The following is a 56,603-nucleotide window of genomic DNA, read 5'->3' as shown; positions in this document are numbered from 1 at the left end:
CGAACGACGACATCCGCATCACGCTGCCGTACATCGCCTGCTCTCGGTAGGACCCGTCCAGCGGCTCGTGCGGCTGGGCGGGTCGGGCTCGTCGGAACGCGTCGGGCCCGCGGGAGACGTCGAGTTCTGCGAGCCGGAGACGGTGTCGCGAGCCGGAGGTCGACGGGTCGGCGAGTGGGAGGTCATCAGGGGACGGCGCGGACCGACTGGCGCTCGATGAGAGGCATCGGCACCAGCCGGTGCTGCGGCACGCCGCCGCCGAGCAGTATCTCGACCGCGTCGCGGCCCATCTGCTCGTAGGGGATGCGGGCCGTCGTGAGGCCGGGGCGCAGGTAGTCGGCGATCTCGTCGTCGTCGAAGGAGACGACCGAGACGTCGTCGGGGATGCGCAGGCCGCGCTCCTGCAGTGCCTGGTAGAGGGCGAAGGCGATGCGGTCGTTGAGGCAGATGGCGGCCGTGAACTCCACTCCGCTGTCGAGCAGGGCGACCGCCGCCTCGTACGCGGGCGCCGGCTCCCACGGCACGATCGTGCCCCGGTAGACGGGGGCCGCGCCAAACTCGGCGAAGGCGCGGTCGAGGCCGGCGAAGCGCAGCGCCACCGTCGCCGAGACGCGCGGATCGACCATGGCACTCGGCCAGTCGCCGAGCAGCGCGACGCGGCGGTGCCCGTGGTCGAGCAGGACGCGGCCGATGGCGTGACCGGCGGTCTCCTCGTCGGGCAGGACCGTCGACTCGCCGGTGTCGCTGCTCGCGTTGAGCAGCACGACCGGGACCTCCGGCGAGACGGGCGGGACGTCGATCTGCTTCGCGCCCATCAGGCCGAAGATGATGCCGTCGGCGCGACGGTCGAGCATCGCGTCGAGGGCGGACGCCGTGCGCTTGGACTCGCGGCCCGTCTCGGAGATCAGCACCGTGTGCTCGTGCTGGTCGGCGGTGTCGAGCACGCCGCGGATCATCGCCGAGGCGAAGCGGGTGATCGTCACCTCGTCGGAGACGAAGCCGATCGTGCGGGTCTTCCCCATCCGCAGGCTCTGGGCGGCGGGGTTCGGCCGGTAGCCGAGGTCGGCCGCTGCGGTGCGCACCTTCTCGACCGCCTCCGCCGACAGTCGCGAGCCCGGGCGCTCGTTGAGGATGAGGCTCACCGCGGTCTTGGAGAGTCCCGACCGGGCGGCGACATCGGCGAGCGTGGGCCGCTTGGCCATCGGCAGCTCCTCTCGCTGGTGGGTCCAGTGTAGGGACTCCGACAGCTGTCGACTTCCGCTCGATCACGGGTGCTGAATCAATTTAGCGGATTCGCTTGCCCGGGCCGCGGCGCAGGTGTTAGCTTCATCCCGCTAAATGCTTTTAGCGGAGGATCGCAGCTGATCCCCGCGACCCCCACAGCGCACCGCCCGTTCGAAGGAGAACCCGTGAAGCTCTCGCACACCCGCCGCCCGCTCTGGCGCACCGCCGCCGCGACGGTCGCCGTCGGCGCCCTGACCCTCGGCCTCGCCGCCTGCTCCTCCGGCAGCGGAGGGGGAGGGGACGGCCGCGGCGGCCAGCTCACCCTCTGGACCCACAACGCCGGCAACCCGACCGAGCTGGCCGCGATCGAGAAGATCGTCGACGACTACAACGCCAGCCAGGACGCGACCACCGTGAAGGTCCAGGCCTTCCCGCAGGACTCGTACAACGACTCCGTGGTCGCCGCCGCCGCGGCCGGCAAGCTGCCCTGCCTCGTCGACATCGACGGACCGAACGTGCCCAACTGGGCCTGGGCGCAGTACCTCACGCCGCTGGAGCTCGACGGGGTCGACCTCGACGCCTTCCTGCCCTCCGTCAAGGGCGTCTGGAACGACGAGACCTACTCCATCGGCTACTACGACGTCGCGCTCACGATGCTCGCCCGTCAGTCGGTGCTCGAGGCCAACGGCATCCGCATCCCGACCGTGGACGAGCCCTGGACGAAGGACGAGTTCTCGGCCGCCCTCGCCACGCTGAAGGCGACCGGGGAGTGGGAGCATCCGCTCGACCTCGGCACCGCGGGCACCGGCGAGTGGCTGCCCTACGCCTACTCGCCGTTCCTGCAGTCGGCGGGCGGCGACCTGGTCGACCGCGACGGCTACCAGAGCGCCGACGGCGTGCTCAACGGCCCGGCCGCGCTCGAGTGGGCCGAGTGGTTCCAGGGCCTGTTCACCGAGGGCTACGCCGCCAAGAAGGGCGGGGAGGACGCCGCGCTCGACTTCCAGAACGGCGAGTCCGCGATCGTCTACTCGGGCAGCTGGACCTACCAGACCACCAAGGACGTGGTCGGCGACGACCTGCTCGCCCTGCCGAGCGTCGACCTCGGCGAGGGCCCGAAGATCGGCGGCGGATCGTGGCAGTGGGGCGTGACCACGGGTTGCGCCGACACGGCGGCCGCGATGGACTACCTCGCCTTCTCGCTGCAGCCGGAGAACGTCGCGGCCGTGGCCGAGGCGACCGGCACCATCCCCGCCTCCACCGAGGCGGCGGCACTCGTCGACGGCTTCGAGGAGGGCGGCGACCTCGCGACCTTCCGCGAGTACTCCGAGAAGTACGCGGTGCTCCGGCCCGAGACCCCGGCCTACCCGTTCATCGCGACCGAGTTCGGCAGCGTGGTCTCGGACATCATCGACGGCGGCGACCCGCAGCAGGTGCTCGACGCCGCGGTGAAGAGCATCGACGCCAACATCGCGACGAACGACGGCTACTCGCAGAAGTAGTCCTCGGGGGAGGGCTCGCGCAGGGCCCTCCCCCCGGATCTGGAGACGATGATGACCTCGACCCAATCGCCGACGATCGCGCCCCCCGAGGGCGTCGCCGTCGAGACCCTCGCCGCTCTGCCGCACCGGCCCCGCCGACGGCACGACCGCAGCCACCGCCAGGAGCGCCTCGCCGGCCTCGCGATGGTCGCGCCCGCTCTCGTCCTCCTCGCGCTGTTCGTCCTCGTCCCCGCCGTCCTGGCGTTCGGGCTGGCCTTCACGAACGCGCGCTTGATCTCGCCCTACCCGGCCGAGTTCTCGGGGCTGGACAACTTCCTCCGCCTCTTCCAGGACGCGTCCTTCGGCCGCGCGCTGCTGAACGTCGGCTACTTCGCGATCGTCGTCGTGCCGCTCCAGGCCGGTCTGGCCCTGGTGATGGCGATCCTCATCAACACGCGGATCCGCGGCACGACGTTCTTCCGCACCGTCTACTTCCTCCCGGTCGTCACCTCGATGGTGGTCGTGTCGTTGCTCTGGGCGTTCATGTACCAGCAGGACGGCCTGCTGAACGTGATCCTCCGCAACGTCACCTTCGGGCTCGTGCAGGGCCCGGACTGGCTCGGCGACCCGGCGACCTCGATGCCGGCGATCATCCTGATGTCGGTCTGGCAGGGGGTCGGCTTCCACATGATCATCTGGCTGTCCGGTCTGCAGACCATCCCCGCCGAGCTGTACGAGGCGGCGGACATCGACGGCACGTCGACCTGGCAGAAGTTCCGCTACATCACCTGGCCGGGACTGCGCGCGACGCGCAGCCTCATCCTCGTCACCATCACCATCGCGGCCCTCGGCCTGTTCACCCAGGTCAGCGTGATGACCCAGGGCGGCCCGCTCGACTCGACCACCACGGTCGTCTACGAGGCCGTCGAATCCGGATTCCGGCAGCAGGAGACGGGCTACGCCTCCGCGATCTCGCTCGTGTTCTTCGCGATCGTGCTCGTCATCTCGGGCGTCCAGCGGTACCTGACCCGAGAGAAGGCGTGAACCATGGCCATCCCCAAGCCTCTGATCCGCCCCCGCGCCGCGCGCGCACCGCGGCCGCAGCGCTCCCCGATCGGCTGGTACGGCTGGGCGGCCCGCATCGCGCTCGCGGTCGTCTTCACCTTCCCGCTGCTGTTCATGCTGGTCTCCTCGCTCAAGCCCGACCGCCAGATCTTCGGCGACCTGAGCTCGATCGCGGCGTTCCTGCCGGTCGGCAACCTCTCCTTCGACAACTACGGCGCGGTCTTCGACCGCGTGCCGGCCGCGCGCTTCCTGATCAACTCGATCGGCGTCTCCACGGTCACGGTCGTCCTCGGGGTCGTGATCAACAGCCTCGCCGCGTTCGCCCTCTCCCGGATGCGAGTGCCCGGCAAGGGGATCATCCTCACCGTCGTCATCGCGACGCTGATCATCCCGTTCGAGACCCTCGCCCTGCCGCTGGTGTGGTGGGTGAACCAGCTTCCGAACTTCGGTGTCGACCAGTTCGGCGTCTTCTTCTCGAAGGGCTGGCTGGACACCTACCAGGTGCAGATCATCCCGTTCATCGTGAACGCCTTCTCGATCTACCTGTTCCACCAGTACTTCGAGTCGATCCCGAAGGAGCTCGACGAGGCGGCCCGGATGGACGGTGCGGGCTGGTTCACCATCTACCGCAAGGTGGTCATGCCGCTGGCCGGCCCGGCCGTCGCGACCGTCGCGATCCTGACCTTCCTGCCGGCGTGGAACTCCTACCTCTGGCCGCTGATGGTGGTGCAGACCGAGGAGCTGCGGCCGGTGATGCTCGGGGTGCAGTACTTCTTCCAGCTCAACGTGTCCTGGGGCCAGATCATGGCGTACTGCTCGATGATCACGCTGCCGGTGGTCGCGCTGTTCATCGCCTTCCAGCGCTCCTTCGTCAACTCGATCGCGTCGACGGGAGTCAAGGGATGACCGCCGCGGTCGTCCAGCGGCCCCGCCTGCACTTCACTCCGGAGCGCAACTGGCTGAACGACCCCAACGGGCTCGTGTTCTTCGGCGGGCGCTGGCACCTCTACTTCCAGCACAACCCGAACGGCAGCGACTGGGGCGACATGAGCTGGGGCCATGCCTCCAGCGCCGACCTCGTGACCTGGGAGGAGCACTCCGTCGCGCTGCTGCACGGCGAGGACGAGGCCATCTTCTCGGGCTCGGTGGTCGTCGACGTGACCGGGAGCGCGGGCTTCGGCGCCGGGGTCCTCGTCGCGCTCTACACGCTGGACTCGTCGCGAGGGCAGGCGCAGGCGCTGGCCTGGAGCCCGGACGGCTACTCATGGACGAAGCAGGGCGTCGTGCTCGACCGCGGGACGTCCGACTTCCGCGACCCGAAGGTGTTCCGGCACGCCGACCGCTGGGTGATGATCGCGGTGGAGGCGCAGCACCGCGAGGTGCACCTCTTCGCCTCCGACGATCTGCACGACTGGCGGCCGCTCTCGGTCTTCGGGCCCGCGGGCGCGGTGGAGGGGATCTGGGAGTGCCCGGACCTCTTCGAGCTCGACGGGCGCTGGGTGCTCACCGTGTCGCTCAACCCGGGTGGGCCGGCGGGCGGGTCGGGGCAGCAGTACTTCGTCGGCGACTTCGACGGCATCGCGTTCACCGCCGAGCGCTGGGGCTGGCTCGACCGCGGCCGCGACTTCTACGCGGGCGTGACCTTCGACTCCGCGCCCGGTGGCGAGCGGGTGATGCTCGGCTGGATGAGCAACTGGGACTACGCGGCCCAGGTGCCGACCGGGCCGTGGCGGGGCAGCATGACGCTGCCGCGCCGGCTGTCGCTGAACGCCGACAGGGTGCTGCGGCAGAGCGTCGCCGGGGGGCCGTGGGGCGGTCGCGCCGTGCTCGAGCGGCGGGACGAGCCTGTCGACGGGCGTCTCGCTCTGCCGGTCGCGACCGACTGCTGCCGGATCGACGCGGTGCTGCGGCTCGGCTCGGCGCGCGCCGTCGGTCTGCGGTTGCGCGAGGGAGTCAGCGCGGCGACAGTGGTCGCGTGGGACGGCGCGGAGCTGACGGTCGACCGGGGGGCGTCGGGCAGCACCGGCTTCTCGCCCTCGTTCGCGTCGTGCTCGCGGGCGCCGCTCGCAGGAGGCGAGACGGTCGCCCTGTCGATCTGGGTCGACGCCTCGTCGATCGAGGTGTTCGCGGCCGACGGCGCGCTCGTGCTGACCGAGCAGATCTTCCCTGGTGAGGAGGACCTCGGCGTCTCGGTCTTCGCGGCGGGCGGGCGCGCGGCGATCGAGTCGCTGACGGTCACGGTCTTCGACTGAGGCGGGGGTCCCGGCGCCGCGGGTATCGTGAGCGGCATCATGCCCGCTCCCTCCGCCCGCGGCGCCCCAAGCCTCGGCGCCGGAACGCGCCTCCAGCGCCGCGTCGCCGAGGGGCTCGGCCGCGAGATCGCCTCGGGGGTCCGACCGGCGGACTCACAGATCGTGCCCGAGGAGATCGGCCGCCGCCACGACGTGTCGCGGACCGTGGTGCGCGAGGCCTTCCGGGCTCTCGAGGCGCGGGGGATGATCCGGGCCAGGCCGCGCGCGGGGACGCAGGTCCAGCCGGAGAGCTCGTGGAACCTCCTCGATCCCGACGTGATCCAGTGGCGGGCGGCCGGGCCGGCGAGCGAGACGCAGCTGCAGGAGCTCCTCCTGCTGCGCGAGGCGGTCGAGCCGGCCGCGGCCCGGCTCTTCGCGGCGAGCGGCCGGACCGCCCGGCAGCAGGAGCTGTCGGCCGCGGCGGCGGAGCTGGCCCTCGCGGCCGAGGCGCGATCGCTGCCCCGATTCACGAGCGCCGATCAGAGCTTCCACCGGATCCTGGTCGAGGGGTCGGGCAACGCGGTGCTCGCCCAGCTGCTCGGCACCATCGCCGCGGCGCTGGACAGCAGGTACGGCAGCGGCGTTCCGACCTTCACCGCCGCGACCGATCGTGCGGTCGACCAGCATCGGCGGCTCGCGGCGGCGATCGCCGACGGGGACGCCGATCTCGCGGAGAGCGCGGCGCGCACGCTCGTCCGCGACACCGCCGAGGAGATCCGGGCGACGTCGACCGGCCGAGGGACGGCCTGAGCCGAGGCTGGCAGGGGTGCCCTCAGGCGCCAGACTCGATCACTCCGCGGGTGCGAGGCCCTCGTACGCGCGACTGGGGATCTGCGTGGCGAGCTTGCCGCCGCTGACGTCGACGAGCGTGCCGGTGATGTAGCTCGCGGCGTCGCTGGAGAGGAAGCAGAGCAGGTCGGCGATGTCGTCGGGCGTGCCCCAGCGGCGCAGGCTCAGCGTGTCGAGGAGCCGCGCCTTCGCCGCCTCCGGCATGTCCGCGAAGCCGTTCATCGCGGTGGGGATCATCCCCGGCGCGTAGGCGTTGACGGTGATGCCCCACGGCCCGAGCTCGCCGGCGAGGACCCGGGTGAACTGCACGACGGCCGCCTTCGAGGCTCCGTAGGCGGCGGCGCCGATGCTCGGGACGATCGCGGCGAACGAGGCGGCGTTGATGATGCGACCGCCGCCGCGCGCCTTCATCACCGGGACGACGGACTGCGAGACGAGGAAGGTGCCGCGGACGTTCACGTCGAACGCGGCGTCCCAGCGCGACGGATCGAGGGTCTCGATGGTGCCCTCGACGTTGATGCCGGCGTTGTTGACCAGGACGTCGACGTGGCCGAACCGCTCGACCACCGCGTCGATCGCCGACCGCACGGACGCCGGATCCGTGACGTCGCAGACCAGCTGCTGCGCGTCGCCCGAGGGGGAGGGGAAGGCCAGGTCGAGGGCGGCGACCCTCGCGCCCTCCGCGAGGAAGCGGTCGACGATCGCGCGGCCGATGCCGCGCCCGCCGCCGGTGACCACGACGACCAGACCGGTGAGATCGATGAGCACGGCAGCCTCCTATTAGTATGATTAATCGATCGTCACCGTAGCATCGAAGGGACGCCCCATGGACACCGAAGTCGCTCGCAGAGTCGCCTGGATCACGGGAGCCGGCTCCGGGATCGGGGCCGCGTCGGCCGAGCGCCTGGCGGCGTCGGGCTGGACGGTGGCACTCAGCGGGAGGTCCCGCGAGCGCCTCGACGCCGTCGCCGAGCGGATCGGCAGTGCCGGCGGGGACGCCCTCGTCGTCCCCCTCGACGTGAGCGACCGGGAGGCGGTGCCCGCTGCCCGGGACGCGGTGCTGGCGGCGACCGGCCGGATCGACGCGCTGGTCCTCGCGGCCGGGCTCAACTCCCCGCGGCGGACCTGGGGGGACCAGCGGCTGAGCGAGCTCGAGGAGATCGTGCGCACCAACCTGCTGGGGCCCGTGGGCGTCATCGACGCGGCGCTGCCCGAGCTGAGGGCGCACGCCGGCGCGGTGATGCTCGTCTCCTCCTACTCGGCCTGGGCGTTCGCCCCGATCGCGGGGGTCGGCTACAGCGCGAGCAAGAAGGCGCTGGCCGAGATCGCCCGCACTCTGAACGCACAGGAGGCCGCCTCCGGGATCCGCGCCTGCCACCTCTGCCCCGGCGACGTCGCGACGGACTTCCTCCGCCACCGGCCGCAGGTGCCGGACGACCTCGCGCGCGCGGCGATGCTCTCGCCGGACGACGTGGCCCGCGCGGTCGAGTTCGTCCTCGACTCGCCCGCCCACGTCCGCATCGACGAGCTGGTGATCTCGCCGGTGTCGCAGCGCTGACGGCGTCCGGGCCTTCGTCGGCGGTCGCGCTCGTGCCGGGCTGTGTCCGCACGTCCGCGGACGGCCGACCCTGCTACTTCGGAGTCGGCTGCGTCTTCGGCTGGGAGGGAGACGCAGCCGACTTCCCGACGGAAGTACTGCTGCGGGTGACGTATCGGCCGGTGGTCGGGCTGATCCGCGCGCCGCTGACCCGGAAGCCGCCGTTGCCGAGGCTCTGGAACGAGTTGCTGCTGCTGTTCGTCATCGCTGTCTCCCTGTCCTCTGTCGATCGTAGTTGCGTGAGGAAGCTCGCACGAGGGAGTCGCTCAGCCGTTCGCTCCACGCGTTCGCGATGTCCAGCACCTGCTCGAACCACATCGCCTTCGACATGGAGAACGCCTCTGCGGTGCCGGGGAGGCCGACGCTCAGCACCGCGGTTGCGATATCCGGCAGACCCGCGAACGACACCCTGATCGGAAGGGCGAGCACCGTGCCCCAGCGATTCGTTCCGGCCGGGTCGAGGTTCTGGAACACGATGCTCTCCGCACCGAGGGTCCGGCCGGCGACCCAGGCGCTGTCGTGTCCGCTCGGCACGAGGCGGATGTCGCACGCTGCACGGTAGGTCCGGTCCTGGGACGCGTACCGCCCGACGCTGCCTGCTCCGTCCGCGAGCCACAGGCTGACGCCGAGCTGCTCGACGTCGAAGGCGTCGCGCAGCGACCGCGCGTCGTCGTCGAGCGCATCGGAGTACTCCGGCTGGCGGACGTCGAAGCCGTCGACGTGGAGATCCCAGAGCGCGGTCGCCCGCTGCTGGGGCGAGCGGTATCGAGGACGATGCAGATGACGGAGCTCGCGGATGATCTGCGCGGCATCGGTGAAGTCCTCGAGGAGGATCGGCTGCAGTCCGGCAGCCCTCCACTGCCCGGCGAGGGCGCTCTTGATCTCGTCGAATCGCTCTCTCGAGACGCCGAAGGCCTGGCGCGCGAGAAGTACCAGCGCCGCGTTGCCGTTCGGCGAGTCGGCGAGAGCGACGTGGAGCCAGCGCCGGACGTCCGGATCGCGGTAGGACGTTCCGGCGATGACGATGGCGCCGTCCTGCGCCGCCTTCGTGAGCAAGCGCTGCTGCCAGCAGTCCTGGTCGCCGAGCAGCTCGTTGTAGTCGGACAGGGTGAGGACGACGCCCTCGCTCCGCGAAGGGGAGGCGATTCCGTGCAGGTGGTGCACGACGTACGCGGTCGAGGACACCTCGTCGTCGACGCGGCCCTCCGCGGTCCCTTCGATGTCGACGGCGTCCTCGAGGAGGACGTCGAAGTTCAACGTCGCCACCGTGGTCTCGTCGGTTCCCCCAGCGAGGGCGTGGCCGGCGGCCGCGAGATGCAGCGATGAGGGCGACAGATCCTGCAGCCCTTGGTAGAGCGCGGCCCTGACGCGCTGGTCCCACCGGTTCAGAGTGCTCTTCGCGGCTTCAGCGACGAGGAGTGGATCCTGCCGCTGCACGAGCTCCTGCGCGGCGGTCTCCGAGCGGACGGCTCCACTCTTCAGGAGGAGCCGAACGGCGAGTTCGTCCCACCCGGGCAGCCCCGATGACGTCGATGCACCGGCGCCGAGCAGCAGGGTGACATGTCGATCGATGCCGGAGTCTCGGAACGGAGCCAGGACATCCGCGTTCAGGTCGGGGGCGCTCACCAGCGCATGATGCCATGCGGGTCAGCTGCGCTCGGCGGCCAGGCGCGACATGTTCTGATCGGTCGGGGTGGGTGGGTCTCGATACGCCCCTGCGGGGCTGCTCGACGTGCAGGAAGAGGCCTGCCCGACCGGAAGCATGCTGGTCGAGTAGCCGCGGGACGCGGCGTATCGAGACCCGGCGTCAGCCGGAGGACTCGCGGGGGACGAGGCGCACGGGCATCGAGCGGACGCCTGCGGTCGCGCGGCCGTGGATGGCGTGGGAGAGCTCCTCGGCGGCGGCGCGGCCGAGGGCCTCGAGCTGCATGTCGATGCTGGTGAGCGGGGGGCGGGCGGCCTCGACGAGGAGGTCCCAGTTGTCGAAGCCGACGACGGCGACGTCGCGCGGCACCGGGTGGCCGCTCTCGCGCAGGTGGTCGAGGGCGCCGCGGGCGATCTGGTCGCTCGCGCAGATGATCGCGTCGAGGTCCGGGTGCGCGGCGAGCAGCGACTCGGCGCACTGGCGGCCCCAGCTCTCCGACCACTGGCCGTAGAGCACGTCGCCGCCGACCAGCGGGAGCCCCGCCTCCGTCAGCGCGCGCTCGACGCCGCGGGCGCGGTCGTGCGCGGCGGTGTAGCTGGGCTCGCCGTTGATCAGCGCGATGCGGGTGCGCCCGCGCTCGATCAGGTGGCGGGCGGCGAGCACGCCGGCGAGCGTGTTGTCGGGGGTGAACGAGGAGTCGCGCTCGTCCTCGGAGGGCGCGTAGGCGTAGACGACCGGGACGGGGATCGTCGCCGTGATCGACGGGCGCGGGTTGGTCGTCCGGCCGAGCACGACGATCCCGTCGACTCGCTTGGCCAGCAGGTTCTTGATGTGGTGCTGCTCGCGGATCGAGTCGCCGCGGGCGTCGCAGAGGAACACCGAGGTGGAGCCGGCGCCGAACGCGTCCTCGGCGCCCAGTAGCACGGGCAGCACGAAGCGGTTGTCGAGGTCGTTGGTGAGCATCCCGATGGTGCCGGTGCGGCGCGAGTTGAGGGCCTGCGCGAACGGGTTCGGGGTGAAGGAGAGCGCGGCGGCGGCGTCGAGCACCTTCTGGCGGGTCTCGGCGCGGACCTGGTCGCGGCCGTTCAGCGCCTTCGACGCGGTGGCGATCGAGACGCCGGCCTCGCGGGCGACGTCGGTCAGCGTGATGGTGCCCGTGGGCTTGCGCGGCGCGATGACGTCCTCCTTCCACGGGACGCCGGTGCGCCCTGGACGATCCTCGCACAGGATCCCGCGAACCGAAAACACCGAAAACGCGACAACTCTTGACTCGACCTTCCCGCCGTGTCTACTTTGAACCCGCAGAAAGTAGTTTCGGTCCGGCGGTCGCCGAGACCGGCCAGCACCACCCGTCAACGACGAAGGGAACATCCGCGATGAAGAGGAAGCACACTCGGGGCCTCGCCGCCGCCGTCCTGCTCGGGACCGCAGCCGCAGCGCTGACCGGCTGCGCGGGAGGCTCGGGAGGCGACTCCTCCGCCGCCGGCGGCACCTACACCTTCTGGGACCCGTACCCCCAGTTCGACGAGTCGTCCGACTGGGCGAAGCTCATCGACTCCTGCGGCACCGAGGCCGGCGTCACCGTCGAGCGCACCGGCTACGACACCACCGACCTGACCAACAAGGCGCTCCTCGCCGGGCAGCAGGGCAGCTCGCCGGACATCCTGCTCGTCGACAACCCGGTCGTCTCCACGCTCGCCGAGTCGGGCATCCTGACCACCACCGCCGAGAACGGCCTCGAGACCGGCGACATCGACGCCAACATCCTGGCAGCGGGCGAGGTCGGCGGCGACACCTTCGGCGTCCCGATCGGCGCGAACACGCTGGCGCTGTACTACAACAAGACCGTGCTGGCCACGGCCGGCGTCGACGTCTCCTCGATCACCGACTGGGCGAGCCTCACCGCCGCGCTCGAGAAGGTCACCGCCTCGGGCGGCAAGGGCATCACGTTCTCGGGCATCGGCACCGAGGAGGGCACCTTCCAGTTCCTGCCCTGGTTCTGGGGCTCCGGCGCCGAGCTGACCGAGCTCGACTCGGACGCCGCCGTGGACGCGGTCTCGCTGTGGACCGACTGGCTGAAGAAGGGCTACGCGCCGAACTCCGTGATCGGCAACACGCAGACCACCAGCTGGCAGGAGTTCGAGACCGGCGAGTACGCCTTCGGCGAGAACGGCACCTGGCAGCTCGCGAACGCCAAGGCCTCCGGCATCGACTACGGCATCCTCACCATCCCGGCGAAGGACGGCGGCTCGGCCCCCGCTCCGACCGGCGGCGAGTTCCTCACCCTGCCCGTGCAGAAGGACGAGGCGCGCTACGAGACGTCGACGGCGATCGCCGAGTGCCTCACCTCGACGGACAACCTGGTGACGACGGACGACACGCTGTCGTACATCGCCCCGACGGCCGCGGCGCAGGAGGCGCAGGTCGCCGGGAACGCCGACCTCGAGCCCTGGGTCGAGGCCGTCCAGGCCGCGAAGGGCCGCACCTCGGACGACCTCGGGACGAAGTACCCGAAGATCTCCGAGCAGCTCTGGTCCGCGGTGCAGACCGCGCTGAGCGGCTCGCAGTCGCCGGCCGACGCGCTGAAGGCGGCGCAGTCGGCGGCCGAGTCCGCGACGCAGTGATGAGCGGTGTGGAGGCCCTTGCTGATCGAGCGGCTTGCTCTGCGGGCGGCTCGAGATCCGCCGGCGTCGGAGGGGCGGTCTGCAGGCCCGAGGTTCTTGCGGTGGTGGGTCTCGATACGCCCCTGCGGGGCTACTCGACCAGCATGCCGGGGGCGCTGCGGGGCTACTCGACCAGCATGTGGGGCGCCTCCGGGGCGCTCCGGACACGGGAGGAACGATGACGACGGCCACCGAGACGGGGCGGCTGCTGCGCCGCGAGGCGGAGCCCGGGGTCGCGGCCGTTGCGGCCGCGGCGCCGAGGCGGCGGCGGCGACCGGGCGGGCAGCTCGCGGCGTGGGCGTTCCTCGCCCCGCTCGTCGTCTACCTGCTCGTGTTCTACGCCTTCCCGCTCTACCGCAACCTCGAGCTGAGTCTGAAGGACTACACGGTCCGCTCCTTCGTCCAGGGCAACGCCCCGTTCGTCTGGTTCGACAACTACGTGCAGGTCTTCCGCGATCCGACCTTCGGCCCCGCGCTGCTGCACACCGCGGTGTTCACGGGAGTCTCTCTGGTCTTCCAGTTCACGCTGGGGCTCGCGCTCGCGGTCTTCTTCTACCGGCGCTTCCCGCTCGCGAGCACGCTCCGGGCGCTGTTCCTGGTGCCGTGGCTGCTGCCGCTGATCGTCTCGGCCTCGACCTGGTCGTGGATGCTGAACAGCGACTCCGGGATCGTCAACGCGTTCCTCGAGTCGTTCGGGATCGGGCAGATCAACTGGCTGACCTCGCCGTCGACCTCGCTGATCGCGGTGCTGATCGCGAACATCTGGATCGGCATCCCGTTCAACCTGGTGATCCTCTACTCCGGTCTGCAGAACATCTCGCAGGACCTCTACGAGGCGGCCTCGCTCGACGGCGCGACCGGCGCCCAGCAGTTCTGGCGGATCACGCTGCCGCTGCTGCGACCGGTGTCGGCGATCACGATCCTGCTCGGCCTCGTCTACACGCTGAAGGTGTTCGACATCATCTGGATCATGACGAAGGGCGGGCCGGCCGACTCGTCGACGACCCTGGCGACCTGGACCTACCAGCTCGGCTTCGGCTCGATGCTGCCCGACTTCGGCCCCGCGGCGGCGGTCGGCAACCTGCTGATCATCCTCGCGCTGGTCTTCGGCCTGATCTACATCCGCGTCCAGCGGAAGCAGGCCGACGCATGAGCGCCCGGCGCCCCTGGTGGCTGACCCTCGTGGGCGTGCTGCTCACCGCGGTCATGCTGTTCCCGGTCTACTGGATGATCAACGTCTCGCTGACGCAGACCGGATCGATGCGGAAGGATCCGCCGGACTGGTTCCCGTTCGCGCCCACCTTCTCGGGCTACCAGGCCGTGCTGAGTGAGCAGCTGCCCTACCTCGGCACCAGCCTGATCGTGGGCCTCGGCACGGTGCTGCTGACCGTGGCGATCGCCGCTCCGGCCGCGTACTCGCTCGCGAAGCTGCGGCCGCGCGGCGGGCAGGGGCTCTCGTTCGTCCTCCTGATCGCGCAGATGATCCCGGCGATCATCATGGCGATGGGCTTCTACGCCATCTACCTCAACCTGGGTCTCTTGAACTCGATCCCGGGGCTGATCGTGGCCGACTCGACCATCGCGGTGCCGTTCGGCGTGCTGATCTTCACCGCGTTCATGTCCGGCATCCCCGACGAGCTGACCCAGGCCGCGCGGATGGACGGCGCGAGCGCCTGGCGCACCTTCACCTCGGTGATCATGCCGATCAGCCGCAACTCCGTCGTCACGGTGTCGCTGTTCGCGTTCCTCTGGGCCTGGTCGGACTTCATCTTCGCGTCGACCCTCGACAGCGGCGGGAAGCTCCAGCCGATCACGCTCGGCATCTACAAGTACATCGGCAACAACAACCAGGAGTGGAACTCGATCATGGCGACCGCCGTGGTCGCCTCGCTCCCGGCCGCCCTCCTCCTCGTCGTCGCCCAGCGGTACGTCTCGGCGGGTGTCACCGCCGGTGCCGTCAAGGACTGACCCTCTTCCTCCTAGGAGATCCTCGTGACCCTGACCACCACCGTCGCCCTCGGCGGCCCCGTCGCCCCGACCGCGGGCGCGCTCCGGCCGCTGCGCCAGGACGAGATCCGGCTGACCGGCGGCTTCTGGCAGCACTACCAGCGGCTCGGCGCGGACGCCGTGATCGGGCACTGCCTGAGCTGGATCGAGCGGGTCGGCTGGGCCGGCAACTTCGACCGCGCGGCGGCCGGCACGATCTCCTCGGCGGCCGGCGGCGACCGGCACGCGGGTATCGAGTTCGTCGACTCGGAGGTCTACAAGCTGCTCGAGGCGATGGCCTGGGAGCTGGGCCGCTCCGATGATCCGGAGCTCGCCGCGCAGTACGAGGCGCTGGTGCTGCGGGTCGCGGGGGCCCAGGACGAGGACGGCTACCTGCACACGAGCTTCGGCCGGCCGGGGCAGCGGGCGCGCTACTCCGACCTGGAGTGGGGGCACGAGCTGTACTGCTTCGGCCATCTGATCCAGGCCGCCGTGGCGCGGCTGCGCACCGGGCACGACGACCTGCTGCCGGCCGTGGCGCGGCGCCTCGCCGACCACGTGATCGCGGTGTTCGGGGCGGAGGGACGTGTCGCGGTCTGCGGGCATCCCGAGATCGAGCCGGCGCTCGCCGAGCTGGCGCGGGCCACCGGCGACGGGCGGTACCTGGAGCAGGCGCGGCTGTTCGTCGAGCGGCGCGGCACGGGGACGCTCGGTCCGATCGCCTTCGGGCCCGAGTACTTCCAGGACGACGTGCCGGTGCGCTCGGCCGAGGTGCTGCGCGGGCACGCGGTGCGGGCGCTGTACCTCTCGGCGGGGGCGCTCGACGTCGCCGTGGAGACGGGCGACGCGGAGCTCGAGGCCGCGGTGCAGCGGCAGTGGGCGGCGACGGTCGCGCGCCGCACCTACCTGACCGGTGGGATGGGCTCGCACCACCAGGACGAGGCGTTCGGCGCCGACTTCGAGCTGCCGCCGGACCGCGCCTACGCCGAGACCTGCGCGGCGATCGCGTCGAACATGCTGTCGTGGCGCCTGCTGCTGCGCTCGGACGACGCGGCCTACGCGGATCTGATGGAGCGGACGCTGCTGAACGCGGTGCTGCCCGCGACGCGCGAGGACGGGCGCGCCTTCTTCTACACGAACACGCTGCAGCAGCGGGTCGACGGGGTGGCGCCGGACGAGAGCGTCGAGACCGACCGGGCGCAGTCGAGCCTGCGGGCGCCGTGGTTCTGGGTGTCCTGCTGCCCGACGAACACGGCGCGGACCCTCGCGAGCGTCGAGCTGAGCTTCGCGACCGCGACGGACGACGGGGTGCAGCTGCACCAGTACGGGGCGTACCGGGTGACGACGGGCGACGTGTCGCTCGAGGTGGAGACCGCGTACCCGGAGGACGGCGAGATCGCGGTGCGGATCCTCGCGGACGCGGAGTTCGCGCTGACGCTGCGGATCCCGCCGTTCGCGCGCGGGACGGCGCTGCTGGACGGCCAGGCGGTGGACGCGGGGCTCTCGACGGTGACGGTGCGGCGGGCGTTCGCGGCCGGCGACGTGGTGCGGCTGTCGCTGCCGATGCCGGCGCGCTTCGTGACGCCGCACCCGCGGATCGACGCGGTGCGCGGCCAGGTCGCGGTGGAGCGCGGGCCGTTCGTGCTGGCGCTGGAGTCGCTCGAGCTGCCGGAGGGCCTCGACACCGAGCACGTCGCGGTGGACGCTGAGGTCTCGCCGGTCGCTGTCGGCGACGGCGCCCGGGTGGCGCTCGTGCGCCGCGACGCCCCGGCGTCCCCGTGGCCCTACTCCGTGCCGGCGGAGCTCGGCGAGCGCTTCACCGCCGAGTTCCACCCCTACTACCGCTGGGCGAACCGCGGCCCCTCCACGATGCGGATCTGGACGCCGACGCTCTGACGCGCCTCCCGCGAGATGCCACTTGTGCACGCCTTTTGCGGCGTGTCACGCGCACAAGTGGCATCTCGCGGCGCACTCACGTCGTCCGTGGACACCCATGCTGGTCGAGTGGCCCCGGAGGGGGATTCGTGCTGGTCGAGTGGCCCCGGAGGGGTATTCATGCTGGTCGAGTAGCCCCGGAGGGGCGTATCGAGACCCGACGTCCCTGGGAAGGCGGGTCTGCAGGCCTCCCTGCTGACGGTGGGGGATCTCGATACGCCCGCTGTGCGGGCTGCTCGATCATCAAGGGGGGCCCGCTGTGCGGGCTACTCCAAAGGGGGCCCGCTGTGCGGGCTGCTCGATCGGCAAGGGGGGCGCCACGCGGGCTTCTCGGTCGGCGCGCTGCTGCGAGATGCCACTTGTGCACGCCTTTTGCGGCGTGTCGTGTGCACAAGTGGCATCTCGCGGAGGGGGTCAGTGCTCGCGGCGGGAGGGGACGTCGGCCGGGGTCTCCAGGGGGGCGTCCTGGACGGTGGTGCGGTCGGACCTCGAGCGGTCGCCGCGGGTCTTCAGGAGGCTGGCGATCGTGGCGACGGCGATCGTGGCGCCGATGAAGGTGAGCGAGAACCAGATCGGGATCTCGGGGACCCAGAGCAGGGGCTCGCCGCCGTTGATGAACGGGACCTCGTTGACGTGCAGGGCGTGGAAGACGAGCTTCACGGCGATGAAGCCGAGGATGACGGCCAGGCCCTGGCTGAGGTAGACGAGGCGCTCGAGCAGTCCGCCGATCAGGAAGAACAGCTGGCGCAGACCCATTAGCGCGAAGGCGTTCGCGGTGAAGACGATGTAGGCCTCGTTGGTCAGGCCGTAGATGGCGGGGATCGAGTCGAGCGCGAAGACGAGGTCGATGAAGCCGATGGCGACGATGGTCAGCAGCATCGGGGTGACGAAGCGGCGGCCGTCCTTCTTCACGGTCAGCTTGTCGCCGTGGTACTCGTCGGTGACGGGGAGGACGCGGCGCACCAGGCGCATGAAGGCGTTGTTCGAGGGGTCGCCGTGGTCGCCCTTGATCTGCTGGTAGGCCAGCACGAAGAGCAGGGCGCCGAAGAGGTAGAAGACCCAGGAGAAGTTCTCGATCAGGGCCGCGCCGACCGCGATGAAGCCGCCGCGCATGATCAGCGCGATGACGATGCCGATCATCAGCACCTTCTGCTGGTACATCTTCGGCACCGCGAACCCGGTCATGATGATCAGGAAGAGGAAGAGGTTGTCGAGCGACAGCGCCTTCTCGGTGAGATAGCCGGCGAAGTACTCGCCGCCGTAGCGCCAGTCGGCGACGAAGCCGATCCCGACGCCGAAGAGCAGCGCGAGGCCGATGTAGAAGGCCGACCAGCGGGCGGACTCGCCGATGGTCGGCTCGTGCGGCTTCCGCACGTGCGCGAAGAACTCGTAGACGAAGAAGGCGATCGTCACGGCGATGGTGATCAGCCAGATGACGGGAGTGATCTGCACGGAGTGCTCCAAGAGGGTCGGTCGATGAGGGACCAAGGTCTCCTCCACTCCGGCCGCGACCTCTCGGAGGTGGTGGCGGAGCCGATGGCCCGGGACGCTCATTCGCATCCGTAATGACGGGCTCACCGCAGTCGGGAGTACTCCCCTTGCTGTCTGCGATTCTACTCAGGGACCGCGTGCACAAGGCTGGGAGAGTACCGATACGTCGCTTCTGGATCCATACCGCTCTATATTGGATCCAGCGGCAGCGTGCCGCGTGAGAGGCGGCGCATGGCCATCCAGACGGTCCTCGGCCCGATCGAGGCGGCGGCGCTCGGCGTCGTGTCGATGCACGAGCACCTGCTGACCGACGCGAGCGCGCTGCAGCGGCCCGGCGTCGAGGCGCTCGATCCCGACGCCCCGGTCACCGCCGAGCTCGCGGCCGCCCTGCGCTGGAGCCAGCTCGCGCTCGCCGACAACCTCCGCCTCGACGACGTCGAGCTGCTCGCCGACGAGCTGCGCGCGGGAGCCTCCGCGGGGCTCACCGCCGCCGTCGACCTCAGCTCGCTCGGCTTCGGCCCCGACCACGCCCGACTGCCCGCCCTGTCCGGCCAGGCGGGCGTCGCGATCGTCGCCGGCTACGGCGCCTACCTCCCGCGCCTCCTGCCCGAGTGGTTCCTCGCGCTCGACGTCGACGGCCGCACCGGGCTCTTCACCCGGGCGCTGACGGAGGCGATCCCCGGCACGACCTACCGCGCGGGACTCCTCGGCCTGATGGGCACGACCGGCGCCTTCGCGACGCCCGAGGGGGAGCAGGAGCGGATCAGCCTCACCGCCGCGGCGCGCGCTGCCGCCGCCACCGGCTCCGCGATCACCGTCCGGCTCGCCGCCGACGCCCGCAACGGCCTCGAGGTCCTCGCGCACGTCGTCGCCGAGGGAGTGGATCCCTCCCGCGTCGTGTTCAGCACCGTCGACGAGTTCCTCGACCTGCCCTACCTCCGCGACCTCGGCGGGGCGGGCGCCGTGCTGGAGCTCTGCTTCGGCAACGAGGGCGCGCACGTCGGCCGCATCCGCAACGCGAGCGACCCGCAGCGCCTGGACGCGCTGCTGGAGCTGCTCGGCACCGACCCCGGCATCCGCTGGGTGCTCGGTCACAGCACCTGGACGAAGGGCCAGCTGCGCCGCTTCGGCGGGCACGGCTTCGACCACCTGGGCGCGCGCGTCCTGCCGGGGCTCCGCGCGCTCGGCGTCGCGGACGACGTGCTGTGGCGGATGAGCGTCGAGGAGCCCGCTCGACTGCTCGATCGGCCGTGACCGACCGGCCCTGACCGACCACTCCGGCCCGACCACCCCGCCCCGCCCTCCGGCCCGACCACCCTGCCCCGCCCTCCGGCCCCGAAGACTCCGGCCCCGACCCGGCCCCCGATGAGAGAGACGCAGACCCCATGAGAGACACCCTCGCCCCGCTCGCGCCGATCGAGCCCTTCCTCGTCGACGGCGCCTGGCTCGCTCCCGAGGGCGCGGAGCTGCTCGACGTCGTCGATCCGGCCACGGAGGAGCTGCTCACCCGCGTCCCGCAGGCCGGCCCCGCCGAGATCGAGGCGGCCGTCACCGCCGCCCGCCGCGCGCACGACGACGCGCGCTGGAGCGGGATGAGCCCGCACGATCGCAGCCGCATCCTGAACCGCATCGCCGACCTGATCGAGGAGCGCCTCGAGGAGCTCGCGGTGCTCGAGACCCGCGACAACGGCAAGCCGATCGAGCGCTCGCGCGCCGACACCGCGACCTCGGCCCGTGTCTTCCGCTACTACGCCGGCGCCCCCTCGCGGCTGACCGGCACCGTCGTGCCCGTCGACGCGCAGCACCACGTCTACACGACGCTCGAGCCGGTCGGAGTCGCGGCGCTGATCCTGCCGTGGAACTTCCCGATCATGACGGCGAGCTTCAAGCTGGCGCCGGCGCTCGCCGCGGGCTGCACCGTGGTCGTGAAGCCGGCCGAGCAGACTCCGCTGACCATGCTGCGCCTCGCGGCACTCTGCGAGGAGGCGGGCGTCCCCGCTGGAGTCGTCAACGTGCTCACCGGCGACGGCCGGGTCGGCGCGGCGCTCACCGAGCACCCGCTGGTCAGCAAGGTCTCCTTCACCGGCAGCACCGAGGTCGGCCGCAAGGTGATGCGCGCCGCGAGCGAGGACTTCACCCGCTTGACTCTGGAACTGGGCGGCAAGAGCCCGAACATCGTGTTCGAGGACGCGGACCTGGACGCCGTGGTGCTGACCGCGATGCGGGCGTCGTTCGGCCACTCCGGCCAGATGTGCACGGCGGGCAGCCGGCTGCTGGTGCAGCGCTCGATCCTCGAGGAGACGACGGAGCGCCTGGCCGCGGCGGTGCGGAAGGTCGCGCTCGGCGACGGGCTGGCCGGCGGGGTGACCGTCGGGCCGCTGGTGTCCGAGGAGCAGCGGCAGCAGGTGCTCGGCTACATCGCGCAGGGCGAGGCGGAGGGCGCGGTCGTCGCGGTGGGTGGCGGCGTGCCGGACCGGCCGGGCTACTACGTCGAGCCGACGCTGTTCACGGGGGTCACGAACACGATGACCATCGCGCGCGAGGAGATCTTCGGCCCGGTCGTCGGTGTCATCCCGTTCGAGGACGAGGACGAGGCGGTGGCTCTCGCCAACGACCAGACCTACGGCCTCGCCGCGGGGGTGTGGACGAACGACCTGGCGCGGGCGCACCGGATGGGGCGGCGGCTGCGCGCGGGAACCGTGTGGGTCAACACGTACAACCTGTTCGATCCGGCGCTGTCGTTCGGCGGCGTGGGGGAGTCGGGGCTGGGGCGCGACCTGGGCGAGGAGGCGCTGCGCTCGTTCTGCGAGCTGAAGAGCGTGGTCGTCGCGCTCTGAGCCCGGCGCCGGTTCGATCTGCAGGCGATCGGCGCGGGAACGGGCTGATCGCCGCGTCACTTCGTCTCCTGACGGGGCGGTCGCCTGCAGATCGGACAGCAGCCCTCCGCAGTGCAGGTGCGCGTCCGTTGTGCAGGTGCGCGTCCGTTGTGCAGGTGATGCGGCGCGGAAGCCGCTTACCGGCGCGAGGGCGGGGGCAGGAGGGGCGGATCGCCTGCGGATCGGACGGGGGCTGCCCGTCAGATCCAGCCGTTCTCGCGGGCCTCGATCACGGCGCGCTGGCGGGTGTCGACGTCGAGCTTGCGCAGGATCGACGAGACGTGGTTGCGCACCGTGCCCGCGGACAGGTGCAGCGCCTTGCCGATCTCGCCGGTGGTCTCGCCGCGGGAGCCGGCGCTCAGGACGTCCAGCTCGCGGTCGGTGAGCGGACTGCGCGTGGTCGCGAGGGCGTCGGCGGCGATCTCGGGATCCACGTAGCGGCGGCCCGCGGCGACCTGGCGGATCACCTCGGCCACGTCCTCCACCCGCCGCGACTTGGGCAGGAAGCCGCTGACCCCGACGGCCAGCGCACGGCGCAGCACGCCGGGCCGCGCGTGCCGGGTGACCACGATGACGCGGGTCGCCGAGACGCGGCGCAGGCGCTCCGCCGCCTCGATGCCGTCCATGCCGGGCATCTCGACGTCGAAGAGGCAGACGTCGGGCTCGAGGCGCACGGCCTCGGCGACCGCCTCCGCGCCGTCGCGGCACTCGCCGACGATCTCGAGGTCCGGCTCCAGCCGGAGCAGGGCGGCGAGGGCGGTGCGGATCATGTCCTCGTCGTCGGCGAGGAGCACCCGGATCACGCGGCGCCGCCGGGCAGACGCGCGTCGAGCTCGAAGGAGCGGCGCGCGGTGCGGGTGTGCAGAGTGCCGCCGGCCCGCTCGATCCGCTCCGTCATGCCGAGGACGCCGGAGCCCTGGACGCCGGAGCCTCCGCCCGCCTCCGCCCCCTCCGGCACGTCGTTCACCGCCTGGAAGCGCCACGACTCCGCCTCGCGCGCCAGCCGCAGCCGGGCCGACTCGCCGCCGCCGTGCTTGAGGATGTTGGTCGTGCTCTCGCGGATCACCGGCCCGAGCACGTCGGCGGGGGCGCGGTCCGCGTCGGGATCGACGGCCAGCTCGACCCGCAGCCCTGCAGAGCGGAGCAGGTCGGCGGCGTTGGCGAGCTCGTCGGCGAGCGAGACGCTGCGGAAGCGGGTCGCCAGCTCCCGGGTGCCGGTGCGCGCGCCGTCGACGGAGCGCTGCGCGGCGCGGAGCTGTTCCAGGGCGCCGTCCGGATCGTCGCGGAGCAGCCGCTCGGCGAGCTCGAGCTGCAGGGCGATGACCTGCAGATGGTGCCCCTGGAGGTCGTGCACGTCGCCGGCGAGGATCAGCCGCTCCTGCGCGGCCGCCAGGCGCCCCTCCGCCACCCGCGCGCGATCGAGCTCGCGGACGATGTCCCACCACCAGAGCATGCTGACGATCGCGAGGGGCAGCGCGGCCGCGAACCCGAACAGGACCGGCGCGGCACCCGGTGCGAGCGACAAGGGCGTGGTGCCGATCGCCTGATCGTGCTCGAGCCAGGCGCTGACGGCGAGCAGCGCGGTGAGGAACGTGGTGACCCGCCAGCGGATCCCGCGCGGCCAGGGCAGCAGCACGACGAGCACGAAGGCGAGCGAGAGCGGGAGGGTGGGGCTGCCCGCCGCCAGTCCGGTCGCCGCGGCGCCGACGAGACCGAGGGCCTGGAGTCCGAGGGTGGCGGGGCCGACGCGCGCCGGGGCGTCCCGGTCGGCCCGGCGGTAGCGCTGCGCGGAGACGGTGAAGACCGCCGCCCAGACCGTGGCGCCGAGGAGGTAGCCGACCACCCGCCACGGCGACGGGTCGCCGACCAGGAGCGGCACCAGCCAGACGAACAGCACCGCGAGCACGAACGAGCCGGCCGAGAGCAGCGTGTACCACCAGGTCGCGGCGACGCCCTTGCCCGAGGGCGGAGCGGCGGTCGTCTCGGCGGGAGGGAGCAGCGCGGTCGGCATGCGGCCAGGGTACGACCATGACAGTTGTCACCCCCCGGGCGGCCGTTCCTCCCGACCGGCGGTGACGGGAGGGCACTGCCGGGCACCCCCTGCGCCGGGCTGGGATGGACATGTCCCGATCGACGGGGCAGCGGTTCAGCCGCTCAGCCAGAAGGAGACACCGCCATGTCGACCATCGTCAGCGACGCGATCCTCGGATTCCAGGGCCTCATCCAGGACGTCCCCGACCTCGTCCAGCCGCTCGTGGTGGCGCTCGCCGGAGCCGTGCCGTTCATCGAGGGCGAGGGCGCCGCGACGATCGGCATCATCGGCGGGATCCACCCGGTCGTCGCCGCCGTCTCGGCCGCCGCGGGCAACTTCCTCTGCGTGGCGCTGCTCGTGCTCCTCGGCGCGGGCGTCCGCTCGGCGATCACCGGCCGGAAGCCGCGGAGGCGCGCCACGGCACGCCGCGAGAAGTTCCAGCGCGCGTTCACCCGCTACGGGGTCCCCGGCGTGAGCCTGCTCGGCCCGCTGCTGCTGCCGACCCACTTCACCGCGGTGATGCTCGCCGGCGCCGGCATCGCGAAGGGCCGCGTCCTGCTCTGGCAGGGCATCGCGATCGCACTGTGGACGACGGTCTTCACGGTGATCGTGTCGCTGGCGATCGGCGGCGCGGGGCTGGCGTGACGGGGGCAGTGAGGGAGAGGACGTGGGGCCTCCCGTCATGCTGGTCGAGTAGCCGCGCAGGGGCGTATCGAGACCCGCGGTCGTCAGGAGGGCGGGTCTGCGGACTCCGGTTCTGACGGTGGTGGATCTCGATACGCCCTCTGCGAGGGCTACTCGATCAGCGTGATGTTCCTCGCCCTGGCGCGGATTCCGCGCCTGCGGCGGCAGCTCGCGCGGCGCTTCCGGCACCCTCGTCTCGACGCTTTCTCGTCGAGGAGGAGAAGAGGAGGGACGGAGCTGTGTGCATCGAGGAAGTCGGACCGGTCGAGGCCGTGCAGGCCTTCGCGGCCGCCTACGACGAGTGGGCGCAGGGCGGCTACACGGCGAGTGTTCCGGAGGAGCTGGCGGACGCGGTGACCGAGAAGGGGTTTCCGGGCCTCGACTCGGATGCTCGGTGGTACTCGCGGGGCAAGGTGAGGCAGGTCGGGAGCATGGTCGTCTCCGAGGTCGAGCTGCTGTCGAACTCGGGTACCGACGCCGTCGTCGGGGCGCTCCTGGACACGACGGGCATCCGCGTCCTCGCCAACGGCAAGGAGACGTTCCGCAGCACCGAGGAGGCGGACCTGATCCACCGCGTGCGGATCGGCCTGGTCTTCGACGGCCGCTGGCGGATCGACGTGATCGACACAGTGGACTAGCGGCGGACGGACGCCGCGGGTGCGCAGAAGTTGTCGTGGTGGGTGCTCGAGTACGACAACTTTTGAGGAGTGGGAGAGGCAGCGCGCGCGTCAGGTGGGGAGCGGGCGGGACGACGCGGCCAGGCGGCGGACGGCGTCGCGGGGGGCGTGGGCGACGCGGGGGGACTCCGCGAGGAGGAGGGTCGTGCGGGCGGCGCCGTACTCGGGCCAGTCGGGACCGGGGGTGCCGGTGGCGGCGAAGGCGGACCAGTGGCGGGTGAGGGTGTCGCGGAGGGACGCGGGGGCGGCGTCGCCGACCTCGGTGCGGGCGAGGTCGGAGTCGTCGAGGTGACGGAAGAGGAACGGGAGCTCGAGGGAGTGGCCGGCCCGCCGCGCGCCGGCCGAGGCGGGCTGCTCCCAGGTGAAGAGGTACGCGCGGGTCGAGCCGGTCGCGCCGGCGCGGGCGTCGAGGAGGCGCTGGCTGGGCTGCCGGTAGTTCGTCTCGGCGAGGCACGTCTCGAGCAGCTCGGCACCGGACACCTCGCGGCCGAGGTCGGCCTGCAGGGCGGCGGCGAACGCCTCCGTCCGGTGGCCGCGCGACGCGGGCCAGTGCGGCAGGAGCAGCGCCAGCTCGCGCTCGAGGAGGTCCGGCGACGGGTCCGGGCCGCCGGGATCGACGAAGCCGGAGCCCTCGTTCACGTTCGTGCCGACGATCAGATCCACCGTCGAGGACGCTCCGGCGGCGACCGCGTCGACCGGCGCGGCGGGCAGCACGCGGCCGTCGAGGCTCGGCCGGAAGGCGGGCGTCGGGTTCGGGTGCCCGGCCGAGCGCCGCTCGATCAGGCGCTGCTGGGCGGCGACCACGTCCTCCCAGGGCAGCGTGAGCAGCCGCGACGGGTCGTCCGCCAGGCCCAGGAGCGCGAGCAGCTCGGCGGTGACGCCCTCGCCGAAGGCCCGCGAGCCGATCCGCTCCGGATTGCCGCTCTGCAGCACAGCCCGCTGGAAGAGGCCGGCGGCAGCGGGCGCGGCGAGCAGCGCCGACACCAGCACCGCGCCCGCGGACTGCCCGGCGAGCGTCACCCGCGACGCGTCCCCGCCGAACGCGGCGATGCCCGAGCGCACCCAGCGGAGCGCGGCGATGACATCGAGCAGGGCGAGGTTCGCGGAGTCGGCGTACTCCGCGCCGAGCAGGTGCTCGAGGGTCAGGAAGCCGAGGGCGCCGAGCCGATGAGCGACGGAGACGACGACCATCCGGCCCGCGGCGGCGAGGCGCGCGCCGTCGGACAGCGGCTCCGCGTTCGATCCGACGACGTGCAGGCCGCCGTGCACCCAGACGAAGACCGGCAGGCCGCGGGCGGCGGGATCGGGCGTCCAGGTGTTCAGGTGCAGCGAGTCCCGCTCGGAGACGGGCGCGTCCGCGAACGGCTGCGGCGCGATCGGCCCGCGCGAGGTCGCCGGGCGCACACCCGCCCAGGGCTCCACCGCGGCACCGGGCCGGAAGCGCTCGGCCACCCGCAGGTACGGCACGCCGAGGAAGGCGTGAGCCGCCCCGTCCGGCGTCTCGATCACCCGCCCGCGCACCGTGCCGCCCGGAGTGACGACCTCGGTCATGCCGGCTGGTGCAGCACGGGCCCGTGGCCGGGCGAGAGCGTGCTCTGCAGCACGAGGGAGGAGGCGCCGATCGCCGCGGCGTCGCGCGGGTTCGCGGACAGCTCGACGCTGATCGGATGCGCGCGGCGGGCGAAGCGGCGGGCCTCCAGCCGGGAGCGCAGCGCGCGGGTGTAGATCGAGCCGGCGATCGCGACGCCGGGGCCGGTGAGGACGAGCGCGTCGAGGTCGAAGAGGTTGGCGAGGGTGACGGCGCCGTCGGCGAGGTGCCCGGCGGATCGCTGCAGCAGCGCCTCCGCGGCGGGGTGGCCGTTGATCGCGGCGAGACTCAGCACGTCGAAGTCGCGGGCGTTCTGCTCGACCTCGAAGGTGAGGTCGAGGTCGGCGAACGAGCCCCGATCCGCTCCCGCGTCCTCGACCACGACGGAGGGCGCCGCGTAGCGCTCGAGGCAGCCGATGTTGCCGCAGAAGCACTCCCGGCCGCCGGGCGCGATGGTGATGTGGCCGATCTCGGCGGCGTTGGAGCTCGCGCCGCGGAAGAGGGCGCCGTCGAGGACGATCCCGGCGCCGATCCCGGTGCCGATGTAGATGCTGCCGAAGGTCTCGTGCCGCGAGACGCCGCGGCTCCAGAACTCGCCGATGGCGGCGGCGGCCGCGTCGTTGTCGAGCAGGATCGGGATGCCGAAGCCGGCGCCGAGCTTCTCGCGCAGCGGGAAGTCGCGCCAGCCCTGCAGGGTGGGCGGGCCGAGGATGCGGCCGGCGGCCTGGTCGATCGGGCCGGGCGCGACGACCGCGACGCCGGCGATGGTGCGGCGGTCGAGGCCGGTGCCGCGGACGAACGCGGCGTAGCCGTCGACGATCCGCCGGGTGACCTCCTCCGGGGCCGCGAGCGCCGCCCCGCGGATCTGCTGGCGCGCGAGCACGCCGCCGCCGGCGTCGGTCGCCACGAAGGTGATCGACTCGAAGCCGAGCTGGACGCCGACGCCGATCCGCGCCCGGGTGTTGATCTCGAGCATCTGCCGCGGCTTGCCGCCGCTGGCCGTGGAGCCGGTCTCGCGGACGATGCCGTCGGTGAGCAGCTTGCGCACGATCAGCGAGATCGACGGCTGGGTCAGGCCGGTCGCCGAGGTGAGCTCGACGCGGCTGATCGGCCCCGACGAGCGGATCAGGTCGACGACGAGGGCGCGGCTGCCCGGGGCCGCGGGGGTCGCCTCACGACGCGCCATGCCTGCTCCTCACCGCTCGACCGCCAGCGTACGGGACCGGGCGCCGCGGCCCGCGCCCGCGCCTACGCTGGTACCGCCCGTCCGAGAGAGAGCCGCCATGACCGATCCGAGACCGCCGCGGCCCCTCGGGCTCGCCCTCGTCCGCGCCACCGAGATCATGGGTGCCGAGCCGTACTTCCACGAGTTCATCGCGGGGGTGGAGCACGCGGTCCGCCCGGCCGGGCACTCGGTGCTGCTGAACGTGCTGCCCGACCGCGACGCGGAGATCGAGACCTACCGGCGCTGGGCGCGCGACGGCGAGGTCGACGGAGTCGTGCTCGTCGACCTCGAGGTGGACGACCCGCGGCCGGCGCTGGTGCGCGAGCTCGGGCTGCCCGCGGTGATCGTCGGGCCGCCCTCCGCGGCGCGCGAGCTGCGCGCGGTCTGGACGAACGACGACGACGCGATGCGCGACGCGGTGCAGTTCCTCGCCGACCTCGGCCACGAGCGGATCGCGCACGTCGGCGGGCCGGAGGAGCTGCTGCACACCCGGATCCGGCGCGAGTGCTTCCTCCGCGAGTGCGCGGAGCGGGGCCTCGAGGCGGTCGAGCGCTCGGGCGACTACTCGCGCGAATCCGGCGGGCGGGCGCTGCGCTCGCTGGCGGAGGAGTCGCAGCCGGCGACCGCGGTGATCCTGGACAGCGACCTGATGGCGATCGGCGCGCTCGACGCGGCCCGGGAGCTCGGGCTCGACGTGCCGGGGGCGATGTCGCTGCTGGCCTGGGACGACTCCGCGCAGTGCCAGTTGAGCGAGCCGCCGCTCTCGGCGGTCTCGCACGACGTGCAGGTGATCGGCATGCTGACCGGCCAGGAGCTGCTGAGCGAGATCGCCGAGTCGGCGAGCGGATCGATCGCCAGCCCGCCGGTCGTGGTGGTGGCGCGCGGCACGACGAGCGCACCCGCGCAGTCCGGGCCCCGCGGAGCCTGAGCCCCCGGGACGGTCGCGTCGACGCTGTTTCGCCATGCCCGATCTTTACATAAATTATTAATCTTTGTACTTGACGCGGGGCAGGAGCATCAGCGACTCTGGGCACGTCGCCGCGGTGATCGACTCCCGATCAGCTGCGGCGCCGAGACACGTCACCGGTCGAAGGAGCCTGGCTAACCCATGACACGTGCCCACCGCACCCCCTCCGCGTTCTCGCGGGTCCCTCTGCGCCGCTCCCTCGCCGGAGCCGCGCTGCTGGCCGTCACGGCCGGCTCGCTGGTCGTCCTCGCGCCGGCCTCGGCGCCGACGGCCTCGGCGGAGACGTCCCCCGCCGGATCCGCCGCCGACTGGACGAGCGAGAACACCGCCTTCGTGCAGCGCGACGGCAGCGCCCTGACCCTCGACGGCGAGCGGTTCCGCGCGAGCGGCACCAACATCTACTGGCTCGGCCTCGACGAGAACGTCGGCGGCGTCGACTACCCCACCTACTTCCGGATCAAGGACGCCCTCGACACCGCCGCGCAGATGGGCGTCACCGTCGTCCGCTCGCACATGATGACCTCGACCGGGCAGAACGACGAGGACCCGCTGGCCCTGATGCCGCGCCTCGGTGAGTACAACGAGGAGGCGTTCCGCACCATCGACTTCGCCGTCGCCTACGCGGGCACCCTCGGCATCCGCCTGGTGCTGCCCCTCACCGACGAGTGGGCGTACTACCACGGCGGTCACCGCGACTTCACGACCCCGCTCGGGCTGGAGTCGGACGACTTCTACTCCGACCCGGCCGCGATCGCCGCGTACCAGGACTACGTCGACGTGATCCTCGGCCACACCAACACGATCACCGGGACGCGCTTCGTCGACGACCCGACGATCATGGCCTGGGAGCTGGGCAACGAGCTCGAGGGGATGACCCTCGACTGGATCAACGCGCAGGTCGCGTACATCAAGGAGCAGGCCCCGGAGCAGCTCGTCGCCGCCGGCCGCCGCTTCGACATCGACCCGGACACCCTCGCCGCGCCCGACCTCGACATCGTCGACGTGCACTACTACCCGCCGACCGCCGAGCGGGTCTCGGCCGACGCCGCGACGGTCGCCGGCGCGGACAAGGTCTACATCGCCGGCGAGTACGCCTCGACGGCCGCGAGCGAGGACCTCCTCGGCGCGGCCGCGGCCGACCCGAACGTCTCGGGCACCTTCTTCTGGTCGCTGTTCGGCAACAACGACCGCGGCGGCTTCGTGCCGCACGACGACGGCTTCACCCTGCACTACCCCGGCGAGACCCCGCGCGAGCAGGAGAGCGTCGACGCGATCGAGCAGTACGGCACCGCCACGGGCAGCACGCCCGGCGAGCTCGAGCTCGGCGCCCCGCTGATCATCGCGATCGAGCAGGACTACGGGATCAACGAGATCTCCTGGCGCGGCACCGCGGGGGCCACCGGCTACCTGGTGCAGCGCTCGACCGGCGGCGAGTGGAGCGACGTGACGGACGGAGCCGTCTCGGCCTCGGCCTCGCCCGTCACCGACTACGACTCCCCGGCCGGCGCGCGCTACCGCGTCGTCCCGGTGGGCGACGACGACCAGCGCGGTCCCGCCTCCGACGCGGTCGCCGCCTCCGCCGGCGGTGCCGTGCTGGTCGACCCGCTGCAGAGCTGGCTGCTGACCGCCGGCCACGAGAACGCGGAGATCGCGCCGACCCCCGCGGGCGGCGTCGTCAGCGCGACCGGCGACGCGAGCGTCACCTGGCAGCGCGACGGCATCGGGGCGGCGGAGTTCGTCGTCTCGGACCCGTCCGCGATCACCGTGGCGACGAGCAGCGATGGGCGGACCTGGACCGACGCCGCCACCACGACCACCGAGCGCGACGGCGCGAGCGTCGTCGCCGCGACCGGCCTCTCCGGCGACCGGGTGCGGGTGAGCTGGAGCACCGGCGTGCTGCAGCGGGCGACGATCACGAGCGCCGCCGCGCAGGTCGCGCTCGTCGACCCGCTGGACGACTTCTCCCGGACGGCGGCCCACACCGGCAGCCTCTCGTTCGACACCGGCAATCCCGCGCTCTTCGGCGGCGACGCCTCCCGGGTCAAGCGCGACAGCGCCGACCCGGCGAGCCTCGAGTACGCCTTCGACGACATCAGCGGCGCCGACATCACCGCCTGGTACTGGCCCGACCAGCCGGTCGTGCCGCTCACGGTCGAGGGATCGGCGGACGGCACGACCTGGACGCCGCTCGCCGTCGAGACGCGCGGCGGCACCGGGAACTGGCGCGAGTACACGTACTCGGTCCGCGACCTGACCGGCGTGAACCGGCTCCGGATCTCCTGGCCGCAGGGCGCGGGCGAGGTCTGGACGCCGCAGATCGGATCGGTGAGCCTCTCCTCCCCGAACGCCTCGCCGTTCGGCCTGCCCGCGGCCCCCGCGCTCGGCGCGCCCGCGGACGGCACGGCGGACGTCACCGCCACGCCGACCTTCTCGTGGGAGCCGGCCGCGGACGCCGCGTACTACCGCTTCGTCCTCTCCAGCTCGAGCGACCTCGCGGACCCGCTGGTCTCCGCCACCGGGCTCTCGGCCACGAGCTACCGGCCCCCGGTCGAGCTCGACCCGGAGACGCCGTACTACTGGCAGGTCTCCGCGGTGAACGGGCTCGGCGCCACGGCGTCGGCGACGCGCACGTTCAGCACGGCGGCGCTGCCGACCGAGCCGGTCGTGGTCGAGGACTTCGACGGCTACGCCGACGACGCCGCGCTGCAGGCCGCCTACGTCCGGAACACCGGCGGCGGCACCATCACGCCGACGCTGGTGCCGAGCCCCGCGAACGACACGAGCGCCGCCCGCTTCGACTACGACACCGGCACGGCCGGTTACGCCGGCACGGTGCGGACCTTCGACGCCGCGCAGAACTGGTGGGGCTACTCCGGCCTGTCGCTCACGGTCGACGCCGACCGGGCGGTGCCGCTCGCGGTGCAGTTCGTCGCGAACGGCGCGTACTGGGAGGCGACGGTCACCCCGTCCGCCGACGGCGTGCAGCGGATCGAGATCCCGTTCGAGGACTTCGCGCCGCCCGCCTGGGCGCCGCAGGCCGATCTCGACCTCACCTCGGTCACGCAGTACGCGCTCTACGTGAACGGCTCGAGCGCGGGCTCGCTGGTGCTCGACGACGTCGAGACCGTGGTGGCGGAGGCGACCACGCCGACGCCGACGCCCACTCCGACCGCTCCGCCCACCGCGACGCCGACGCCGACCGCGACGCCGACGGCCACGCCCACCGCGACCCCGACCGCGACTCCCACGGTCACGCCCACCACCCCGCCCACCGCGACCCCGTCGCCCACTCCGACCCCCGCGCCCGCCGTGCCCTCGTGGCTGGAGTCGCTGGTGAAGAAGTACCTGCCGAACCTCTGGCAGTGGTGGCTCGGCCGCCACTAGCCGCGAGCCGCAGCCGGCACCACCCCCGCACCACCCCTCCGTTCCCACCACCACCTCCCGTCGCCGAAGGCGGCGACGGCCCACCGAGGAGAACTCCTGTGCACCGACCCACCACCCGCCGCCCGGCGCCCGCCCGCCGCAGCACGCTGATCGGCCTCGCCGCCGTCGCCGCATCGGCCTCGCTCGTCCTGTCCGGCTGCTCCGCCGGCGCGAGCAACGACTCCGGCGAGCCCGCCGGCGAGATCACCGTGCTGACCAACCGCACCGACCTCGTCGACACCACCTTCGCCGACTACGCCTCGACCTTCGAGAAGCAGTACCCCGGCACCACCGTGAAGTTCGAGGCGCTCACCGACTACGAGGGCGACACCAAGATCCGCCTGAACTCGAAGGACTACGGCGACGTGCTGCTCATCCCGAGCTCGAACGTCACCAAGGACGACTACGCGAACTACTTCGAGCCGCTCGGCTCGACCGACGAGCTGTCCGAGAAGTACCGCTTCACCAACGAGGGCTCGTTCGACGGCACCGCGTACGGCATCTCGACCTTCGGCTCCGCGATGGGCTACGTCTTCAACCGCGACGTCTGGACCGCGGCCGGCGTCACCGACCCGCCGCAGACGGAGGAGGAGTACCTGGCCGACCTCGAGGCGATCAAGGCGACCGGCGTCACTCCCTATTACACGAACTACAAGGACGGCTGGCCGCTCGCGACCATCGAGGGCAACCTCGGCACGGTGCAGGGCGAGGACGTCCGCACCGAGATGATCGCCGACGACGCGCCCTGGACCGAGGGCAACGACCAGTACAACATCGACGGTCTGCTCTACGACACGGTCGCCGCCGGCCTCAGCGAGGACGACCCGACCACCACGAACTGGGAGGAGTCGAAGGACCTCCTCGCCCAGGGCGAGATCGGCTCGATGGTCCTCGGCTCCTGGGCCGTCTCGCAGATGCAGGACGCCGCCGAGAAGGCCGGCAAGCCGCGCGACACGATCGGCTTCTGGCCGATGCCGTGGGCGCAGGACGGCGCGTTCACCTCGGTGACCGCCTCGGACAAGTTCCTCGCGATCAACAAGAACTCCGACAACAAGGCGACCGCCCGGGCCTGGATCGACTGGTTCACCGAGGACTCCGGCTTCGCCGCCAGCCAGGGCGCGATCAGCCCGGTGATCTCGGATCCGGCGCCCGACACCCTGTCCGACTTCGACGCGCTCGGCGTGACCTACCTCGAGCTCGCTCCGGACCCGGTCGGCAAGGAGGCCGTCATCAACGACATCGCCAACGAGGCCGAGATCGACCTCTTCGGCAACTCCTACCGCCAGAAGCTGATCGACGCCGCCCGCGGCGCCGGCGACGGCGACAAGCAGTCGCTCTTCGACGACCTCAACGCGCGCTGGGCCGCGGCCCGCGCGGACGTCGCGGAGTAGCAGCCCCGCCTTCCGCCCCGGGGGCGACCCGCCACCCGCGGGTCGCCCCCTCCCCACCCCCTCACGACCGCATTCCCCGGGATGCCGAAAGGATCGACATGGCGATCACCGACGCTCCGCCCCTCGAGGTCGGAGCGAGCAAGCGGGCCGGCGGCGGCCGTCGCGGCGACAGGCCCTCCGGCCGCCGCCAGCGGCTGACCGGGCGCCGCAGCACGCCCTGGCTGTTCCTCGCCGTGCCGCTGGCGTTCCTCGTCGTCCTGACCTACATCCCGGTCGCGAACATGTTCTGGTACAGCGTCACCGACTGGGACGGCCTCGACCCGGACAAGACGTTCGTCGGCCTCGAGAACTACGTCGAGATCTTCACCCGGCCCGAGATCTTCCAGGTCTTCTTCGTCAGCCTCTTCTACCTGGCCGGCGCGGTCGCGCAGCTCGGGCTCGCGCTGTTCTTCGCGACGCTGCTGAGCTTCCGGACCCGGTTCCGCAACTTCTTCAAGGGCGTCATCTTCTTCCCGTACCTGATCAACGGGGTCGCGATCGGGCTGATGTTCCTCTACTTCTTCCGCCCCGACGGCACCCTCGACGCGGTGCTCGGCGCCTTCGGCGTGCAGGACACCCCGCAGTGGCTCGGCGACCCGTCCGTCGTCAACGTCTCGCTGGCCGCGACCTCGGTCTGGCGCTACATGGGGCTGAACTTCGTGCTGTTCCTCGGCGCGATCCAGTCGGTGCCGGAGGAGCAGTACGAGGCCGCGGACATCGACGGCGCGACGTCGTTCGACAAGTTCCGCTACATCATCGTGCCCAGCATCCGCCGGATCCTCGGGCTGTCCTTCATCCTCGCGATCGCGGGCGCCCTGTCGGCGTTCGAGATGCCGTACATCATGACCGGCGGCGCCAACGGGTCCGAGACCTTCGTGATCCAGACCGTCGACACCGCGTTCCGCTACTCGAAGGTCGGCCTCGCCTCGGCGATGGCCGTCGTCCTGCTGGCGATCGTGCTGATCATCACCGCGGTGCAGCGCCGCGTGTTCCCCGACGAGAAGGCGGGCCAGGAATGACCACCACGCAGCCCCGGACCGAGGCCGTCACCGGCCTGCCCGTGACCCCCGCCCCCCGCGGCTCCCGCCGACCCCGGCGCGGCTCGGTGCTCGGCGCGATCGGCAAGTACACCTCGCTGATCGTCGCCTGCCTGTTCGCGCTGGTGCCGATCGTCACGATCTTCATGCTCGCCTTCAAGACCTCGACGGAGTACCGCAGCACCGGTCCGCTCGTCCCGCCGAGCAACTGGTTCAACCTCGAGAACTTCGCGATCGCCTTCTCGCAGGGCGGGATGGTCACCGGGTTCCTCAACACCGGGATCATCCTGCTGGTGTCGGTGGCGGGGACCATCCTGATCGGCACCATGGCCGCCTACGCGATCGACCGCTTCCGCTTCCGCGGGCGCCGGCTCGTGACGGGCCTGTTCCTGCTCGCGACGCTGGTGCCGTCGGTGACGACCCAGGTGGCGACCTTCCAGGTGATCAACGCCCTCGACCTCTTCAACACCCGCTGGTCGGCGATCCTGCTCTTCACCGGCACCGACATCGTCGCGATCTACATCTTCCTGCAGTTCATGCAGTCGATCCCGGTCTCGCTCGACGAGGCGGCGATGCTCGACGGCGCCAGCCGCTTCACCGTCTACTGGCGGATCGTGCTGCCGCTGCTGAAGCCGGCGATCGCCACGGTCGTGATCATCAAGGGGATCGCGGTCTACAACGAGTTCTACATCCCCTTCCTCTACATGCCCTCGCAGGATCTCGGGGTCATCTCGACCTCGCTCTTCCGCTTCATGGGCCCCTTCGGAGCACAGTGGGAGGTCATCGCCGCCGGCACGATCCTCGTCATCGTCCCGACTCTCATCGCCTTCCTCTTCCTCCAGCGCTTCATCTACAACGGACTGACCTCAGGAGCCACCAAGTGACCCACCTCAGCACCGAGCGACTCTCGGCCACCCTCCGCCCGCTGCACGACGGCTGGAGCGTGCGCGCGCTCCGCGGCCCGATCCCCGCGGAGATCGCGGGCGCGACGGTCCCGGCGACCGTCCCCGGACTCGTGCACACCGACCTCCTCGCCGCCGGCCTGATCCCGGACCCGTACCTCGACCAGAACGAGAAGAAGGTCACCTGGATCGGCGAGACCGACTGGGAGTACGCGTCGGTCTTCGCCTGGTCGCCCGACGGGCACGACCGGCACGAGCTGGTCTTCGAGGGCCTGGACACGGTCGCGACGATCACGCTGAACGGGTCCGTCGTCGCGAGCACCCGCAACCAGCACCGCACATACCGCTTCGCCGTCGACGGGCTGCTGGTGGAGGGCGACAACGCGCTCGTCGTCCGCTTCGCCTCGCCGATCGCGGAGGCCGACCGGGCCAGCCTCGAGATCGGCTACCGCCCGCACACCTACTCGCACCCCTTCAACGCGCTGCGGAAGGCCGCCTGCAACTTCGGCTGGGACTGGGGGCTGGACGCGGCCTCGGTCGGGATGTGGAAGCCGGTCTCGCTGCACGCCTGGAGCGAGGTGCGGCTCGCCGCGGTCCGCCCGGTCGTGACGGTGGACGGGACGACAGGCCGGGTCGCCGTGCACGTCGACCTGGAGCGGACGACGGAGGACGAGGTGGAGCTGACGGCGAGCGTCGACGGCGTGACCGCCTCCGTCACCGTGCCGGCCGGCGAGCGCTCGGCGGTGCTCGAGCTCGCCGTGGAGGATGCGGCACTGTGGTGGCCGCGCGGCTTCGGTGAGCAGCCGCTGTCGCTGCTCGACGTCGAGGCGCGCGTCGGTGGCGCCGTCGTCGACGGCCGGACGCTGCGGATCGGCTTCCGCACGATCGAGGTGCAGCTGGACCGCGACGAGGAGGGCACCTCGTTCCGCTTCGTCGTCAACGGCGAGCCGGTCTGGATCCGCGGCGCCAACTGGATCCCCGACGACGCCTTCATCACGCGCGTGGACCGCGCCCGCCTCGCGCGGCGGATGGACCAGGCCGAGTTCGCGAACATGAACCTGCTGCGGATCTGGGGCGGCGGCTACTTCGAGTCGGACGACTTCTACGAGCTCTGCGACGAGCGCGGCATCCTCGTCTGGCAGGACTTCCTCTTCGCTTGCGCCTCCTACGCCGAGGAGGAGCCGCTCTGGAGCGAGGTCGAGGCGGAGGTCCGCGACAACGTCACGCGGATCATGCCGCACCCGAGTCTCGCGCTCTGGAACGGCAACAACGAGAACATCTGGGGCTACGAGGAGTGGGGCTGGGAGAAGCGCCTCCAGGGCCGCACCTGGGGCCTGGGCTACTACCTCGACCTGCTGCCGCGGCTGGTCGCCGAGCTCGACCCCGAGCGCTCGTACACGCCGGGCAGCCCCTGGTCCGGCGACACCGCGATCTTCGCGAACGACGTCGACCACGGCTCCGTGCACCTCTGGGAGCTGTGGAACCGGGTCGACTACCCCGCCTACCGCGACGTGCACGCCCGCTTCGTCGCCGAGTTCGGCTGGCAGGGCCCGGCCTCCTGGTCGACGATCCAGCGCTCGATCTCGGACTCGCCGCTGACCCCCGAGTCGCCCGGCATGATCCACCACCAGAAAGCGACCGACGGCAACGACAAGCTGACCGACGGACTCGTCGCGCACCTCCCGCTGCCCGACGACACCGAGGACTGGCACTGGGCGATGTCGCTCAACCAGGCGCTGGCCGTCACGCTGGCGATCGAGCACCAGCGCTCCGAGAGCCCGCGCTGCATGGGCTCGGTGGTCTGGCAGCTGAACGACTGCTGGCCGGTCACCTCCTGGGCGGCGGTCGACGGCGACGGGACGGCGAAGCCGCTGCTCTACGCGCTCAAGCACGTCTACGCGGACCGGCTGCTGACCGTGCAGCCGCGCGGCGAGGGGCTCGCGGTCGTCGCGGTGAACGACAGTGCTCAGGAGTGGGCGGGCGAGCTGGTCGTGCGCCGGGTGCGCTTCGACGGCACGGTGCTCGCGGAGGAGCGGCAGGCGGTGTCGCTGGACGCGCGGTCCGTCGTCACCGTGCCTGTCGGAGTGGGAGCCGCGGAGGACGTCGCGGGCGAGCTGCTCGTCGCCGAGCTCGCGGGCGAGCGCGCGTTCTGGTTCTTCGCGGAGTACCGGGAGTCGGCGCTCGAGGCGGCGCGGCTGACGACCTCGGTGCGCGCCGTCGAGGGCGGAGCGGAGGTGACGGTCACCGCGGAGAACCTCGTGCGCGACCTGACGCTGCTCGTCGACAAGGTCGACCCGGCCGCGGTCGTCGACGACCAGCTGGTCACGCTGCTGCCCGGGGAGTCGGTGACGTTCCGGGTGAGCGGGGCCGGGCTCGATCCTGCCGCGCTCGTCTCGCCGAGCGTGCTGCGCACCGCCAACCAGCTCGTCGCCGACTGGGGCTGACGCGCCGCTCTCCGCGGCGATCGACGGAGCCGACCGGGACCGGCGCACGCCTCCCGGTCGGCTCCTCCGCGCCGTTCGCGACCCGCGTCGGCCACGACCCTCGTCGCCCAGAAGAACCTTCCGGAGGAAGAGATGACCCCGCAGCTCGCGCTCGCCGTCGACGTCGGCGGCACCAAGATCGAGGCGGCGCTCGTGCGCGCCGACGGAGTGCTCGTGCCGGGCTCGCGCAGCCGGCGGCCGACCGGGCCGGCGCTGACCCCGGCGGAGTTCGGCGCGGCCGTGGAGGGGTGCGTCGTGGAGGCGCTCGCCGCTGCGGGTGCGGGCTCGGTCGTCGGCGCGGGGATCGGCTCCGCCGGCCCGCTCGACCTCGCCGAGGGGCGCATCCGGCCGAAGAACCTGCCGCTGCTGCACGGGTTCGCCCTGCGCGCGGTGGTCGAGCGGCTGCTGCCCGGCCGGCCGGTCGCCCTGCGGCTCGACGGCACCTGCATCGCGCTCGCCGAGCACTGGGTGGGCGCCAACCGCGGCGCGGCGTCCTCGGTGGCCCTGGTCGTCTCGACGGGGGTCGGCGGCGGGATCGTGCTCGACGGCCGCGCGGTCGCGGGCCGCTCCGGGAACGCCGGGCACATCGGGCAGATCCACGTCGGCGACGCGGACCCGGAGGAGAGGAGCGACGGCACGCTGGAGAGCATCGCCTCCGGACCGAGCAGCGTCGCCTGGGCGCGGCGCCGCGGCTTCGCGGGGACGACCGGCGAGGAGCTGGGGCGGGCGGCTGCGGCGGGCGATCCGGTGGCGCTCGCCGCGGTGGCGCGCTCGGCCGCGGCGGTCGGCACGGCGATCGCCGACGTGGCGACGCTGCTCGACGTCCGCGACTTCGCCGTCGGCGGCGGCTTCTCGGCGGTCACGGCGTCGTACCTCGACCTCGTGCGCGAGGCGGCGTGCGAGCGCGCGGTCTTCGACTACGCCCGCGGGCTGTCGATCCGCGCCTCCGGCCTCGGCGGCGCCGGCCCGCTGATCGGCGCGGCGGCGCTGGTGCACCTGCCGGGCCTGCTGGCGCCGTCCGCGGACGCCGCCCGCTGACCGCGGAGCCCGCGCGGCGGTCACTCCATCCCTGGCGACTGAACCCGCGCGGCGGGCACTCCATTCCTGACTACGGAGCCCGCGATGCGGGCCTACATGCTGATCGAGTAGCCCGCGGAGCGGGCGTATCGAGATCCACCGTCGTCAGGACCAGCGCCTGCAGACCCGCGTGCTGACGGGGGTGGGTCTCGATACGCCGGCCTCCGGCCGGCTGCTCGACCAGCATGAAAGCCCGCCCGATCGGTCGGCCCGTTCCGCGGTCCCTGGCGACCGCGGAGCACTCGCCGCTCAGTTCAGGATCTCGCCGCGCGGGTCGTCACGGAGCTCGGCGAGCCGCGTCCGCCGCGTCCGCAGCGCCTCCGGGGTCAGCCGCGTCCAGTCGTGCACCTCGCGGACGACGCGCAGCGGCTCGATGCTGCGGTACGAGCGCGTCGGATTCCCGGGGAACTTCTTGTCCGTGACATTCGGGTCGTCCTCGAACGGCCCGGTCGGCTCCACCTCGTAGACCCGCGGCTCCGCCTCCCCGGGCGCGAGCTCGGCCGCGAGCCCCGCGCCGTCCGGCAGCGCCGTGAAGTACACGTGGTTCATCACGACCTCGGGCCGGTAGTTCGAGCGCCGCCCCGCCACCAGCAGATCGCCGATCCGCAGATCCGCCTTCGTCCCGTGGAAGAACGGCCCGCTCTCGTCCGCAGCATTCATGCGCAGGACCCTACTCCCGGGCCGGACGCCGGCGATCCGTCACGACCGGCTCCCTCTCCGCGCGGGAGGCAGCCGGTCGTGACGGATCGCCGAAGCCGCAGGGTCAGGGGAGCGTGAGCTCGCCCTGGTTGAGGACGCGGGGGTGGAAGTACGCGCTCTGGATGGCGGCGTTCGTGTTGCTGCCGCGCAGCTGCTCCGACCAGATCATGAAGTAGGACCAGCGCGTCTGGCTCTGCAGCAGCGACGCGTCGGGCACCTTCCCCATCTCGGCGATCGCGATCGGCTTCGCGCCGGCGATCGACTGCAGCTGCTGGTAGTCGCCGGAGCTCGGGAAGCCCTTGTACCAGACGTCCAGCGACACGACGTCGACGTAGTTCGCGCCCGGATAGTAGCCCGCCCAGCCGCCCGCGGGGTTGTCCTGCACGTTCCAGACCCAGATCAGGTTGGTCAGGCCCTGCGAGTCGAAGTAGTCGCGCATCTGCTGGTAGATCTTCGCGCCGCCGTTCGCGCCGGAGCGGCCGCCCCACCAGTTCCAGGTCTCGTTCATCTCGTGGAACGGCCGGAACAGCACGGGGACGCCCGCGTCCTTCAGCTGCCGGAGGTACGGCACGACCTCGCTCATCCGCTGCCTCCAGGTCGTGTTCAGCGCCGTGCCGCCGGTCACGATCTGCTGGAACTGCGTGTCGGTGATGCGGCTCTTCACGCCGCCGTCGAACGCGCAGGTGCTCGGCCCGGTCGGCGGGCACGCGTGCCAGGCGAGGGTGACCAGCGAGCCGTTGGCCCACTCCGTCTTCGCCTGGTCGACGACGCGCTGGCGGTTCGCGGCGTCGGCGGCGGTGAAGAACAGGTCGCCGCCCCACAGACCCGGGTACTGCCCGGTGATGTCCTTCACCTGCTGCGTGTACTGCGCGGGGGAGCTCGCCGGCTCCTTGTTGTGCTGGCCCGAGACGATGCTCGTCCCGGCGATCGACTGCAGGTACTGCAGGACGGCGGCCTTGGACTTCGCCGGGAACGCCTGCGCCGCGTCGGGCGACGGCGTGACCAGCGGTGCGAGCAGCGCGGCCCCGAGCGCGGCGGCCAGGAGGGTGCGGCGCAGCGGGCCGCGGCGGGCGCGGGATGCGCGGGTGGTGACTCCTCGTCGAGTCATGGTGGTCCTCTCCGCGGGCCCTCGTCGGTGAGCGCCCGCACGGTCACCCTGAGCCCTCCGCGCGGACTCGTCAACCCTTACATCGATTACTAATGATATCGGGTCGACCGCCTGCGCAGAAGTTTGTCGTACCGGGCGGTCGAGTACGACGACTTCTGGACAGGGGACGCCGGCAGCGGGCCCGCACCTCCGCCCGCGCCCCGCCGACGGCCCCCGCGCAGGCGCCGCTCGGTACTGTGGAACGGTTCCCCGCACCACCCGCCCCCGCCCGAAGGAGCCCCCATGCCCACCACTGTGAGCGGCGTCATCGCCCGGTCGAAGGGGGCTCCCGTCGAGCTCGTCGACATCGTCGTCCCCGATCCCGGACCCGGCGAGGCCGTCGTCGACATCGAGACCTGCGGTGTCTGCCACACCGACTACCACTACCGCGAGGGCGGGATCAGCGACGACTTCCCGTTCCTGCTCGGCCACGAGGCCGCGGGGCGGGTCAGCGCGATCGGCGACGGCGTCACCCACGTCGCGGTCGGCGACTTCGTCGTGCTCAACTGGCGGGCCGTCTGCGGCGAGTGCCGCGCCTGCGTCCGCGCGGAGCCCTGGTACTGCTTCAACACCTTCAACGCGGACCAGAAGATGACCCTCACGGACGGCACCGAGCTCAGCCCGGCGCTGGGCATCGGCGCCTTCGCCGAGAAGACGCTCGTGCACGCCAAGCAGTGCACGAAGGTCGACCCGGCCGCCGACCCCGCCGCCGTCGGCCTGCTCGGCTGCGGCATCATGGCGGGCCTCGGCGCCGCGATGAACACCGGCAACGTGACCCGCGGCGACTCCGTGGCCGTCATCGGCTGCGGCGGAGTGGGCACCGCGGCCGTCGTCGGCGCGAAGCTGGCCGGCGCGAGCACGATCATCGCGATCGACCGCGACCCGAAGAAGCTCGTCAAGGCCGAGGAGCTCGGCGCCACCCACGCGATCGACTCGAGCGGACTCGACGAGGCCGGCGTGGTCGCCGCCGTGCAGGCGCTGACCGACGGCTTCGGCGCGGACGTCGTGATCGACGCCGTCGGCCGCCCCGAGACGTGGCGCCAGGCGTTCTACGCCCGCGACCTGGCCGGCACGGTCGTGCTGGTCGGCGTGCCGACTCCGGAGATGACGCTCGAGATCCCGCTGCTCGACGTCTTCGGGCGCGGCGGCTCGCTGAAATCGAGCTGGTACGGCGACTGCCTGCCCGAGCGCGACTTCCCGATGCTGACCGACCTGTACCTGCAGGGCCGCCTGCCGCTGGACGAGTTCGTGACCGAGCGGATCGGCATCCGCGACATCGAGCAGGCCTTCACCACGATGGCCAGCGGCGACGTGCTCCGCTCGGTGGTGGTGCTCTGATGGCCGCCCGCATCGACCACCTCGTCACCAGTGGCACCTTCGCCCTCGACGGCGGTACCTGGGACGTGGACAACAACGTCTGGATCGTCGGCGACGACTCCGAGTGCGTCGTCATCGACGCGGCGCACGACGCGGAGGCGATCCTCGCGGCGGTCGGCGACCGGACGCTGCGCGCGGTGCTGCTCACCCACGCGCACACCGACCACATCGACGCGGTCGCCGCGCTGCTGGAGTCCGTCGACGTGCCGGTGCTGCTGCACGAGGGCGACCGCGTGCTCTGGGATGCGTACTACCCCGACTCCGCGCCGAGCGGCGTGCTCCAGGACGGCCAGGTGATCAGCGTCGGCGGCACCGAGCTGGAGGTGCGGCACACGCCCGGGCACACGCCCGGCGCCGTCTGCTTCGTCGCCGCGGATCTGGGCACCGTCTTCACCGGCGACACGCTCTTCCAGGGCGGACCGGGCGCGACCGGCCGCTCCTACAGCTCCTTCCCGACGATCATCGACTCGATCACCGACCGGCTGCTGACGCTGCCGGACGACACGGTCGTCCGCACCGGCCACGGCCCCACGACCACGATCGGCACGGAGAAGCCCGACCGCGAGGCGTGGATCGCCCGCGGTCACTGACGCGGCGCTCGCGCCCTCATGCTGATCGAGCAGCCGGCGTCGCGGGTCCCTCTCATGCTGATCGAGTAGCCCGCGGAGCGGGCGTATCGAGATCCGCCAGCGTCAGCAGGTGAGTCTGCAGACCGGCTCTGCTGACGACGGTGGGTCTCGATACGCCCCTGCGGGGCTACTCGACATTGAGAATGGTGGTGTGGCGCGGGAGGGTGTCTGACCTTCTACTCGACGGACCGCCTCGCGGGGTGTGTCCACTGCTGGATCTGTCGACATCGTCTCGTGCCGCGTCCAGACGGTTCGGAGGGCCGGACCGGGTGGGGAAGTGACCTGATAGGACCCTGTCCGACGACCGTTCAATGTCGTGTCCACCCGGCCCGGTGAGGTCATCCGACCGTATCGCGAGATCCGGAAGGAGACACCGACATGATAACCACCACCGAGCGCGTCGAACCAGCGCGAGTCGTCGCGGGAGTCGACACGCATAAGCATCTGCATCACGTCGCGGTCCTTGATCTCACCGGTCGAGTCCTGGGGAACGCCGCTTTCTCGGTGAATGCCGTCGGATATCAGGAGGCATTGGAATGGATGACGGAGTTCGGTGTCCTTGATCGGGTCGGTATCGAGCTGACCGGCTCGTACGGCGCCGGCTTGACCAGACACTTCACCGCGGCGGGAATCACCGTCCTCGAGGTGAACACGACCGATAAAGCCACGAGGGCTCGCCGGGGCAAAAACGACACGATCGACGCGATCGCGGCGGCTGAGAAGGTCCTTTCGGGCATGGCGACCGCGACGGCGAAAGACACGACCACTGTCGTGGAGTCCGTGCGGATGCTCACCGCGGTGCGCGATTCCGCGGTCAAAGCACGCACGCAGGCGCTCAACCAGATCAAAGACCTCCTGATCACCGCGCCCGCGCAGGTGCGCGAGCAGTTCGACGGGCTTCCCCTGAAGACGGTCGCGAAGAACGCTGCGCGCCTGCGCCCGGACACCACCCGCCTCACCGACCCCGCCCAGGCGGCGCGACTCGCCTTGAAGCGCCTCGGGAACCGGATCGCGGACCTCACCGCGGAGATCACCGATGCGGAGAAGCAACTCGACGCGCTAGTTCAGGACACCGTCCCAACGTTACTTTCCCGACCGGGGATCGGAACTCTCACCGCCGCGCAATTCCTCATCACGGCGGGCGCGAACATCGACAGGATCACCAGCGAAGCCGCCTTCGCGCATCTCTGCGCAGCAGCACCCATCCCAGCATCTTCAGGCATGACGAACCGACACCGGCTCAATCGATTCGGAGACAGGCAAGCGAACAAAGCCCTCCACCTCGTCATCATCGGCCGCATGAAATACGACGACGAGACCAAGACCTACATCACAAAGAAACTCGCCGAAGGCAAATCAAAGAAAGACGCCATCCGAGCACTCAAGCGCTTCGTCGCACGCCGCGTCTTCCACGACCTCGCCACCGACCTCCGACCACCCAGACTCACTGCTTGACATCCATAGGACCATCCAGCAAGAGGGACGCCACCAAGCGGCGGGCCAGGGGGAGCGACGCGCTCAGCGGCGCACGCGGCGGCGCAGCACGACGCCGAGCGCGGCGAAGGCGGCGGCCATGGCGAGGCCGCCGATCAGGAACGGGGTGCTTCCGCTCGCCAGGCCCCAGGCGGCGAGGGCCGCCCAGAGCGCGGCGAGCACGAACGCGGTCCGGGGAGTCATCGTGGTCCTCATCCCCCGATCCGACTCCCTCGGTACCGGATGAGCGACGTCAGGCGCCATCGATCCGTCAGGAACGGCGGTGTCCGCCCGAGTCGGGCGACCGTTCGTGACGGATCGGCGCGGCGCGGCGCGGCGGCGGGTCAGCCGACGGTGACCGGGGCGGCCGACGGGCGGCGCCCCTCCTTCATCCAGACGAAGAAGCCGAGCAGGGTGAAGGCGCCGTAGAAGACGTACATCAGGCCGGAGGCGTAGTAGCCGGCCGAGAAGAGCAGCGGGACGCCGACGATGTCGACGGCGACCCAGATCAGCCAGAACTCGACCCAGCCCTTGGCCATGCCGTAGGTGGCGAGCAGCGAGCCGACGAAGATCCAGGCGTCGCTCCACACGGGCTCGTAGGAGCCGAGCGCGCGGAACACCGGGGTGAGGATCGCGGTGCCGCCGACCATCCCGAGCACCAGCAGTCCGCGGGTGCGCCAGGAGGCCCAGCGCGGCGAGATCAGCGTCGTCGCGTCGCTGGGACGGTGCGTCCAGCGGTACCAGCCGTAGATGCTCACGATGATGAACATGATCTGGCGGCCGGCCTGGCCGAGCAGGTTCACGGGATTCGGAGTGTCGAACAGCGCGCCCATGAAGACGGTGAAGAGCAGCGCGTTGCCGAAGATGCCGACGGGCCAGGCCCAGACCTTGCGCCGCATGCCGCCGAGGGCGCTGAGCAGCCCGAAGACGTTGCCGATGACCTCGCGCCAGAGCACCGTCTGGTCGCCGATCACGATCTGCGCGTCGAACAGCCAGTCCACGATCTGCACGGGGAGCCTCCATCGGGCGTGTCGGAGCCCACCCATGAAACCTCGGCGGGGGCGTCGTCATTCCGCGTGGCGCCGATTCGACGGTCACCCGTCCGCTGGGCAGGGTCCCGTCCGTTGTGCAGGCGACCCGGCACGGCGAGCGTCTGCCGGGTGCGTGTGGGCGCGTTGTGCGTTCGATCACCTGCAGATCGGACGGGTGGCTGCTCGTCGGGTGGGTGGCGGTCCGTTGTGCAGGCGATCCGGCATCGGGAGCGGCTGCCGGGTGGGGGTCAGCACGTCATGGGCGGGATCGCCTGCAGATCGGACGCGGGTCGGCAGGACCGCCGCGGGCTACGCGGCGACGAGCGAGTGCTCCGCGAGCAGCGCGACCGAGCGCAGGCGGGCGGGCGTCGCGAGCGAGGCGTGGGCGACGATGACCTCGTCGGCCTCCGCCGAGCGCGCGAACTCGGCCACGTAGTCCGCGACCTGCTCGCCGGTGCCGACGCCGGTGTAGTGGGTCATGCTCGCGACGTGCGCGCCGACCGGGGCGGTCAGCAGGTGGTCGAGCTCCTCCTCGGAGAACTGCTGGTCGACGGGGATCTGGCCGCTCTGGCGCAGCAGCATCATCAGGCGCGCGCGCTTCATCTGCGCGAACTGCTCCTGCGCGTCCTCCTCGCTGTCAGCGGCGATGGCGTTCACTCCGGCGATCACGTAGGGGGCGTCGAGCTGCTCCGAGGGGCGGAAGCCGCGGCGGTACTCGGCGACGGCCTGGTGCAGCGCATCCGGCGCGAAGTGCGAGGCGAAGGCGTACGGCAGACCGAGGGCGGCGGCCAGCTGGGCGCCGAAGAGCGACGAGCCGAGGATGTAGAGGGGGACGCGGGTGCCGGCGCCGGGCGTCGCGCTGACGCCGGGGATGCGGGACTCGCCGGCGAGGAAGCCCTGCAGCTCGACGACGTCCTGCGGGAAGCGCTCCGAGGAGTCGTGCTCGCGGCGCAGGGCGCGGAAGGTGGCCTGGTCGCTGCCGGGGGCGCGGCCGAGGCCGAGGTCGATGCGGCCCGGGTGCAGGGTCTCGAGGGTGCCGAACTGCTCCGCGATGGTCAGCGGGGAGTGGTTCGGCAGCATGACGCCGCCGGAGCCGAGGCGGATGGTCGACGTCTGCGAGGCGACGTGCGCGATCAGCACGGAGGTGGCGCTCGACGCGATGGAGGCCATGTTGTGGTGCTCGGCGTACCAGACCCGCCGGTACCCGCTCCGCTCGGCCTGCTGCGCCAGAGCGACGGAGGCGGCGAAGCTGTCGCGCGCGGTCTCTCCGGGTGCGATGGGGGCGAGGTCGAGGATCGAGAGGGGAACGGTCATGAGAGAGCCAACGCGGGCGGCGGCCTCCGTGTTCCCGCGGCGTCGGGATCGGGCGTGTGCGGCCTGCCGGAGTCGGCTCCGGCTCGTGGAACCGGCTCGGGCTCGCGGGATCCGCCGGTTCCGGCGTGTCGAGGGTGGTTCCGCGTGCCGGGGGTGAGGCTCGGGCGCTCGGGGCGACCTTCGGCTCGCGGAACGAGCTCGGGCTCGCGGGATCAGCCGGTTCCGGCGTGCCGACGGTGGATTCGCGTGCCGGACGTGCCGGAGTGGCCGTCCTGTCGACGTTCGGCTCGCGGTTTCGGCTCGGGCACGCGGGATCTGCGGTCTCGGGCGTGCCGGAGGTGGTTTCGCGTGCCGGCCGCGTGCGGCCGGCCGCGGGGCGACCTTCGGCTCGTGGAACCTGCTCCGGCTCGCTGGATCCGCGGCGTCCGGCGTGCCCGGAGTGGTTTCGCGTGCCCGAGGTGGGGGCGGGCTGCCGGGGTGACCTTCGGCTCGTGGGACCTGCTCCGGCTCGCTGGATCCGCGGCGTCCGGGGTGCCCGGAGTGGTTCCGCGTGCTCGAGGTGGGGGCGGGCTTCCGGGGTGGCCTTCGGCTCGTGGGACCTGCTTCGGCTCGCTGGATCCGCGGCGTCCGGGGTGCCCGGAGTGGTTCCGCGTGCCCGAGGTGGGGGCGGGCTGCCGGGGTGACCTTCGGCTCGTGGGACCTGCTTCGGCTCGCTGGATCCGCGGCGTCCGGGGTGCCCGGAGTGGTTCCGCGTGCCCGAGGTGGGGGCGGGCTTCCGGGGTGATCTTCGGCTCGTGGGACCTGCTTCGGCTCGCTGGATCCGCGGGTCTCCGCGTGCCGGAGGTGATTCCGCGTGCCGGAGGTGATCCCGCGCGCCGGCGGTGATTCCGCGTGCCGGAGGCGATTCCGCGTGCCCGGAGTGATTCCACGTGCCGGAGGCGGGGAGGAGGCGGGCGGGCGCGCGGACCCCCGCCGCGGATCCGCCCGGTCAGCCCTCGATCGGCAGCAGGATGCCCTTCACCGTCTCGTCGGTGGCCAGGAACTCCTGCACGGCCGGGTCCTGGAAGGCGGCGACGAGCTTCTCGATGTTGGCGGTGTCCTTGTAGTTCGAGCCGATGGTCAACTGGCCGGCGAAGTCGTCGGGGGCCTGGGGCGCGAAGATCTGCTTCTCGATCGGGATGTCGGCGGCGAGGTAGTACTCGGTGTAGCCGACGGCCGCGTCGAGGTCGGGCAGGGCGCGGGACTGGGCGGCGAAGTCGAGCAGCGTGAACTGCAGGTTCTTCGGGTTCGAGGCGATGTCGTCCTGGGTCGCGGTGCCGGGCTCCGTGCCCTCCTTCAGCGTGATCAGGCCGGCCGACTGCAGCAGCCAGAGGCCCTGGGCCTCGTTGGCCGGGTCGGAGTAGAGCGAGATCGTGCCGCCGTCGGGGATCTCGGAGACGTCGCCGTACTTGTCGCTCCAGAGCCCGAAGCCCCAGCGGAAGACGGGGGTCGCCGCCTCCTCCTCGAAGTCGGGGTTGGCCTCGAGGACCTGGCCGAGCCAGAGCTTGTGCTGGTAGACCGTCGCGGCCACCTCGCCCTCGCTCACCGCGCGGTTGATCGTGTTGCTGTCCGAGAGGCCCTTGAAGGCGACGGTGATGCCGTAGCGCGGCGCCACCTCCTCCGCCACGAAGTCGACGAGGGCCTGCTCCGAGGCGTTGCCCTCGGCCGTCGCGACGTAGAGAGTCGCGCCCTCCTGCTCGTTCGCCGACACGGCGGGCGAGAGCAGCGGCACGGCGACGACGGCTCCGACGCCGACCACGACGACGGCGGCTGCGGCGATCCAGGGCCAGCGGCGCTTCCTCTTCAGTTCGAAGCCGAGGTCCTCGGGGGCGGACTCCTCGGGGCCGGACTGCGCAGCGCCGGACTTCTCGGTGCCGGACTTCTCGGAGCGGGGGTTCTCGGGGCCGTGGTTCTCAGTGGACATGGCAGTGCCTTTCGAGCGGTCGCGGCCGGACGGCGGCGCGCGGGAGGGACGCCCGGGCGGAGGGCCCGGGGCGGGATCGGGGGAGCTGCGGCTAGACGGCGACCGCGACGCGCGGGGTGCGCCGGGACCGGGAGGCGCTCGGCGTGGTCGCGCGGACCAGGGCGTCGCCGGTGAGCTGCACCACGGCGACGGTCGCGACGAGGATGACGATCGTCGCGAGCATCACGGTGGTGTCGAAGCGCTGGTAGCCGTAGGTGACGGCGACGTAGCCGATGCCGCCCGCGCCGATCGTGCCGGCGATGGCGGAGTACTCGATCATCGCGATGGTGTTGATGGTCAGACCGCCGAGGATCTGCGGCACCGCCTCGCTGAGCTGCGCCGAGCGGATCACCTGCAGCCGCGACGCTCCGGAGGCGCGGGCCACCCGGGTCAGCGCGAGCGGCACGCTGCGCAGCGCGTTCTCGACGATGCGGGTGAAGAAGGCGATGCCGGCGATCGACATCGGCACGACGGCCGCCGCGATGCCGATGTTGGTGCCGGTGATCAGCCGAGTGAACGGCATGATCGAGGCCATCAGGATGAGGAACGGCAGCGACCGGCCGATGCTGATGATCCAGCTGAGGCTCTGGTGCGCGGCGCGGTTCTCGAACAGGCCGCCCGGAGCGAGGTTGTGCACCGCGGCGCCGAGCGGGACGCCGACGAGCACGACGACCAGCATCACGATGCCGACCATGATCAGCGTCTCGCCGAGCGCGGGCAGCACGAGCGCGGGGATGTCGGCGAGGGGGACCTTGTTGTCGAGGTGCAGCGGGCCGAGGGCCGCCGAGGAGATGAGCGCGCTCATGCCGCCGCCTCCTCGACGAGGGCGTCCGACCGGACGGCGCCCCGCCGCACCGACAGTCCGAGGGCGTCGGCGGCCTGCGCGAGCCGGCGCTCCTCGACCGGCCCGAGGCCGATCGTCGCGTGGCCGACGGCGCGTCCGTCGACCGTCTCGATCGCCGCGCCGAGCAGCGCGACCGGCCCGACCGCGTCGGACAGCCGCGTCACCCAGTCGGCGGGCACTCCGTCGCGGGCGTAGCCGACGACCCACTCGTCGAGCCCCGCGCCCGGCAGCACCGAGGGGCGCACCGGGTTGAGCGCGAGGCCGAGCGGCGAGGAGGCGTCGCGCAGCAGGTCGACCAGGCGTCCCGACTCCACGATGCGGCCGTGATCGAGGCGCGCGACGGAGTCGGCGACCTGCCGGACCGTCTCCATCTCGTGCGTGATGAAGAGGATCGACAGGCCGAGGTCGTCGCGCAGCTCCTTGAGGAGCGTGGTGATCGCGGTGGTCGACGCGGGATCGAGTCCGGAGGTCGCCTCGTCCGAGAGCAGGACCGAGGGGCGCAGGGCGAGGGCGCGAGCGATGCCGACCCGCTGGCGCTGGCCGCCGGAGAGCTGGTGCGGGTAGTAGCGGGCGCGGTCGCCGAGGCCGACGCGCTCCAGCAGCTCGGCGACGCGGCGCTTCGTCTCGGCCGCGGTGACGCCCAGGTATTCGAGCGGGAGGGCGACGTTCTGCTCCGCGGTCCGGCGGCTGAAGAGGCCGTCGGACTGGAAGACGGTGCCGATGCGGCGGCGGGCGACCCGCAGCTCCGCTTCGGACAGCTGGGAGAGCGCGTCGCCGTTGACGACGACGGAGCCGGAGGTGGGCCGCTCGAGCAGGTTGACGCAGGCGGCGAGCGTGCTCTTGCCGGCGCCGCTCGGCCCGACGACGGCGAAGATCTCACCGGTGCCGACCGAGAAGTCGAGGCGGTCGAGCACGGTCACGGTGTCGGCGCCCTGCCCGTAGACCTTGGTGAGCTGCTCGAGGCGGATCATGGCGTCGGTCCTTCCTGGAGGGTGCGCGGGCGCGCCGGAGAGCGCCCGGTGCGGGGTGGGAGAGGGGGCGCGGGGTGCTCGGTGGCGGCGTCCGCGTCGGTGTGCTGATGATGATGGCGCGGTGCGGCGGGCGGGCGCGACGGCGGCCGACGCTCGCCGTAACAGAAGGCGCTCGCGGCGTCCGATCGGCGCTGATCCGCGGCTCTTCGCCGACGGGTGTCGGCGAACGAGGGGGCGGAGCGGGGCGGACTCGCGCACAACATCAGCTGAGAGCGGGTCTCATCGCTGCTCGGCGATGAGCGGGTCTCTCAGCTGATGTTGTGCACGGTGCTTCGGCCGGACGATCGCCGGTCGCGCTTGCACTCGGAGACCGCTGGAAGCGGGCGGTGGGCGGTCGCCCCGCCGTGATGGCGGCGAGAGTCGCGCACAACATCAGCTGAGAAGGGGAGGCCTCCTCTGTGGGGCGAGGCCCACCCGTCTCAGCTGATGTTGTGCGGCGGCGGCGAGTGGACGGGCTCGCCGAGCGCGCCGTCAGCGCAGTGCGTCGAGGACGGCCCGCTCGTCCCGAGGCTCCAGGCCGGACCGGCGGCGCCGGTCCAGTCCGCGGGCGCGCTCGTCGTCGAGGACGCGGCGCAGGGTCTCCACGGGCGGACGGTGGTGGCCGCCGGCGCAGAGGTACGAGGCCGTGCTGCGCCGGCTGAAGCCGACCGCCGCGGCGGGCAGCCACAGCGGGAGCGAGCGCGGGCCGGCCCAGTAGCCGACGCCGTGCGCGAGCAGGGTCTCGTCGTCGGCGCGCACGACGTCGCCGCGGAAGCCTGCGAGCTCGGCGGCGGCGGCGAGGAGGTCGCCCAGGGGCACGGCCGGGCCGACGGCGTCGACGGCTCCGGTCGCTCCCGCCGAGCCCGCCGCGTGCAGCCGGTCGGCGAGGTCGTCGACGTCGATCGCCTGCGCGAACCGGCCGTCCGTCTCGGGCGTCAGGACCGTCCCGCCGCGGGCGAAGCGGGCCGGCCAGTAGCCCAGCCGGTCGCTCGGGTCGCCGGGCCCGGCGATCAGGCCGGGGCGCGCGATCAGCAACCGGCCGCCGAGGGCGTCGGCGGCGGCGCGCTCGGCCAGGACCTTCGCGTCCGCGTATTGCCCGGGGTCGGCCGGCTCGACCAGGGCGGCGGTCTCGTCGGCATCGGGCTGCTGCACGTCGGCGTAGACGGAGACGGAGGAGACCAGCGTCCAGTGCGCGGCGGCCGGCGCGAGATGCCCGAGGGCCGGCCCGACGAGCTCGGGTGCGTGCGCGAGCTCGACGACCTCGTCCCACTCGCCGCGCAGGCCGTCGTAGGCGCCCGGATCGCGCCGGTCGACGCGCAGGTGACGCGCGCCGTCCGGAACCGCTCCCGCCTCACCACGGGCCACGCAGGTGACCTCGTCCCCCGCCGCGACCGCCCGCTCCGCGAGACGGCGCCCCAACCATCCGCTGCCACCCAGGATCAGGACTCTGCGCATGCCCCCACTGAACCGGATCACCGCTCCGCTCCGCAGCGCTGTCCGCCGCGAGCGCAACGATCGTCACACCGGGGTCGGCACGGGACGGGCGACGTCCCGCGCCAGGGGAGCGGGTGCCTCCTCCTCGTGTGATCGGCTCGTCTGCCGTCACGAGAACGAGGAGGACGTCCGGCATGCCCGAGGAGACGATCACGGCCCACGCGCACCGCGAGGGCCGCTGGTGGGTGTTCACCATTCCCGCGTTCACGAGCGCCGGGCCGACCGGAGCGGAGATCGTCGCGACGAGCCAGTCGCGCTCCCTCAGTGATCTCGACGGGGACGTGCGCGACGTGACCGCGCTCTGGCTCGGAGTCGAGAGCTGGAAAGGCGCGGTCGAGATCGAGATCGATCGATTCGGCGCGCAGCGGGAGGCGACGCACGAGTCGGAGGACTGACGTCCGTCGCCCCGACGCTCAGCGCGCGAGCAGCTCGCCGTGGGGCATCGAGAGCCAGCCGTCCTCGTCGGCGGCCCAGGCGCGCCAGGCGGCGCTGATCGCCTCGAGCTCGGCCTGGGTGGCGAGGCCGCGCTCGAGGGCGACGGTGGCGAAGGAGGAGGAGACCGCGCGGTCCGCCCACATCCCGCCCCACCAGGCGCGGTCCTCGGCGTTCTCGAACACCCAGAGCGAGGCGGTGACCTCGACGCTCGCGAAGCCGGCCTCCCGCGCCCAGGCCTTCAGCCGCCGGCCCGCGTCGGGCTCGCCCGCGGAGGCGCGGTGCACCCTCTGGTAGAGCGCGGCCCAGGCCTGCAGGCCCTCCGTGAAGGGGTGGATCAGCACGCCGGCGTAGTCGACGTCGCGCGCGGCGACGAGGCGGCCGACCCGGCCCCACTCGCGCAGCGCGTCGACCGGGCGGGTGAGGTGCTGCAGGACCTGGTGCGCGTGCACGACGTCGAAGGAGTCGTCGGCGAACGGCAGCGCGTAGGCGTCCGCCACCGCGAACTCCGCGGAGGAGTCGAGGGCCGCGGCCTGCGCGATCACCTCGGCGGAGGCGTCCACCCCGAGCACCCGGCCGGGGGCGACCCGCTCGGCGAGGTCGACGGTGATCGTCCCGGGGCCGCAGCCCACGTCGAGGATCGAGACGCCGTGCGCGAGGTGCGGCAGCAGGTATCCCGCGGAGTTCTCGACGGTCCGCCAGCGGTGCGAGCGCAGCACGCTCTCGTGGTGGCCGTGCGCGTAGCGGCCGGTCGCGTCGGCGGGTGCGTCGGGCGTGCGGGTCTCGGAGTCCATGCCCGCCATTGTGGCGTGCGCCTCTCCGTCGACGCGCCGGACGCTCCTGCTGGTGGAGGCGAGCAGCGACGCGAGCACGATGACCGCCGCGCAGCCGAGCAGGACGGCCCGCGTGCCGACGAGGTCGGCGAGCGGCCCGACGAGCGCCTCGCCGAGCGGAACGGCGAGGAACGAGCCGACCATGTCGTACGAGTAGACCCGGGCGAGTGCCTCGCGCGGCACGTGGGTCTGCAGCGACTGGTCCCAGGCGATGGCGAACACCTCGAGCGCGACGCCGCCGAGCGCGAAGGCGACGATCAGGGCGGGAAGCGCGGGGACGAGTCCGAGGGCCGCGACCGGGACGGCCGTGACCGCCATCAGCGCGACGCCGATGGCCAGCGCCCGCCGCGGCCGCCAGCGCAGCGCGATCACGGCGCCGAGCGCGAGACCCGCGGTCTGCGCGGCGACCACCAGCCCCCAGGCCGCTCGGCCGAAGGATTCATCGGCGATCACCGGCCCGAGGACGGTGGTCGCGCCGACGAACGCGGCGTTCAGCACCGTGAACTGGGCCACGACGATCCAGACCCAGCGCCGGCCGGAGAACTCCCGCCAGCCCTCGCGGAGGTCGGCGAGCACGGAGCCGGGGGCACCGGACCGGGTCGCCGCGGGCAGGCGCAGTCCGGAGTAGAGGAGCGCGGCGAGCGCGAAGCCGGCCGCGTCGATCGCGAGGCCCCAGCCCGGGCCGACCAGGGCCACGACGCCGGCGCCGCCCGACGCGCCCGCGATCGTCCCGGCGTTCAGGCCCAGGCGGAGCAGCGCGTTCGCCGGCCGCAGCTCGGCCGCGGGGACGGTCTCCGGGACCAGGGCCGACGCGGCGGGCAGGCTCATCGCCGCGACGGCGCCGTTCAGCACGCCGAGCACGACGAGGGCGGGGATGCTGGCGGTCCCGGTGATGACCAGGGCGGCGACGACCGCCTGCGTGCCGGCGGCGGCGAGGGAGGTGCCGACCAGGATGACGGAGCGGGGCAGCCGGTCGGCGAGGACGCCGCCGAGCAGCAGCACGGCGACGTTGGCGAGCGAGCGCGCGGCGACGACGAGGCCGAGGTCGGTCGCCGAGCCGGTGAGGTCGAGGACCGCGAAGGCCAGGGCGATCGGGGCGACGGCGTTGCCGAGCACGGCGGTCGTCCGGGCGGCGAGCAGCCGGCGGAACGGGCGGTGCGCGAGAGGGCCGGGCCGGGGAGTCCCGCGCGGAGTCACGGCCGCCGCAGCGGGAACAGCGCGGTCGTCATCGACACCGGCACCGTGCCCGGGCTCCGGGGCGGCCGGGCCGCCGCGTGCAGCAGCGCCGACGCCTCGCCGACGTGCCGGACGACCCGCCGCCAGGTCTCCGGATCGACCCAGAGCTCGGCGTCCGTCGACAGCTGCGGGCCGTCGGCGCGGGCCGTGGACCGCCGCCGCAGCTCCTCGATCAGCGCCTCCAGGTACAGCTGCCGGTCCTCCGCCGGCCCGGCCTCGACGGTCGCGGTCACGTCGAACGGCCGCCCGGAGGACTCGTGCCGGTAGCGCTTCGCCTCGCCGCCGCGCAGCCGCACCGTCTCGACCACCCGCACCAGCCCGGCCCGCTCGAGCACGCGGAAGTGGTAGCTCGCGGTCGCCTGGGAGAGGCCCAGCTCGCGCGCGGCCTCGGCGGCGCTCGCCGCGGCGCCGGTCACCAGGGACAGCAGCCGGAGCCGGATCGGGTGGGCGGTGGCGCGCAACTCCTCGAGAGTGGACATGCGGCCATCGTCACGCGGCGCCCGGCGGACCGTCAAACGGGTCTTTGGGGGTCGCCGCACCCCGCGGAGCAGCGAGGGCTACTGCGAGAGCTCCCGGTCGAGCCGGTCGAGGAGCACCTCGAGCGAGATCTCGAACTCCTCGTCGCTGTGGTCCTCGCTGAGCAGGCCGCGCAGTCGCCGGACCTCGGGCGCGACGTCGAGGGAGACGTTCCCGTCGCCCTGCGGGATCGTCGCGTCGCCCTCGTCGAGCGGGAGGTCGGTCGGCGAGGTCTCGGCGCCCTGCACCACGGCCTGCAGCAGCAGCTGGCCGAGCAGGAAGCTGCTGAACGAGCGGTAGGCGCCGACGGCCTGCGCGTCGGTGAGCCCGCTGCCGGTGAGCGAGCGGAGGAAGGTGTTCACGGCCTCGATGCTGCGCAGCGGCGGGCGGAGCCAGGGCGCCGCCGGGTGCCGTGTCGCGACCAGCGGGAAGGCCCTCGGGTGGTCGGTCGCGATGCGCCGGACCTCGTGGGCGGCCGTCTGCAGGAACTCCTGCCAGTGCCGGCTCTCGGCCTCGTCCAGGCGCACGGTGAGCTCGCGCATCAGCAGCGCGATGACGCCCTCGAGGAGGTCCTCCTTGCCGTGCACGTAGCGGTAGAGCGACATCGCCTCGACGCCCAGCTCCTGCGCGAGGGTGCGCATGGAGAGCGCCTCGGGGCCGGTGCGGTCGATCATCGCGAGCGCGGTCTCCACGATGAGGTCCCGGCTGAGCTTGCGGGCGGGGGAGCCGCTCCGCTTCGGCTTCTCGCTGTCGGTCATGCACCGCGCCTTCCTGCAGTGCCCGCCCGCCCGGATACCAGGTGCGGTGCCGCAAAGGCAAGCACCTCCACCGTAACAATCCTTACACCGTAAGCTCCGACCTGGCTTACGCTGTAAGTGTGCCGCTGCCGGACCGTGCTCCCTGCGATCCCCGCGCCGGTCCGCCTCCCCGAGGAGCGCGCACCACCCCGCAGAACCCGCTGCGCCGGTGGTCGCGCCCCGTTTCGCCTCCGCCCCGCACCAGCGACCCCGCGGCACCGTCCCGGGAGAGAAGAGAGAGCACCATGATCGACAGCAGCAGCATCGACAGCCTGATCGGCGCCGACGTGCACGGCAGCGACGACGCCAAGATCGGCACCGTCGGCCAGGTCTACGTCGAGGACAGCACGCAGACCCCGACCTGGGTCACCGTCCGCACCGGCCTGTTCGGCTCCTCGGAGTCGTTCGCGCCTCTCGCGGACGCGAGCTACGAGGGCGGCGTCCTCCGCGTCGGCTACGAGAAGGCCTTCGTCAAGGACGCCCCGCGCATCGAGGACGACGGCCAGCTCTCCGCCGACGAGGAGCAGGCCCTCTACTCCTACTACGGGCTCGGCACCGACGCGGCACCGACCGAGGCGCCCCTCTACGACCAGGACGCCGACCGCGGCGCCGGCACGGACAGCGGCGTCGACCGCACTGCCGACAGCGCCGCCGACCGCGACCGCGGCACCGAGGGCCACGACACGTCCGGTCCGAACACCGACGACGCGATGACCCGCTCCGAGGAGCGCCTGCGCGTCGGCACCGAGCGGGTCGAGGCCGGCCGCGCCCGCCTGCGCAAGCACATCGTCACCGAGCAGGTCTCGAAGACGGTCCCGGTCAGCCACGACGAGGTCACCCTCACCCGCGAGCCGATCACCGACGCGAACGCCGGCGACGCGCTCGCCGGTCCCGACCTCAGCGAGGAGGAGCACGAGGTGATCCTCACCGAGGAGCGCGTCGTCACCGCGAAGGAGACGGTCCCCGTCGAGCGCGTGTCGCTCGGCACCGAGACCGTCACCGAGCAGCGCACCGTCGACGCCGACGTCTCGCACGAGGAGATCGAGCTCGTCGAGCCCGAGGCCACCGGCACCGGCACCCGCACCTCCGCCGAGGAGACCGTCGCCGACCGCGACGCGCGCTCCTAGCGATCCCCGCGGCGGCCGGTGAGCAGCACCGCCCACCGGCCGCCGCACCCGCTCCACTCCGCACGACCCCCTGCACC

At 72.2% G+C, this 56,603-nt stretch carries 49 protein-coding genes and 1 pseudogene (1 of these 50 running past the window's edge); 27 read left to right on the top strand and 23 right to left on the bottom strand.

The window, feature by feature from the left end:
- On the top strand, positions 1-50 hold the end of the coding sequence (locus EDF35_RS06660) for a hypothetical protein (RefSeq protein WP_133961291.1). The gene continues 553 nt to the left of window position 1, outside the view; 50 of the gene's 603 nt are visible here — the last part of the coding sequence; the start codon falls outside the window, past its left edge; it ends in the stop codon at positions 48-50.
- Positions 51-185: 135 nt separating this feature from the next.
- On the opposite strand, the gene EDF35_RS06655 is transcribed toward EDF35_RS06660, so the two are convergent.
- Positions 186-1,202, bottom strand: coding sequence for a LacI family DNA-binding transcriptional regulator (locus tag EDF35_RS06655; protein WP_133961289.1), 1,017 nt, complete (start codon positions 1,200-1,202; stop codon positions 186-188).
- 207 nt (positions 1,203-1,409) lie between these two features.
- Between EDF35_RS06655 and EDF35_RS06650 the strand changes: the two genes are divergently transcribed.
- From EDF35_RS06650 to EDF35_RS06630, 5 genes are all read left to right on the top strand, one after another.
- Positions 1,410-2,723: an extracellular solute-binding protein gene (locus EDF35_RS06650; RefSeq protein WP_133961287.1), complete on the top strand. Its 1,314-nt coding sequence runs from the start codon at positions 1,410-1,412 to the stop codon at positions 2,721-2,723.
- A gap of 51 nt (positions 2,724-2,774) precedes the next feature.
- Positions 2,775-3,746: a sugar ABC transporter permease gene (locus tag EDF35_RS06645; protein WP_133961285.1), complete on the top strand. Its 972-nt coding sequence runs from the start codon at positions 2,775-2,777 to the stop codon at positions 3,744-3,746.
- Positions 3,747-3,881: 135 nt separating this feature from the next.
- Positions 3,882-4,673 (top strand): carbohydrate ABC transporter permease, encoded by a 792-nt coding sequence (locus EDF35_RS06640; RefSeq protein WP_243839891.1) that lies wholly within the window; start codon positions 3,882-3,884, stop codon positions 4,671-4,673.
- Entirely contained in the window at positions 4,670-6,019 is a 1,350-nt protein-coding gene (locus EDF35_RS06635; RefSeq protein ID WP_133961281.1) for a glycoside hydrolase family 32 protein, read from the top strand. The genes EDF35_RS06640 and EDF35_RS06635 overlap by 4 nt, the downstream gene beginning before the upstream one ends.
- A gap of 39 nt (positions 6,020-6,058) precedes the next feature.
- The gene (locus EDF35_RS06630) at positions 6,059-6,808 is read left to right on the top strand and encodes an FCD domain-containing protein (protein WP_133961279.1); all 750 of its coding nucleotides are present in this window, start codon (positions 6,059-6,061) and stop codon (positions 6,806-6,808) included.
- A gap of 39 nt (positions 6,809-6,847) precedes the next feature.
- Here EDF35_RS06630 and EDF35_RS06625 read toward each other — a convergent pair whose 3' ends face one another.
- Complete coding sequence (locus tag EDF35_RS06625) at positions 6,848-7,615, bottom strand: SDR family NAD(P)-dependent oxidoreductase (RefSeq protein ID WP_133961277.1); 768 nt, start codon at positions 7,613-7,615, stop codon at positions 6,848-6,850.
- Between the two features lie 58 nt (positions 7,616-7,673).
- On the opposite strand from EDF35_RS06625, the gene EDF35_RS06620 reads away from it, so the two are divergent.
- Positions 7,674-8,405 (top strand): SDR family NAD(P)-dependent oxidoreductase, encoded by a 732-nt coding sequence (locus EDF35_RS06620; protein ID WP_133961275.1) that lies wholly within the window; start codon positions 7,674-7,676, stop codon positions 8,403-8,405.
- Between the two features lie 73 nt (positions 8,406-8,478).
- On the opposite strand, the gene EDF35_RS20720 is transcribed toward EDF35_RS06620, so the two are convergent.
- From EDF35_RS20720 to EDF35_RS06610, 3 genes are all read right to left on the bottom strand, one after another.
- Entirely contained in the window at positions 8,479-8,649 is a 171-nt protein-coding gene (locus EDF35_RS20720; RefSeq protein WP_166674030.1) for a hypothetical protein, read from the bottom strand.
- Positions 8,646-9,710, bottom strand: a complete 1,065-nt coding sequence (locus EDF35_RS06615; RefSeq protein WP_166674029.1) for an SIR2 family protein — start codon at positions 9,708-9,710, stop codon at positions 8,646-8,648. Before EDF35_RS06615 ends, EDF35_RS20720 begins: the two co-directional genes overlap by 4 nt.
- 541 nt (positions 9,711-10,251) lie before the next feature.
- Positions 10,252-11,337, bottom strand: coding sequence for a LacI family DNA-binding transcriptional regulator (locus EDF35_RS06610; RefSeq protein ID WP_347876893.1), 1,086 nt, complete (start codon positions 11,335-11,337; stop codon positions 10,252-10,254).
- A gap of 128 nt (positions 11,338-11,465) precedes the next feature.
- Here EDF35_RS06610 and EDF35_RS06605 point away from each other — a divergent pair, with 128 nt between their 5' ends.
- The 4 genes from EDF35_RS06605 (at position 11,466) to EDF35_RS06590 (ending at position 16,634) form a co-directional block, all read left to right on the top strand.
- Complete coding sequence (locus EDF35_RS06605) at positions 11,466-12,713, top strand: extracellular solute-binding protein (RefSeq protein WP_133961269.1); 1,248 nt, start codon at positions 11,466-11,468, stop codon at positions 12,711-12,713.
- A 217-nt stretch (positions 12,714-12,930) separates the two neighbouring features.
- Positions 12,931-13,905 carry a sugar ABC transporter permease gene (locus EDF35_RS06600; RefSeq protein WP_133961267.1) on the top strand — a complete coding sequence of 325 codons (975 nt, stop codon included), beginning with the start codon at positions 12,931-12,933 and terminating at the stop codon, positions 13,903-13,905.
- Positions 13,902-14,720, top strand: coding sequence for a carbohydrate ABC transporter permease (locus EDF35_RS06595; RefSeq protein WP_123447302.1), 819 nt, complete (start codon positions 13,902-13,904; stop codon positions 14,718-14,720). Before EDF35_RS06600 ends, EDF35_RS06595 begins: the two co-directional genes overlap by 4 nt.
- Positions 14,721-14,744: 24 nt before the next feature.
- The gene (locus EDF35_RS06590) at positions 14,745-16,634 is read left to right on the top strand and encodes a beta-L-arabinofuranosidase domain-containing protein (protein ID WP_133961265.1); all 1,890 of its coding nucleotides are present in this window, start codon (positions 14,745-14,747) and stop codon (positions 16,632-16,634) included.
- Positions 16,635-17,087: 453 nt separating this feature from the next.
- On the opposite strand, the gene EDF35_RS06585 is transcribed toward EDF35_RS06590, so the two are convergent.
- The gene (locus EDF35_RS06585; protein WP_132437290.1) at positions 17,088-18,125 is read right to left on the bottom strand and encodes a TerC family protein; all 1,038 of its coding nucleotides are present in this window, start codon (positions 18,123-18,125) and stop codon (positions 17,088-17,090) included.
- Between the two features lie 270 nt (positions 18,126-18,395).
- Here EDF35_RS06585 and EDF35_RS06580 point away from each other — a divergent pair, with 270 nt between their 5' ends.
- Both EDF35_RS06580 and EDF35_RS06575 read left to right on the top strand, forming a co-directional pair.
- On the top strand, positions 18,396-19,418 hold the full coding sequence (locus EDF35_RS06580; RefSeq protein WP_133961261.1) for a phosphotriesterase: 1,023 nt from the start codon (positions 18,396-18,398) through the stop codon (positions 19,416-19,418).
- 131 nt (positions 19,419-19,549) lie between these two features.
- A complete protein-coding gene (locus EDF35_RS06575) occupies positions 19,550-21,001 on the top strand; it encodes an aldehyde dehydrogenase family protein (protein WP_133961259.1) in 1,452 nt (483 codons plus the stop codon).
- 239 nt (positions 21,002-21,240) lie between these two features.
- Here the strand turns inward: EDF35_RS06575 and EDF35_RS06570 are convergent, their stop codons facing one another.
- Both EDF35_RS06570 and EDF35_RS06565 read right to left on the bottom strand, forming a co-directional pair.
- Complete coding sequence (locus EDF35_RS06570; protein ID WP_123731474.1) at positions 21,241-21,843, bottom strand: response regulator transcription factor; 603 nt, start codon at positions 21,841-21,843, stop codon at positions 21,241-21,243.
- A complete protein-coding gene (locus tag EDF35_RS06565; protein WP_133961257.1) occupies positions 21,840-23,051 on the bottom strand; it encodes a histidine kinase in 1,212 nt (403 codons plus the stop codon). The genes EDF35_RS06570 and EDF35_RS06565 overlap by 4 nt, the downstream gene beginning before the upstream one ends.
- Before the next feature lie 165 nt (positions 23,052-23,216).
- Between EDF35_RS06565 and EDF35_RS06560 the strand changes: the two genes are divergently transcribed.
- Together EDF35_RS06560 and EDF35_RS06555 are read left to right on the top strand one after the other, a co-directional pair.
- Entirely contained in the window at positions 23,217-23,717 is a 501-nt protein-coding gene (locus tag EDF35_RS06560) for a small multidrug efflux protein (RefSeq protein ID WP_133961255.1), read from the top strand.
- A gap of 278 nt (positions 23,718-23,995) precedes the next feature.
- Positions 23,996-24,394 carry a hypothetical protein gene (locus EDF35_RS06555; protein ID WP_133961253.1) on the top strand — a complete coding sequence of 133 codons (399 nt, stop codon included), beginning with the start codon at positions 23,996-23,998 and terminating at the stop codon, positions 24,392-24,394.
- A 90-nt stretch (positions 24,395-24,484) separates the two neighbouring features.
- Here EDF35_RS06555 and EDF35_RS06550 read toward each other — a convergent pair whose 3' ends face one another.
- Both EDF35_RS06550 and EDF35_RS06545 read right to left on the bottom strand, forming a co-directional pair.
- Positions 24,485-25,984 (bottom strand): carboxylesterase family protein, encoded by a 1,500-nt coding sequence (locus EDF35_RS06550; protein ID WP_133961251.1) that lies wholly within the window; start codon positions 25,982-25,984, stop codon positions 24,485-24,487.
- The gene (locus EDF35_RS06545) at positions 25,981-27,207 is read right to left on the bottom strand and encodes an ROK family transcriptional regulator (RefSeq protein WP_133961249.1); all 1,227 of its coding nucleotides are present in this window, start codon (positions 27,205-27,207) and stop codon (positions 25,981-25,983) included. Before EDF35_RS06545 ends, EDF35_RS06550 begins: the two co-directional genes overlap by 4 nt.
- Before the next feature lie 97 nt (positions 27,208-27,304).
- On the opposite strand from EDF35_RS06545, the gene EDF35_RS06540 reads away from it, so the two are divergent.
- The 7 genes from EDF35_RS06540 (at position 27,305) to EDF35_RS06510 (ending at position 38,526) form a co-directional block, all read left to right on the top strand.
- Positions 27,305-28,174: a substrate-binding domain-containing protein gene (locus EDF35_RS06540; protein ID WP_133961247.1), complete on the top strand. Its 870-nt coding sequence runs from the start codon at positions 27,305-27,307 to the stop codon at positions 28,172-28,174.
- A gap of 180 nt (positions 28,175-28,354) precedes the next feature.
- Positions 28,355-31,597: a carbohydrate binding domain-containing protein gene (locus EDF35_RS06535; protein WP_133961244.1), complete on the top strand. Its 3,243-nt coding sequence runs from the start codon at positions 28,355-28,357 to the stop codon at positions 31,595-31,597.
- A gap of 98 nt (positions 31,598-31,695) precedes the next feature.
- The gene (locus tag EDF35_RS06530; RefSeq protein WP_166674028.1) at positions 31,696-33,027 is read left to right on the top strand and encodes an ABC transporter substrate-binding protein; all 1,332 of its coding nucleotides are present in this window, start codon (positions 31,696-31,698) and stop codon (positions 33,025-33,027) included.
- A 98-nt stretch (positions 33,028-33,125) separates the two neighbouring features.
- A complete protein-coding gene (locus EDF35_RS06525; protein ID WP_123706165.1) occupies positions 33,126-34,085 on the top strand; it encodes a sugar ABC transporter permease in 960 nt (319 codons plus the stop codon).
- Positions 34,082-34,987 carry a carbohydrate ABC transporter permease gene (locus tag EDF35_RS06520; RefSeq protein ID WP_123706166.1) on the top strand — a complete coding sequence of 302 codons (906 nt, stop codon included), beginning with the start codon at positions 34,082-34,084 and terminating at the stop codon, positions 34,985-34,987. The genes EDF35_RS06525 and EDF35_RS06520 overlap by 4 nt, the downstream gene beginning before the upstream one ends.
- The gene (locus EDF35_RS06515) at positions 34,984-37,449 is read left to right on the top strand and encodes a glycoside hydrolase family 2 protein (protein ID WP_133961242.1); all 2,466 of its coding nucleotides are present in this window, start codon (positions 34,984-34,986) and stop codon (positions 37,447-37,449) included. Before EDF35_RS06520 ends, EDF35_RS06515 begins: the two co-directional genes overlap by 4 nt.
- A 132-nt stretch (positions 37,450-37,581) precedes the next feature.
- On the top strand, positions 37,582-38,526 hold the full coding sequence (locus EDF35_RS06510) for an ROK family protein (RefSeq protein WP_133961240.1): 945 nt from the start codon (positions 37,582-37,584) through the stop codon (positions 38,524-38,526).
- A 288-nt stretch (positions 38,527-38,814) separates the two neighbouring features.
- On the opposite strand, the gene arr is transcribed toward EDF35_RS06510, so the two are convergent.
- Entirely contained in the window at positions 38,815-39,225 is a 411-nt protein-coding gene (arr, locus tag EDF35_RS06505) for an NAD(+)--rifampin ADP-ribosyltransferase (RefSeq protein ID WP_133961238.1), read from the bottom strand.
- A 103-nt stretch (positions 39,226-39,328) separates the two neighbouring features.
- On the bottom strand, positions 39,329-40,372 hold the full coding sequence (locus EDF35_RS06500; protein ID WP_123731487.1) for a glycosyl hydrolase: 1,044 nt from the start codon (positions 40,370-40,372) through the stop codon (positions 39,329-39,331).
- Positions 40,373-40,654: 282 nt separating this feature from the next.
- Here EDF35_RS06500 and EDF35_RS06495 point away from each other — a divergent pair, with 282 nt between their 5' ends.
- The 3 genes from EDF35_RS06495 (at position 40,655) to EDF35_RS06485 (ending at position 43,872) form a co-directional block, all read left to right on the top strand.
- A complete protein-coding gene (locus EDF35_RS06495) occupies positions 40,655-41,749 on the top strand; it encodes an S-(hydroxymethyl)mycothiol dehydrogenase (protein ID WP_133961236.1) in 1,095 nt (364 codons plus the stop codon).
- Positions 41,749-42,378 (top strand): MBL fold metallo-hydrolase, encoded by a 630-nt coding sequence (locus EDF35_RS06490; protein WP_133961234.1) that lies wholly within the window; start codon positions 41,749-41,751, stop codon positions 42,376-42,378. The genes EDF35_RS06495 and EDF35_RS06490 overlap by 1 nt, the downstream gene beginning before the upstream one ends.
- Before the next feature lie 417 nt (positions 42,379-42,795).
- Positions 42,796-43,872, top strand: coding sequence for an IS110 family transposase (locus tag EDF35_RS06485; protein ID WP_133961232.1), 1,077 nt, complete (start codon positions 42,796-42,798; stop codon positions 43,870-43,872).
- A 63-nt stretch (positions 43,873-43,935) separates the two neighbouring features.
- Here the strand turns inward: EDF35_RS06485 and EDF35_RS20715 are convergent, their stop codons facing one another.
- From EDF35_RS20715 to EDF35_RS06455, 7 genes are all read right to left on the bottom strand, one after another.
- On the bottom strand, positions 43,936-44,094 hold the full coding sequence (locus tag EDF35_RS20715) for a hypothetical protein (RefSeq protein WP_166674027.1): 159 nt from the start codon (positions 44,092-44,094) through the stop codon (positions 43,936-43,938).
- A gap of 140 nt (positions 44,095-44,234) precedes the next feature.
- Positions 44,235-44,900, bottom strand: a complete 666-nt coding sequence (gene pnuC / locus EDF35_RS06480) for a nicotinamide riboside transporter PnuC (protein ID WP_123447323.1) — start codon at positions 44,898-44,900, stop codon at positions 44,235-44,237.
- Between the two features lie 330 nt (positions 44,901-45,230).
- Positions 45,231-46,235: an LLM class flavin-dependent oxidoreductase gene (locus tag EDF35_RS06475; RefSeq protein ID WP_133961230.1), complete on the bottom strand. Its 1,005-nt coding sequence runs from the start codon at positions 46,233-46,235 to the stop codon at positions 45,231-45,233.
- A 988-nt stretch (positions 46,236-47,223) separates the two neighbouring features.
- Positions 47,224-48,198 carry a MetQ/NlpA family ABC transporter substrate-binding protein gene (locus EDF35_RS06470; RefSeq protein ID WP_133961228.1) on the bottom strand — a complete coding sequence of 325 codons (975 nt, stop codon included), beginning with the start codon at positions 48,196-48,198 and terminating at the stop codon, positions 47,224-47,226.
- Between the two features lie 91 nt (positions 48,199-48,289).
- The gene (locus tag EDF35_RS06465; RefSeq protein ID WP_133961226.1) at positions 48,290-49,042 is read right to left on the bottom strand and encodes a methionine ABC transporter permease; all 753 of its coding nucleotides are present in this window, start codon (positions 49,040-49,042) and stop codon (positions 48,290-48,292) included.
- Complete coding sequence (locus tag EDF35_RS06460; RefSeq protein WP_133961224.1) at positions 49,039-50,052, bottom strand: ATP-binding cassette domain-containing protein; 1,014 nt, start codon at positions 50,050-50,052, stop codon at positions 49,039-49,041. Before EDF35_RS06460 ends, EDF35_RS06465 begins: the two co-directional genes overlap by 4 nt.
- Positions 50,053-50,583: 531 nt before the next feature.
- The gene (locus EDF35_RS06455; RefSeq protein ID WP_133961222.1) at positions 50,584-51,546 is read right to left on the bottom strand and encodes an NAD-dependent epimerase/dehydratase family protein; all 963 of its coding nucleotides are present in this window, start codon (positions 51,544-51,546) and stop codon (positions 50,584-50,586) included.
- A 173-nt stretch (positions 51,547-51,719) separates the two neighbouring features.
- Between EDF35_RS06455 and EDF35_RS06450 the strand changes: the two genes are divergently transcribed.
- Positions 51,720-51,980 (top strand): hypothetical protein, encoded by a 261-nt coding sequence (locus tag EDF35_RS06450; protein WP_123731496.1) that lies wholly within the window; start codon positions 51,720-51,722, stop codon positions 51,978-51,980.
- An 18-nt stretch (positions 51,981-51,998) separates the two neighbouring features.
- Here the strand turns inward: EDF35_RS06450 and EDF35_RS20710 are convergent, their stop codons facing one another.
- The 4 genes and pseudogenes from EDF35_RS20710 to EDF35_RS06435 all read right to left on the bottom strand — a co-directional run bounded on the left by EDF35_RS20710 (position 51,999) and on the right by EDF35_RS06435 (position 55,360).
- A complete protein-coding gene (locus EDF35_RS20710) occupies positions 51,999-52,811 on the bottom strand; it encodes a methyltransferase domain-containing protein (protein ID WP_166674041.1) in 813 nt (270 codons plus the stop codon).
- An 18-nt stretch (positions 52,812-52,829) separates the two neighbouring features.
- A pseudogene (locus EDF35_RS20705) lies at positions 52,830-54,047 on the bottom strand (MFS transporter); the annotation flags it as partial.
- Positions 54,044-54,565 (bottom strand): helix-turn-helix domain-containing protein, encoded by a 522-nt coding sequence (locus EDF35_RS06440; protein WP_133961218.1) that lies wholly within the window; start codon positions 54,563-54,565, stop codon positions 54,044-54,046. The gene EDF35_RS06440 and the pseudogene EDF35_RS20705, both read right to left, overlap by 4 nt.
- A gap of 78 nt (positions 54,566-54,643) precedes the next feature.
- Positions 54,644-55,360: a TetR/AcrR family transcriptional regulator C-terminal domain-containing protein gene (locus EDF35_RS06435; RefSeq protein WP_123706181.1), complete on the bottom strand. Its 717-nt coding sequence runs from the start codon at positions 55,358-55,360 to the stop codon at positions 54,644-54,646.
- A 284-nt stretch (positions 55,361-55,644) separates the two neighbouring features.
- Here EDF35_RS06435 and EDF35_RS06430 point away from each other — a divergent pair, with 284 nt between their 5' ends.
- On the top strand, positions 55,645-56,526 hold the full coding sequence (locus tag EDF35_RS06430; protein WP_133961216.1) for a PRC and DUF2382 domain-containing protein: 882 nt from the start codon (positions 55,645-55,647) through the stop codon (positions 56,524-56,526).
- Positions 56,527-56,603: the final 77 nt, after the last annotated feature.

It is taken from the genome of Rathayibacter sp. PhB151 (assembly GCF_004366415.1).
Classification (GTDB): domain Bacteria; phylum Actinomycetota; class Actinomycetes; order Actinomycetales; family Microbacteriaceae; genus Rathayibacter; species Rathayibacter festucae.
The sequence above is the reverse complement of the archived record's forward strand: the minus strand, read 5'-3'. Positions and strand labels throughout refer to the sequence as shown.

Excerpts from the sequence above, each read along its gene's own strand:
- EDF35_RS06605 (WP_133961269.1), top strand. The coding sequence starts at position 11,466 with ATGAAGAGGAAGCACACTCGGGGCCTCGCCGCCGCCGTCCTGCTCGGG.
- EDF35_RS06430 (WP_133961216.1), top strand. The coding sequence starts at position 55,645 with ATGATCGACAGCAGCAGCATCGACAGCCTGATCGGCGCCGACGTGCAC.
- EDF35_RS06485 (WP_133961232.1), top strand. The coding sequence starts at position 42,796 with ATGATAACCACCACCGAGCGCGTCGAACCAGCGCGAGTCGTCGCGGGA.
- EDF35_RS06580 (WP_133961261.1), top strand. The coding sequence starts at position 18,396 with ATGGCCATCCAGACGGTCCTCGGCCCGATCGAGGCGGCGGCGCTCGGC.
- EDF35_RS06540 (WP_133961247.1), top strand. The coding sequence starts at position 27,305 with ATGACCGATCCGAGACCGCCGCGGCCCCTCGGGCTCGCCCTCGTCCGC.
- EDF35_RS06560 (WP_133961255.1), top strand. The coding sequence starts at position 23,217 with ATGTCGACCATCGTCAGCGACGCGATCCTCGGATTCCAGGGCCTCATC.
- EDF35_RS06450 (WP_123731496.1), top strand. The coding sequence starts at position 51,720 with ATGCCCGAGGAGACGATCACGGCCCACGCGCACCGCGAGGGCCGCTGG.
- EDF35_RS06475 (WP_133961230.1), bottom strand. The coding sequence starts at position 46,235 with ATGACCGTTCCCCTCTCGATCCTCGACCTCGCCCCCATCGCACCCGGA.
- EDF35_RS06440 (WP_133961218.1), bottom strand. The coding sequence starts at position 54,565 with ATGTCCACTCTCGAGGAGTTGCGCGCCACCGCCCACCCGATCCGGCTC.
- EDF35_RS06495 (WP_133961236.1), top strand. The coding sequence starts at position 40,655 with ATGCCCACCACTGTGAGCGGCGTCATCGCCCGGTCGAAGGGGGCTCCC.
- EDF35_RS06520 (WP_123706166.1), top strand. The coding sequence starts at position 34,082 with ATGACCACCACGCAGCCCCGGACCGAGGCCGTCACCGGCCTGCCCGTG.
- EDF35_RS06465 (WP_133961226.1), bottom strand. The coding sequence starts at position 49,042 with ATGAGCGCGCTCATCTCCTCGGCGGCCCTCGGCCCGCTGCACCTCGAC.
- EDF35_RS06535 (WP_133961244.1), top strand. The coding sequence starts at position 28,355 with ATGACACGTGCCCACCGCACCCCCTCCGCGTTCTCGCGGGTCCCTCTG.
- EDF35_RS06645 (WP_133961285.1), top strand. The coding sequence starts at position 2,775 with ATGACCTCGACCCAATCGCCGACGATCGCGCCCCCCGAGGGCGTCGCC.
- EDF35_RS06635 (WP_133961281.1), top strand. The coding sequence starts at position 4,670 with ATGACCGCCGCGGTCGTCCAGCGGCCCCGCCTGCACTTCACTCCGGAG.
- EDF35_RS06470 (WP_133961228.1), bottom strand. The coding sequence starts at position 48,198 with ATGTCCACTGAGAACCACGGCCCCGAGAACCCCCGCTCCGAGAAGTCC.
- EDF35_RS06510 (WP_133961240.1), top strand. The coding sequence starts at position 37,582 with ATGACCCCGCAGCTCGCGCTCGCCGTCGACGTCGGCGGCACCAAGATC.
- EDF35_RS06620 (WP_133961275.1), top strand. The coding sequence starts at position 7,674 with ATGGACACCGAAGTCGCTCGCAGAGTCGCCTGGATCACGGGAGCCGGC.
- EDF35_RS06640 (WP_243839891.1), top strand. The coding sequence starts at position 3,882 with ATGCTGGTCTCCTCGCTCAAGCCCGACCGCCAGATCTTCGGCGACCTG.
- EDF35_RS06600 (WP_133961267.1), top strand. The coding sequence starts at position 12,931 with ATGACGACGGCCACCGAGACGGGGCGGCTGCTGCGCCGCGAGGCGGAG.
- EDF35_RS06460 (WP_133961224.1), bottom strand. The coding sequence starts at position 50,052 with ATGATCCGCCTCGAGCAGCTCACCAAGGTCTACGGGCAGGGCGCCGAC.
- arr (WP_133961238.1), bottom strand. The coding sequence starts at position 39,225 with ATGAATGCTGCGGACGAGAGCGGGCCGTTCTTCCACGGGACGAAGGCG.
- EDF35_RS06595 (WP_123447302.1), top strand. The coding sequence starts at position 13,902 with ATGAGCGCCCGGCGCCCCTGGTGGCTGACCCTCGTGGGCGTGCTGCTC.
- EDF35_RS20710 (WP_166674041.1), bottom strand. The coding sequence starts at position 52,811 with ATGGACTCCGAGACCCGCACGCCCGACGCACCCGCCGACGCGACCGGC.
- EDF35_RS06655 (WP_133961289.1), bottom strand. The coding sequence starts at position 1,202 with ATGGCCAAGCGGCCCACGCTCGCCGATGTCGCCGCCCGGTCGGGACTC.
- EDF35_RS20715 (WP_166674027.1), bottom strand. The coding sequence starts at position 44,094 with ATGACTCCCCGGACCGCGTTCGTGCTCGCCGCGCTCTGGGCGGCCCTC.
- EDF35_RS06630 (WP_133961279.1), top strand. The coding sequence starts at position 6,059 with ATGCCCGCTCCCTCCGCCCGCGGCGCCCCAAGCCTCGGCGCCGGAACG.
- EDF35_RS06545 (WP_133961249.1), bottom strand. The coding sequence starts at position 27,207 with ATGGCGCGTCGTGAGGCGACCCCCGCGGCCCCGGGCAGCCGCGCCCTC.
- EDF35_RS06525 (WP_123706165.1), top strand. The coding sequence starts at position 33,126 with ATGGCGATCACCGACGCTCCGCCCCTCGAGGTCGGAGCGAGCAAGCGG.
- EDF35_RS20720 (WP_166674030.1), bottom strand. The coding sequence starts at position 8,649 with ATGACGAACAGCAGCAGCAACTCGTTCCAGAGCCTCGGCAACGGCGGC.
- EDF35_RS06575 (WP_133961259.1), top strand. The coding sequence starts at position 19,550 with ATGAGAGACACCCTCGCCCCGCTCGCGCCGATCGAGCCCTTCCTCGTC.
- EDF35_RS06435 (WP_123706181.1), bottom strand. The coding sequence starts at position 55,360 with ATGACCGACAGCGAGAAGCCGAAGCGGAGCGGCTCCCCCGCCCGCAAG.
- EDF35_RS06565 (WP_133961257.1), bottom strand. The coding sequence starts at position 23,051 with ATGCCGACCGCGCTGCTCCCTCCCGCCGAGACGACCGCCGCTCCGCCC.
- EDF35_RS06490 (WP_133961234.1), top strand. The coding sequence starts at position 41,749 with ATGGCCGCCCGCATCGACCACCTCGTCACCAGTGGCACCTTCGCCCTC.
- EDF35_RS06500 (WP_123731487.1), bottom strand. The coding sequence starts at position 40,372 with ATGACTCGACGAGGAGTCACCACCCGCGCATCCCGCGCCCGCCGCGGC.
- EDF35_RS06550 (WP_133961251.1), bottom strand. The coding sequence starts at position 25,984 with ATGACCGAGGTCGTCACTCCGGGCGGCACGGTGCGCGGGCGGGTGATC.
- EDF35_RS06455 (WP_133961222.1), bottom strand. The coding sequence starts at position 51,546 with ATGCGCAGAGTCCTGATCCTGGGTGGCAGCGGATGGTTGGGGCGCCGT.